This is a genomic window from Streptomyces sp. (assembly GCF_035645055.1).
Taxonomy (GTDB): Bacteria; Actinomycetota; Actinomycetes; order Streptomycetales; family Streptomycetaceae; genus Streptomyces.
This window is the reverse complement of record NZ_DASQNH010000017.1, coordinates 1-57,671: the sequence shown is the minus strand read 5'-3', so window position 1 is coordinate 57,671 and position 57,671 is coordinate 1. Positions and strand designations below refer to the sequence as shown.

General features: G+C 72.7%; 48 protein-coding genes and 1 pseudogene (1 of these 49 running past the window's edge). 22 read left to right on the top strand and 27 right to left on the bottom strand.

The window, feature by feature from the left end; genetic code table 11:
* The 9 genes from asnB to tpg all read left to right on the top strand — a co-directional run.
* A protein-coding gene (gene asnB / locus VE614_RS04970; RefSeq protein ID WP_324932578.1) for an asparagine synthase (glutamine-hydrolyzing) crosses the window boundary here: on the top strand, positions 1–1,208 show its 3' portion. Its footprint begins 568 nt before the window's first position; 1,208 of the gene's 1,776 nt are visible here — the last part of the coding sequence; its start codon lies beyond the left edge, outside the window; it ends in the stop codon at positions 1,206–1,208.
* Positions 1,205–2,626 carry an AMP-binding protein gene (locus VE614_RS04965; protein ID WP_324932575.1) on the top strand — a complete coding sequence of 474 codons (1,422 nt, stop codon included), beginning with the start codon at positions 1,205–1,207 and terminating at the stop codon, positions 2,624–2,626. Before asnB ends, VE614_RS04965 begins: the two co-directional genes overlap by 4 nt.
* The gene (locus VE614_RS04960) at positions 2,623–2,856 is read left to right on the top strand and encodes an acyl carrier protein (RefSeq protein WP_324932573.1); all 234 of its coding nucleotides are present in this window, start codon (positions 2,623–2,625) and stop codon (positions 2,854–2,856) included. Before VE614_RS04965 ends, VE614_RS04960 begins: the two co-directional genes overlap by 4 nt.
* Positions 2,843–4,075 carry a cytochrome P450 gene (locus tag VE614_RS04955; protein ID WP_324932570.1) on the top strand — a complete coding sequence of 411 codons (1,233 nt, stop codon included), beginning with the start codon at positions 2,843–2,845 and terminating at the stop codon, positions 4,073–4,075. The genes VE614_RS04960 and VE614_RS04955 overlap by 14 nt, the downstream gene beginning before the upstream one ends.
* Positions 4,072–4,803, top strand: a complete 732-nt coding sequence (locus VE614_RS04950; RefSeq protein ID WP_324932567.1) for a thioesterase II family protein — start codon at positions 4,072–4,074, stop codon at positions 4,801–4,803. The genes VE614_RS04955 and VE614_RS04950 overlap by 4 nt, the downstream gene beginning before the upstream one ends.
* Complete coding sequence (locus VE614_RS04945) at positions 4,800–6,080, top strand: APC family permease (RefSeq protein WP_324932564.1); 1,281 nt, start codon at positions 4,800–4,802, stop codon at positions 6,078–6,080. Before VE614_RS04950 ends, VE614_RS04945 begins: the two co-directional genes overlap by 4 nt.
* Positions 6,081–6,127: 47 nt before the next feature.
* Positions 6,128–6,826, top strand: a complete 699-nt coding sequence (locus tag VE614_RS04940) for a thioesterase II family protein (protein WP_324932561.1) — start codon at positions 6,128–6,130, stop codon at positions 6,824–6,826.
* Positions 6,827–7,213: 387 nt separating this feature from the next.
* On the top strand, positions 7,214–9,475 hold the full coding sequence (gene tap / locus VE614_RS04935) for a telomere-associated protein Tap (RefSeq protein WP_324932558.1): 2,262 nt from the start codon (positions 7,214–7,216) through the stop codon (positions 9,473–9,475).
* Positions 9,476–9,487: 12 nt separating this feature from the next.
* A complete protein-coding gene (gene tpg / locus VE614_RS04930; RefSeq protein ID WP_324932555.1) occupies positions 9,488–10,045 on the top strand; it encodes a telomere-protecting terminal protein Tpg in 558 nt (185 codons plus the stop codon).
* Positions 10,046–10,381: 336 nt separating this feature from the next.
* Here the strand turns inward: tpg and VE614_RS04925 are convergent, their stop codons facing one another.
* Complete coding sequence (locus tag VE614_RS04925; RefSeq protein WP_324932552.1) at positions 10,382–11,197, bottom strand: beta-glucanase; 816 nt, start codon at positions 11,195–11,197, stop codon at positions 10,382–10,384.
* A 266-nt stretch (positions 11,198–11,463) separates the two neighbouring features.
* A complete protein-coding gene (locus VE614_RS04920) occupies positions 11,464–11,886 on the bottom strand; it encodes a DUF350 domain-containing protein (protein WP_324932550.1) in 423 nt (140 codons plus the stop codon).
* Positions 11,887–12,076: 190 nt separating this feature from the next.
* Here VE614_RS04920 and VE614_RS04915 point away from each other — a divergent pair, with 190 nt between their 5' ends.
* Positions 12,077–12,550, top strand: coding sequence for a hypothetical protein (locus VE614_RS04915; protein WP_324932547.1), 474 nt, complete (start codon positions 12,077–12,079; stop codon positions 12,548–12,550).
* A 137-nt stretch (positions 12,551–12,687) separates the two neighbouring features.
* On the opposite strand, the gene VE614_RS04910 is transcribed toward VE614_RS04915, so the two are convergent.
* From VE614_RS04910 to paaA, 9 genes are read right to left on the bottom strand one after another with little or no spacing between them, the layout of a single operon-like run.
* On the bottom strand, positions 12,688–13,992 hold the full coding sequence (locus VE614_RS04910) for a kynureninase (RefSeq protein WP_414719513.1): 1,305 nt from the start codon (positions 13,990–13,992) through the stop codon (positions 12,688–12,690).
* On the bottom strand, positions 13,989–14,837 hold the full coding sequence (locus VE614_RS04905) for an alpha/beta hydrolase family protein (RefSeq protein ID WP_324932544.1): 849 nt from the start codon (positions 14,835–14,837) through the stop codon (positions 13,989–13,991). The genes VE614_RS04910 and VE614_RS04905 overlap by 4 nt, the downstream gene beginning before the upstream one ends.
* Positions 14,827–15,675, bottom strand: a complete 849-nt coding sequence (locus VE614_RS04900) for a tryptophan 2,3-dioxygenase (protein ID WP_324932541.1) — start codon at positions 15,673–15,675, stop codon at positions 14,827–14,829. Before VE614_RS04900 ends, VE614_RS04905 begins: the two co-directional genes overlap by 11 nt.
* A 25-nt stretch (positions 15,676–15,700) precedes the next feature.
* On the bottom strand, positions 15,701–16,477 hold the full coding sequence (locus VE614_RS04895) for an SDR family oxidoreductase (protein ID WP_324932538.1): 777 nt from the start codon (positions 16,475–16,477) through the stop codon (positions 15,701–15,703).
* Between the two features lie 52 nt (positions 16,478–16,529).
* Complete coding sequence (locus tag VE614_RS04890) at positions 16,530–17,693, bottom strand: ferredoxin--NADP reductase (RefSeq protein WP_324932535.1); 1,164 nt, start codon at positions 17,691–17,693, stop codon at positions 16,530–16,532.
* A gap of 8 nt (positions 17,694–17,701) precedes the next feature.
* Positions 17,702–18,220 carry a 1,2-phenylacetyl-CoA epoxidase subunit PaaD gene (gene paaD / locus VE614_RS04885; RefSeq protein ID WP_324932532.1) on the bottom strand — a complete coding sequence of 173 codons (519 nt, stop codon included), beginning with the start codon at positions 18,218–18,220 and terminating at the stop codon, positions 17,702–17,704.
* Positions 18,217–19,008 (bottom strand): 1,2-phenylacetyl-CoA epoxidase subunit PaaC, encoded by a 792-nt coding sequence (gene paaC / locus VE614_RS04880; RefSeq protein ID WP_414719522.1) that lies wholly within the window; start codon positions 19,006–19,008, stop codon positions 18,217–18,219. Before paaC ends, paaD begins: the two co-directional genes overlap by 4 nt.
* Positions 19,009–19,018: 10 nt before the next feature.
* Complete coding sequence (paaB, locus tag VE614_RS04875; RefSeq protein ID WP_324932529.1) at positions 19,019–19,330, bottom strand: 1,2-phenylacetyl-CoA epoxidase subunit PaaB; 312 nt, start codon at positions 19,328–19,330, stop codon at positions 19,019–19,021.
* Positions 19,327–20,328 carry a 1,2-phenylacetyl-CoA epoxidase subunit PaaA gene (gene paaA, locus VE614_RS04870; protein WP_324932526.1) on the bottom strand — a complete coding sequence of 334 codons (1,002 nt, stop codon included), beginning with the start codon at positions 20,326–20,328 and terminating at the stop codon, positions 19,327–19,329. The genes paaB and paaA overlap by 4 nt, the downstream gene beginning before the upstream one ends.
* Positions 20,329–20,652: 324 nt before the next feature.
* On the opposite strand from paaA, the gene VE614_RS04865 reads away from it, so the two are divergent.
* The 3 genes from VE614_RS04865 to VE614_RS04855 are packed head-to-tail and all read left to right on the top strand — an operon-like array spanning position 20,653 to position 23,175.
* Positions 20,653–20,901 carry an acyl carrier protein gene (locus VE614_RS04865; RefSeq protein ID WP_324932523.1) on the top strand — a complete coding sequence of 83 codons (249 nt, stop codon included), beginning with the start codon at positions 20,653–20,655 and terminating at the stop codon, positions 20,899–20,901.
* Positions 20,901–22,385, top strand: a complete 1,485-nt coding sequence (locus VE614_RS04860; protein WP_324932521.1) for a class I adenylate-forming enzyme family protein — start codon at positions 20,901–20,903, stop codon at positions 22,383–22,385. Before VE614_RS04865 ends, VE614_RS04860 begins: the two co-directional genes overlap by 1 nt.
* 19 nt (positions 22,386–22,404) lie before the next feature.
* Positions 22,405–23,175, top strand: coding sequence for an enterobactin synthetase (locus tag VE614_RS04855; protein WP_324932518.1), 771 nt, complete (start codon positions 22,405–22,407; stop codon positions 23,173–23,175).
* 51 nt (positions 23,176–23,226) lie between these two features.
* On the opposite strand, the gene VE614_RS04850 is transcribed toward VE614_RS04855, so the two are convergent.
* From VE614_RS04850 to VE614_RS04835, 4 genes are all read right to left on the bottom strand, one after another.
* Positions 23,227–23,403, bottom strand: coding sequence for an antitoxin (locus VE614_RS04850; RefSeq protein ID WP_414719521.1), 177 nt, complete (start codon positions 23,401–23,403; stop codon positions 23,227–23,229).
* A gap of 88 nt (positions 23,404–23,491) precedes the next feature.
* Entirely contained in the window at positions 23,492–24,721 is a 1,230-nt protein-coding gene (gene ccrA, locus VE614_RS04845; RefSeq protein ID WP_324932511.1) for a crotonyl-CoA carboxylase/reductase, read from the bottom strand.
* Positions 24,722–24,753: 32 nt separating this feature from the next.
* On the bottom strand, positions 24,754–28,734 hold the full coding sequence (locus VE614_RS04840) for a type I polyketide synthase (protein WP_324932508.1): 3,981 nt from the start codon (positions 28,732–28,734) through the stop codon (positions 24,754–24,756).
* Positions 28,727–37,342: a non-ribosomal peptide synthetase gene (locus VE614_RS04835; RefSeq protein ID WP_324932505.1), complete on the bottom strand. Its 8,616-nt coding sequence runs from the start codon at positions 37,340–37,342 to the stop codon at positions 28,727–28,729. Before VE614_RS04835 ends, VE614_RS04840 begins: the two co-directional genes overlap by 8 nt.
* Before the next feature lie 485 nt (positions 37,343–37,827).
* Between VE614_RS04835 and VE614_RS04830 the strand changes: the two genes are divergently transcribed.
* Both VE614_RS04830 and VE614_RS04825 read left to right on the top strand, forming a co-directional pair.
* Positions 37,828–39,147 carry a phthiocerol/phthiodiolone dimycocerosyl transferase family protein gene (locus VE614_RS04830; RefSeq protein ID WP_324932502.1) on the top strand — a complete coding sequence of 440 codons (1,320 nt, stop codon included), beginning with the start codon at positions 37,828–37,830 and terminating at the stop codon, positions 39,145–39,147.
* Positions 39,148–39,211: 64 nt separating this feature from the next.
* Positions 39,212–39,730, top strand: coding sequence for an RNA polymerase sigma factor (locus VE614_RS04825; RefSeq protein WP_324932499.1), 519 nt, complete (start codon positions 39,212–39,214; stop codon positions 39,728–39,730).
* A gap of 104 nt (positions 39,731–39,834) precedes the next feature.
* On the opposite strand, the gene VE614_RS04820 is transcribed toward VE614_RS04825, so the two are convergent.
* A complete protein-coding gene (locus VE614_RS04820; protein WP_324932496.1) occupies positions 39,835–40,521 on the bottom strand; it encodes a PAS domain-containing protein in 687 nt (228 codons plus the stop codon).
* Positions 40,522–41,133: 612 nt separating this feature from the next.
* Between VE614_RS04820 and VE614_RS04815 the strand changes: the two are divergent.
* Positions 41,134–41,352 (top strand): annotated as a pseudogene (locus tag VE614_RS04815) (hypothetical protein); the annotation flags it as partial.
* A 210-nt stretch (positions 41,353–41,562) separates the two neighbouring features.
* Here VE614_RS04815 and VE614_RS04810 read toward each other — a convergent pair.
* Entirely contained in the window at positions 41,563–41,925 is a 363-nt protein-coding gene (locus VE614_RS04810) for a MerR family transcriptional regulator (protein WP_324932493.1), read from the bottom strand.
* A 73-nt stretch (positions 41,926–41,998) separates the two neighbouring features.
* Between VE614_RS04810 and VE614_RS04805 the strand changes: the two genes are divergently transcribed.
* Positions 41,999–42,859 carry an NAD(P)-dependent oxidoreductase gene (locus VE614_RS04805; protein WP_414719512.1) on the top strand — a complete coding sequence of 287 codons (861 nt, stop codon included), beginning with the start codon at positions 41,999–42,001 and terminating at the stop codon, positions 42,857–42,859.
* Between the two features lie 402 nt (positions 42,860–43,261).
* Here the strand turns inward: VE614_RS04805 and amcB are convergent, their stop codons facing one another.
* The 3 genes from amcB to VE614_RS04790 form a co-directional block, all read right to left on the bottom strand.
* Positions 43,262–44,392: a cyclophane-forming radical SAM peptide maturase AmcB gene (gene amcB, locus VE614_RS04800; protein ID WP_324932487.1), complete on the bottom strand. Its 1,131-nt coding sequence runs from the start codon at positions 44,390–44,392 to the stop codon at positions 43,262–43,264.
* Positions 44,389–46,551, bottom strand: a complete 2,163-nt coding sequence (locus VE614_RS04795) for a tetratricopeptide repeat protein (protein ID WP_324932485.1) — start codon at positions 46,549–46,551, stop codon at positions 44,389–44,391. The genes amcB and VE614_RS04795 overlap by 4 nt, the downstream gene beginning before the upstream one ends.
* A gap of 223 nt (positions 46,552–46,774) precedes the next feature.
* Positions 46,775–48,109, bottom strand: coding sequence for an alpha/beta fold hydrolase (locus VE614_RS04790; RefSeq protein WP_324932483.1), 1,335 nt, complete (start codon positions 48,107–48,109; stop codon positions 46,775–46,777).
* Between the two features lie 68 nt (positions 48,110–48,177).
* Between VE614_RS04790 and VE614_RS04785 the strand changes: the two genes are divergently transcribed.
* From VE614_RS04785 to VE614_RS04770, 4 genes are all read left to right on the top strand, one after another.
* Entirely contained in the window at positions 48,178–48,795 is a 618-nt protein-coding gene (locus tag VE614_RS04785; protein WP_324932480.1) for a TetR-like C-terminal domain-containing protein, read from the top strand.
* Positions 48,796–49,056: 261 nt separating this feature from the next.
* A complete protein-coding gene (locus VE614_RS04780) occupies positions 49,057–49,443 on the top strand; it encodes a hypothetical protein (protein ID WP_324932477.1) in 387 nt (128 codons plus the stop codon).
* 499 nt (positions 49,444–49,942) lie between these two features.
* Positions 49,943–51,022: a serine hydrolase domain-containing protein gene (locus VE614_RS04775; RefSeq protein ID WP_324932474.1), complete on the top strand. Its 1,080-nt coding sequence runs from the start codon at positions 49,943–49,945 to the stop codon at positions 51,020–51,022.
* Between the two features lie 756 nt (positions 51,023–51,778).
* Positions 51,779–52,306 (top strand): M23 family metallopeptidase, encoded by a 528-nt coding sequence (locus VE614_RS04770; RefSeq protein WP_324932471.1) that lies wholly within the window; start codon positions 51,779–51,781, stop codon positions 52,304–52,306.
* 412 nt (positions 52,307–52,718) lie between these two features.
* Here VE614_RS04770 and VE614_RS04765 read toward each other — a convergent pair whose 3' ends face one another.
* Positions 52,719–53,093, bottom strand: a complete 375-nt coding sequence (locus VE614_RS04765) for a transposase (RefSeq protein WP_414719511.1) — start codon at positions 53,091–53,093, stop codon at positions 52,719–52,721.
* 10 nt (positions 53,094–53,103) lie between these two features.
* Between VE614_RS04765 and VE614_RS04760 the strand changes: the two genes are divergently transcribed.
* Entirely contained in the window at positions 53,104–53,238 is a 135-nt protein-coding gene (locus tag VE614_RS04760; RefSeq protein ID WP_324932468.1) for a hypothetical protein, read from the top strand.
* A 214-nt stretch (positions 53,239–53,452) separates the two neighbouring features.
* Here the strand turns inward: VE614_RS04760 and VE614_RS04755 are convergent, their stop codons facing one another.
* The 6 genes from VE614_RS04755 to VE614_RS04730 all read right to left on the bottom strand — a co-directional run bounded on the left by VE614_RS04755 (position 53,453) and on the right by VE614_RS04730 (position 57,463).
* Positions 53,453–53,872: a peptidase inhibitor family I36 protein gene (locus VE614_RS04755; protein WP_324932465.1), complete on the bottom strand. Its 420-nt coding sequence runs from the start codon at positions 53,870–53,872 to the stop codon at positions 53,453–53,455.
* A gap of 511 nt (positions 53,873–54,383) precedes the next feature.
* On the bottom strand, positions 54,384–54,773 hold the full coding sequence (locus VE614_RS04750) for an SH3 domain-containing protein (RefSeq protein ID WP_324932462.1): 390 nt from the start codon (positions 54,771–54,773) through the stop codon (positions 54,384–54,386).
* Positions 54,774–54,990: 217 nt separating this feature from the next.
* Entirely contained in the window at positions 54,991–55,983 is a 993-nt protein-coding gene (locus VE614_RS04745; RefSeq protein ID WP_324932459.1) for a helix-turn-helix domain-containing protein, read from the bottom strand.
* Positions 55,984–56,416: 433 nt separating this feature from the next.
* Positions 56,417–56,653 carry a hypothetical protein gene (locus VE614_RS04740; RefSeq protein ID WP_324932926.1) on the bottom strand — a complete coding sequence of 79 codons (237 nt, stop codon included), beginning with the start codon at positions 56,651–56,653 and terminating at the stop codon, positions 56,417–56,419.
* Positions 56,654–56,721: 68 nt separating this feature from the next.
* On the bottom strand, positions 56,722–56,868 hold the full coding sequence (locus VE614_RS04735; RefSeq protein ID WP_414719510.1) for a hypothetical protein: 147 nt from the start codon (positions 56,866–56,868) through the stop codon (positions 56,722–56,724).
* A 94-nt stretch (positions 56,869–56,962) separates the two neighbouring features.
* The gene (locus VE614_RS04730; protein ID WP_414719520.1) at positions 56,963–57,463 is read right to left on the bottom strand and encodes a GNAT family N-acetyltransferase; all 501 of its coding nucleotides are present in this window, start codon (positions 57,461–57,463) and stop codon (positions 56,963–56,965) included.
* Between the last annotated feature and the right edge of the window lie 208 nt (positions 57,464–57,671).

The following is a 57,671-nucleotide window of genomic DNA, read 5'->3' as shown; positions in this document are numbered from 1 at the left end:
CCCTGGTCGAGGACGTGCGTGCCGTGCCGCCCGGCTGCGTGGTCCGCTTCGGCGACGGCCCTCCCGAGACCGTCCGGTACTGGCGGTACGGGGACTTCCAGGAGAGGGAGCGGCCCGTCACCGGGGAGGAGATCCGCGAGGCCGTGGGACGGTCGGTGACGGCCCGGCTGCGCGCGGACGTCGAGATCGGCGCCTACCTCAGCGGCGGCTTCGACTCCAGCACGCTCGTGCTGGAAGCGGCCCGGGCCCGGGAGAAACCCGCCCGGACGTTCTCCGTGCTCTTCGACGACGTCACCCTCGACGAAGGACGGTTCCAGCGAGAGATCGCCGACACCGTGGGCAGTGAGCACCACCAGATCCGCTGCAGCCCGGCCCACGTCGCCGCCGAGTTCGAGGACATGGTGCGCCACTGCTGCTACCCGCAGCGCGAGACATACAACGTCGCGGCCCTGATGCTCGCCCGCCAGGTCCGGCTCACCGGCCTCAAGGGCGTGATCTCCGGCGAAGGCGCCGACGAGCTGTTCTTCGGCTACGACTCCTACGCGTTCGACGGCGCCCGCCGTACACCGCCCGACCGCCACGCCGAGAACGAGCAGGCGTGGGGCAGGGCCGACTTCGCCTGGGAGACCGACCGCGCCAGGACGGCCCGCCGGCGGGAACTGTGCCTCACCCCGCAGACGCTCGAAGCGCTGCCGGGCAAGGAGTACTGGCGGGACCGGCTGATCCCCTTCGACGAGCGGGAGACCGCCGGCCTGACCCGGATGCAGCTGCGGTCGATCGCCGACGTGTACGTGCAGCTGAGCGGGCACCTGCTCGGCGACCACGGCGACATGATGCTCATGGCGAACTCCGTGGAGGGCCGCTACCCGTTCCTCGGGAACCCGGTCGTCGCCCTGGCGCTCGGCGTCCCCGACGAGCGGAAGATGGCCGACTTCGAGGGCAAGACCTGCCTGAAGGAGGCCTACGCCGGCATCGTCCCCGAACGGATCCTGCACCGGGCCAAACAGGGCTTCACGGCGTACGGGCTCACCGACACGGCCGACGAGCGGGCCCTGTCGCGCTGGCGGGACCTCGTCGCGGCCAGTGGCGTCTTCCGCCCCGACGCGCTGGACGCCCTCGGCGCGGACGCCACGCCCGACAAGTGGGATGTCCGGCTGAGCCTCATCAGCATCAGCGCGATCATCGACGAGTTGGGACTGCGGTCATGACGGACACCTGGCACGAGCTGCTGCACGGCCGGCAGTGGTCCGCACCGGACACCGTGTGGGTCGAGGACGGCACCGAGTACAGCTGGGCGCAGGTCGGACGGCTCGCCGCGGCGGTCGAGGCGAGCGTCCGCGCGCACGGCCCGGCCCGCGTGGTCGTCATCCGGTCCCGGCACAAACTCGGCTGCTTCGCGGGACAGCTGGGCGCCTGGCGGGCCGGCTCCGTGGCCGTCGCCGACGACCACACGCTCACCGAGGGGGAGTTCGACCGCATACGCCCCGACCTCACCCTCACCGTGTCGGCCGGTCCGCACCTGTCGGTCGAGCCCGCCGCGCGGCCGGCCCGCCGGCCGCGCCCGCGGCCGCTCCCCGACGAGGTCGTCGCGGTCAACTACACGTCCGGCAGCACCGGCAGCCGCAAGGCCGTCGCTGTCAGCCGCGGCAACCTGCTGGCACTCTTCGCCTGCCGGGACCTGGACGTGCCCGTGCCCGGCCGGCTCACGGCGGGCAGCTTCGCCACCCCCACCTACGACGGCTGGTGGTTCGACACGTGGCGCACGGTGGCGGCCGGCGGGAGAGTGGTCTGCCTGCCCCACGTCAACGACGACGTCTTCGCCTGGCCCGGCCTCGCCCAGACGTACGGCATCGGCCGCCTGCTGCTGCCGGCCGCGGTCCTCGCCACGGTCGTCGAGGTACTGCCCGAGGCCGTCGCGGACATCCCCTGGCTGTTCAGCGGCGGCGAGCAATTCCGGGTGTCGACGTACCGGCAGGCGCGGCGGGCGGGCCTGCGCCCCACCTTCGTCAACCTGTACGGGCCGACCGAGGCCACCTTCGCCACGCACCACTACCGGCTGCCCGAGGACCTCACCGCACCGGCCGTTCCCATCGGCCGGCCGCTGGAGGGGTGCCGGCAGTTCCTGCGCCGGCCGGACGACGGCCCGCCCGACGCCCGCGAACTGGTCGTCAACGGCCCGTTCGTCTGCCTGGGCTACCTCGACGGCGGCGTCCTCGCGCACCGGTTCCGCGACGAGGCGGACCGGCCGTCGTACCGCACCGGAGACCTGGTGCGCGCCGACGGCGACGGCAACCTCGTGTTCGCCGGGCGACTGGACGGCCAGGTCAAGGTGAACGGGCTGCGGGTCGACACCGCCGCCCTGGAGCAGCGGGTCAGCGCCCTGCCCCGGGTGCGGGACTGCCGGGTGGTCCAGAACGAACGGCACACCGTGGCCTTCGTCCGGACCGACCCGGCCACGCTCGGGGACCCGGCCACCCGGTCACGGATCGAGAACGTCGTCCAGGGCTTCTCGTCCGCGATCGGGGTCAGCCTGGTGGACCGCTACCCGGTCAGGGCCGGCGGCAAGGTCGACGTCCCCACCCTGATGGACCACTACCGAACGACAGACAAGGCCGAGGAGACATGACGGACATCTCGCCAGCTGCCATCACCGACTGCGTGCGCACGGTGCTCAACCGCGACCTCGCCGACGACACGGACATCTTCGCCGCCGGCGTCGACTCCCTGGCCGTCCTGCGGTGCCGCGCCCTGCTGAAGGAACGGACCGGAGTCAAGGTCCCGGGGCACGTCTTCTTCGAGGGCCGCACCCCGGCACGGATAGCCGACCTGATCGGAGGCCCCCATGCTGGTCGTTGAGGACAGTCCGCTGTACTCGCCGGAGTTCTTCGCCGACGACGACCCGTGGGCCTACCTGGCCGGCCTGCGCGCCCACGACCCGGTGTCGGTGCACCGACGTGACGACGGCTACGAGTTCTACGCGCTGACCCGGTACGCCGACATCTACGCGGCCTACGTCGACCACCGCCGGCTCAGCTCGTCGTACGGAACGATGGTCGACGGCTCCTACCTGCCGCAGAAGGACTCGGCCTCCGGTCGCATGCTCATCGTCACCGACCAGCCGGCGCACACCGCCATCCGCAAGCCGATCAAGACGAGCGGGTTCAGCCGGGAGATGCTCGGCAGGGTCGGTCGCACGGTGCGCCGCAACCTCCGGGACGCCCTCGGCGAGCTGTCGGTGGGCGACCGGCTCGACTTCAGCCGGGTCATTGCGCCGGAGCTGCCCAAGGGCGTGCTGGAGGTGCTGTTCGGCATCGGCCCCGCAGACGCCCACCAGTTACTGGAAGCCACCCGCACGATGATCGGCTACCGCGACGAGGTGTACGCCGGCACCTCCCCGCTGGACGCGCTCGTCGACGCGCAGCTGGAGGTGCTCGAGTTCATCGACGAGCTGATCGGGCACCGGCTCGGCTCGGGAGAGGCCGACGACATGATCGGCTTCCTGGCACAGTGCGTGGCCGACGGAACGATGCCCCGCGACGTCGCCGTGCTCAACGGCCTGAACGTCGCCGTCGGCGGCAACGAGACGACCCCGCACACCGCCAGCCTGACCGTTCACACCATCGACGGGGAACGCGAACAGTGGCGCAAGGTGGCCGACGGCGACGTCGGCTGCGACGTGGCCACCCAGGAGTTCCTGCGGTGGACCTCGACCAACAGTTACGTGCAGCGGCTGGCGGTGGAGGACTTCCCGGTCGGCGGGCACGTCATCCCCGCCGGCAGCTTCGTCACGCTGTGGAACATGTCGGCCAACCGGGACCCCGATGTCTTCGAACGCCCTGACGAATTCCTGATCGACCGCAGCGACAACAAGCAGCTCGCCTTCGGAGCCGGTGTGCACCGCTGCGTCGGTGCGCCCGCGGCCACCCTGGAGATTCAGACCTTCATCGAGGAACTCGCCGCCTGGGACAAGGCGTTCGCGGTCCTCGCACCGCCCCGCCGGCTGCGCTCGAACTTCATGCTCGGGCTGACCGAACTCCAGGTCGAGGTGGTCGACGCCAAGGAATTCGGCACGTGAGCGAGACCACCGCCGGTCAGGACCTGTGCGTCTGCTTCCCGGCCGCCGGGGGCGGCGGCGTCACCCTCACCCTGGTGAAGGACGCCGCCGCCCGCCACGGCCTGACCGCGCTCACCCTGCCGAACGCCGACTCCGTGGCCGACCTCGACTCGGGCCGATGGCAGGAACGGACCGTCGAGGAGATCCGGCGTGCCGCGGACCGCGGCGGCGCCCGCCGGATCGTCCTGGCCGGGCATTCCATGGGCGGCCTGTCCGCCGTCCGCCTGCACCCGGCCCTCGGCGCTGACGGCGCCCGGCCGACCGGGGTACTTGTCATCAACACACCCTGCCCCGACTCCTCAGGACGCATACCGACGATGACACAGCTCTCCGACCCCGAGATCGCCCAGGTACTCGCCCACGACGGCTTCCCCCCGGAGTTACTCGACGACAAGGACCTGCTGGCGGAGATCGCGCACGGCCTGCGCGGCGACGCCGCCGTGGCCGACCGCCTCGCCGAAGGGCTCGATCCCACCGGCCGCCTCACCGGTCTCCACGTCCTGTGCGGACGGGACGACCGGTTCATCCCACTCGAACGCTGCGCGGCCTGGGCCGACCGGGTGTCGGGAGAGTTCCACCTGACGGTCGTCCCCGGCGGACACAGCCTGGACGCGACCCGGACCGCCGCCCTCGGCCGTGCCCTCGCCGGCGTACTCGCCGCGACCCTCACCGAGGAGGACGCGGCGTGAGCGGTCTGCAGAAGTCGCTGGGCGGCACCGTCGGCACCTTCCTCGCGCTGTCCACCATCCTCGGCAGCGGCATGATGATCCTGCCCGGCACGAGCTACCAGGACCTGGGCTACTCCGCATGGCTGCCCTGGGCCGTCGCCGCCGTGTCGGTCATCCCGCTGCTGTACTGCTACGCCTGGCTGGGCCGCCGCCACCCGTCGGCGTCCGGCGTCGCCCACTACTCCGAGGTCGCCTTCGGCCGGCCCGCCGGGCGCTCCTCCGGACTGCTGGCCACCCTCGCGCTGGTCGCCGGCATCCCGGCGACCGCCATCACCGGCGGGCGCTACGTCGCCCAGTTCTCCGGCGTGCCGAGTCTGGCCTGGCTCTTCCCGGTCGCCGTCCTGGCCGCCGCCACCCTGATCGGCTGCCTGGGCGCGAACGTCTCCGGGAAGGTCCAGGTCGCCCTGGTGCTCGGCCTGTTCGTCCTGGTCACCTGCACCGCACTCGTCGCGCTCGGCGCGCACGGCGTACGGGCGCCGAGCACCGCGGTTCCGCCGCTGGGGGAGCTGGGCAGCGTCCTCACCGCCGTCTACGTCGCCTTCACCGGCTGGGAGACCGTGGCCTTCACCTTCGAGGAGCACAAACGCCCGGACGCCATCCCGCGCATCTTCGCCGCCTCCTACGTCATCGTGGTGGCCCTGTACGGCCTGGTACTGCTGGGCTTGTTCAGCGCGGTGGCCCCCGGCGACGAGTCCCTGGACGACGCCCCGTTGCTGCGGCTGGCGGAACGCTCGCTCGGGGACCTGGGCATGCCGGTGACGCTCGCACTGGTCGTCGCCGCCATCGCCGCGAACGTGTGCGCCTCCGTGCTGGCCCTGTCCCGGCTGGTGTTCGGCATGGCACGCAGCGGCTACCTGCCCGGCCCGCTGGCCCGGGTCCGCGACCGGGACGGCAACCCGGTGACGTCCGTCCTTGTGGTCGGCGCCGTCCTGACCGTGATCGCGCTGCTGGGCTCGACGGACGTCATGTCGTTCGAGCTGCTCTTCGTGCTGTCCGGCGGCATCTACTTCGTGCTCTACGGCCTGGGCGCGGCCTCCTACGCGAAGCTGGCCGGGCCCGGCTCCACGCCCAGGACGGTCACCGCGCTGTGCGCCCTCACGGTGATCGCCGTGACCGTGCTCGCCGGTCCGCCCATGTGGGCGTGCTGGGCGCTGCTCGCCGCCGTCTGGCTGGCGACCGCCGTCCTCACCCGGCGCCCGCCGACGAGGGAACCCGAGTACGAGAACGCGGACCGGTGAACGCGGCGGCACAGACAGGCGACGAACACGGACCCGAGGAGACCGGCATGAACGACGCCGAGACCACCACCGTCTTCTTCCCCGGTGCCGGTTCCTTCGGAACCGAGTTCCGCCCGCTCACCCAGGCGCTGGGCCGCTCCTCCTGGCCGGTGCGCTATCCGGGCCGGCCCGGCCGCGACTTCGGCACCCCGGCCGCCTCCTTCGACGCGGTGGTGCGGGCTTGCACCGAACAGATCACCCGCCGCATCACCGGCCGCCCGCTGCTGTTCGGGCACAGCTACGGCGCGTACGTCGCCCACGCCACCGCGGCCCGGCTGGGCGAGGCCGGCGTCGAGGTCGCCGCGCTGGTCGCGGTGGGCGCCGCCGGACCCGGCCGGCTGCGGGTGCCGGAGCGGGCCGCCGCCGACCCGGCGGAGGCGGCGGCCTACCTCGACCGGGCCGACCCCGGCGTCCTGGCCGGCGCCCCGTCGGACGAATGGCGTGCCGTCGTCGCCGAGACCACGGCCCAGGACCTGCGCCTGCTGCGCCAGTTCACCCCCGCCGCCGTGCCCGCCCTGCACTGCCCCGTCCTCGCGGCACGCGGCACCGAGGACCCGCTGACCACGGACGACACGATCGCCACGTGGCAGCACACCACGACCGGGCCTTTCACCCGGCGCACCTTCCCGGGCGGCCACTCCGACCTGCTGAGCTCACCCGACTGCGCCTCCTGGCTCCGGCAGGTCCGGGACACGGTGGACGCCTGACGCCGACGGCCTAGGGCAGGGGAACGGTCCGGCCCGTCCGAGCGACTGGCCCGAGAGCGACGGTCGGTTCCGCTCAGGGAATTGTCCGACCGGGTCCGCGCCGGGTACGGGCACGTGGAGCGTCCCGCTTGCGACGCGGGCGTCGGCCGCGCCTGCCGCTCCGCCTCCGGTCACGCCACCGACCACCACCGTGCACGGCGCGACGCCGCCGGACCGCCGCCGTACGAGGAAGGGACGAAGCAGAGGAGTGGACGAAACAGGGGCTCGTCCCGGAGGCCCGACGCGCCGACTGCCAGACCAGGGCCAACCTGACAGGAATGAGCAATCTGTGTTGAAACCACGAGGAATCGACGAGCGGTTGAGATAGGATGGCGGTGAGGTGATCGTGTGCCCAACGATGAACAGGCCCTCTTCAGCGCGGTCGACGCGCTGCTTGAGTGCGTCGCCCAGGACCCCCTGCCGGCGCCCGCCGAGCGGAAGCGGCTCCGGGAGGCTGCCGGACTGAGCCAGGACCAGATCGCGAAGGCCCTGCAGGCCCGGCGCGAGTCAGTCGGGAACTGGGAAGCCGGCCGAAGCGAGCCGCGGCCGCCGAAGCGTGCCGCGTATGCCCGACTCCTGGAGGGCCTCGCCGCGCGCTTCCCCGCCCCCTCCGACACCGCCGCCCCGGACGAGGACACGGCGGCGCCGGGCACGTTCACCGGCCCGGCAGCCCCGGCTCCGGAATCGCGGACATCGTTCACGGCGCAGGCCTCCGGCGCTGCGGCCACGACCACTGCCGAGAACACCGAGTCCCGCCCCGCCACCGTTCCCGCCCCGGCGGCCGCGTCGCACCCGGCGCGCACCGCCCGGCCGGCGCCGACGTCGCGACGCCCGGCCGCGCGGAAGGCGGCCCCGGCCGGCACCCCGGCGGTCGGCACCGACCCGCGCTTCGTGAACGGACCGCTCGCGGTCGTCGACGTCGACGCGGACGGGCAGGTGCTGGCGTACTGCACCGGCGGCCTGGTCCTGGACGTTCCCGCCAAGAGCATCCCGGCCCTGGTGGAGTGGACGCTCAGCGAGGCGAAGCTCGGGCAGCCGAGGCTGTCCGGGCCGGGCAAGGACGCCGACCCGCTGCTCGTACTCACCGAGGCCGCGCTGAGGCGCTACGGCCTGCCGGTCGCCCTGACGGACGAGGAGCGGCTCGCCGGGCGTATCCCGGAGAGTCACAAGCTCATCAGGCAACTGACCCGGGCGGGCTGGCAGCTCACGAAGCGCGGGTTCGGGCCGTGGGCGCGGATCTACCGCCCGGCACAGGGCTCGGAGCGCTCGTGCGTGCAGGTGTGCATCCCGTCCTGGCACGCGCTCGACTCCCGCCACTGGGGCAATGCCGCCCAGCTTCCACCGGCGGACCTCGCCCGCATCCTGGGCGTGTACGCGTCCCGGGTGATGACGCCGCGCGGCTCCACCGCCGTCACCGGCCTGGAACTGCTGACTGCGCTCCACCCGCCGACCCGCGCCTCCGAGCCCGATGAGACGGGGAAGCGGCACTCCGAGCACAACCCCGGCTCGCTGGGCAAGGACCCGGTGGACTGCGCCCCGTGCGAGGCACCCGACGGACACCCGCTCCTGGCGGACCTGCCCCGCTTCCACGTCCGCGGCCCCGCGGAAAAGCTGTTCGAGGAGGCGTACGACTGGGCGCGGCCGATGACGGACGCCGAGTGCACCCTGCGGCACCTGGTCGGCATCGACGTCAACATGGCCTTCGCCGCCGGCGCCAACGGCCTCATCGTCGGCCTCGGCGCACCCACCCACGTCAAGGACCCGGTATTCGACCCGAAACTCCCGGGGAGCTGGCTGGTCGACCTCTCGCACGTCGACCTGTCCCGGATGAAGGTCGGCAAGGAGTGGAGGGAGCTGGACGGCTCCCTGCTGCCGAGCCCGTTCACGCCCACGGGCGAGCGCCCCGAGGGCCCGGCCTGGTACGCGACGCCGACGGTCGCGTACGCGGCGGAGCTGGGCTACGAGGTGCGCCCGATGGAGGCCTACGTCCGCTACGACAACGGCCGCTATCTGGACGGCTGGTACAACCGGCTCCGCGACGCCTACCTCGCCACGATGGCCGACCTCGGCGTGCACGTGGACATGGCGCCGGCCGACTTCCTGGCGGCGATGGGCGGCTACAAGGACCGGGACCCCGAGCTGGCGATCGTCGTCTCGGCGATCAAGGCCACGGTCAAGGGCGGCATCGGCAAGCTGCGCGAGCGCCCACGCGGGGAGGGCTGGCGGCCGGGCCGGCCGTGGCGGGCGCTGTCCCGCCCGACATGGCGGCCGGACATCCGCGCGGCGGTCATCTCCCGCACACGGATCAACCTCCATCGCAAGATCGTCAAGCACGCCGCGTTCACCGGCCAGTACCCCATCGCGATCCTCTCCGACTGCGTCGTCTACGCGACCAACGGCACAACGCCGCTGGAAGTCCTGCCCTACCGGGACGGCAAGCCGCTGCCCGGAGGCTTCAAGCTCGGCGTCAACCCAGGCCTGGTCAAGCACGAGGGCACCCAGACCGTCCTGTGGGGCGAAGAGATCCGCGAGCGGTTCAACGCCCCGGAACTCAACCTCGCCCGCTACATCAAGGACGGCACCGTCACCGACGTCGACAACGGAGAGTAGGAGAAGGCGACGATGAGCGTGTTCGGGGACGGCCTGGAAGCCGCGGTGCAAAGGGCGTTCACCCGCCCGGCGCCCAAGACCGCGCCCGCGCAGATGCGCTACCTGGTCAAACAGCTCAAGACCACGAAGGCGGTCGCCCAGACGCTGCGCATCTCCCAGCGCACCGTCGAGCGGTATGTCAAGGACCAGATCAAGAAGCCGCGCCCCGACCTCGCCGCGCGCCTGGAGCGCGAGGTGAAGAAGCGGTGGCAGCCGCAGATCCGGGCCAGGGCCCGGCAGAGGGCGGCCACCACCGGCGGCATCGTCATCGACACCCAGGCCCGGATCGGCTACACCGCACCCGTCGGCACGACCGACGACGCCCGTGTCCGGCACCTGACCGTCGCCCTGCCGCCGCAGTACGCCGCCCGCCTCTTCGACGCCCAGCAGGCCGGTGCCGGCGACCAGCAACTCCAGCAGATCGCCGCCGAAGGGCTCAAGGAGATCTACTTCCAGGACAACGGCCGCCGGGCCGGCTCCCTGGAGGAGGTCCGCTTCACCGACATCGAGCACCTGGAGTTCGAGCTGTAGCAGCCACGCCCCGAACAGCCCGCGGGCCCGGACCGGTCAGGACCTGTCCGGGCGGTCACATGCGGAGCCGGGTGACGAGAGCTGCGGCGGTTGCGGTGCCGAGGCGGACGTAGCCGCGCCTGCCGTGACGCGTGGCAACGGCTCGGGTGTCCGTGAGCCGGTTGACGGCTCGTTCGACGGTGTCCTGTGTCCTGTACCGCTCTTCGTCGAAGCCGGGCGGCCGTCCGTCGCGTGAGCCTCTGCGGAGACGGGCGGCACGGGTGTGCGGGCCCGTCGGGTCGAGGCGTTGCCGCACGTCTCGCCACGGATCGGGGTGCTTGTGCTGAGTACGCGTACTCATCGAGGGGGCCCCTCTCCATGACGTTCAGGAGATCGGCTGCCGTCTCCTGTCGGGGTCGCCGACCGGGGATCCCGGACGGCGGCCGCCGCGCCGTGCACGGGGCCGGTTACGGACTGCCGCCGTACGACCAGAGAGCTGACCTCGAACGACATCTCGGTCGTCTCGGGCGCAGGCGGCGGGTGATAGCGCCCCGCGCAGATCGAGAGGCTGACGATGAGGTAGGCGTGCCAGGACCGCCCGACGCCACGTTCGTCCGCGAACACGTGCTCGCCGTTCAGCCACCAGATCACCGAGCGGCGTCCGAACTCGGTGCGCAGGTCCACCCAGGCGCCCGGGCGGACGGCGTCGTCCCGGACGTAACGGGTCGCGCCTCGGACGTGGTTGCTCAACTCGAGCAGGTCCGGATTGTCCGGGTGGTATTCGAGGACGTCGATCTCCTGGTCTCCGTCCCGCCAGGTCCAGATGGCCGGCCAGGCGCCGATCTCGCGGGGCAGCCGTACGCGAGTCTCAAGGATGTCTCCCGACCGGACGGTGAACTCCTCCGGGCTGCCTTCGGTGGTGAGCAGCCCCGTGTTCCACCTGCCGTCCGGGCGCCGAGTGGCCCGGAAGACTCCCGAGCGGCTGTACTCGGCGTCGGGCACCAGGTAGTCCAGCTTGTCGTCGCCCGGATTGACCGGGCCGCCGTCGGGATATGCCCAGGAGCGGCCGGCGACCCATTGCGCCTCCGAGGTGAAATCGGCCGTGAACACGATGTCTGACACGTTCGAACGCCGCGGAGCCGGCAGCGAGCCGCCTGGGATCGGTTCGTCCATGACAGAGGTATTTCTGCTGGGGAACCGGCCATGCGTCCAGGCCCCGGCGGGCGGGGAAATTGGTCCGTACGGGTTAAGCACACGGCACCGGCACGCGCCTGCCGGGTTCTCGGCGATCGCCGGCACCGCGCTGCTGCGCACGAAGCCGCCACCTGGCCCACCTGGCCCTGCTCGCTGATGAACCGGCCGAAGCCGTCGCGGCCGAGCGGGCTGCTGTGCACGTTCCAGCGGGTGTGGTGGTGGGCCGTCCTGCAGGCACAGCGGCTTCAGGCGATGGACGCCGAAATGATGGCGGAAACAGCGAGGTTGCAGGACGCCGTCACCCAGACCGCAGGATGAGACTTCGCCTCGACCAGCGTCGCACCCAGGCGCCCCGGCGTGATCAGGTCCACCACGAGGAACGCGACGGCCATCATCACCAGACCAAGCAACCCGAACGCCGCGGTCGAGACCAACCCCTTGCCGAAGTCCTCGTAGGTTGTCCAGATAGATGTGAACACGATGCCACCGATACCGAGCAGTGCGGAGCTGAGCACTATGGCGGCGTTGTGATTGCGCTCTTCCCAGATCTGTCGGCCGAGCTTTCCAGGCGTCAGCACGTCGACCAGGACGATGCCGAGGACCAGCAGGACCAGTCCCAGGCCGCCGTACGCACTGGCCCGCCCGAGTCCGTTGACGATGTCGCTCATGAGGTTGCCGACTCCGTAGCGTGAGTGATCTTGAGTGATCGCGGTCAAAGAGAGGCAAAATGTAGCGCACACGCCTCGCCCGCTGACCGGCGCCCGGCCCTCCGTGGGTGGCTCCGGACGAGGACGCGATGCGCCAGCAGCGCTCGCACTGGGCCCGGCATGTCAGAGGTTGCCAGTAGCCTCAGGCGCCATGGCAATTCACATAGACGTGGTGGCGGGTTACCCGATCAACGACGAGATGGAGAGAGTGCTCGGGCTGGCGGAGGCGGTCGGCGAGCCCGTCACTGTCACGTTCATGTGGGAGGGGCGTGAAGAGGCGGAGCGCGCCGTGCTGGTACCCGCGGCCACGCTGGCGCTCTGGGAGCATTGGGCTCCCGCCGCCTACCCGGCGGGCGAGGCTGCGGACGGGATCAGGGCTGAAACGGAAACGCCGGAACTCGCCCACCCGGCGCAATTCGGCCCGTTCACGCTTTTTCGTCGTCGCGTGGGAGGGCGCACGGCGGTCGCTCGCGGAGGCGTGGTGGTCGCCGAACTCCTGGACCCCGATGAGGCGCACTGGCTCCAAGAGCAGGCCCGCCATGTGCGCCAAGGTTTCATGGATCCGAAGCAGAAGGCGGCGTTCGAGGAGTTCCTCTCCCGGCAGCCACCCCTCGACGAGCAGTGACGCGCCGGCCCACGGGCCATGGTCCGGCGCTGCCGTTCCGTGAACCAGGCTGTGCGGACCGAGGACGCAGGGCACGGTGCCCTTGCGATCACGGTCGTACGGCCGGAGCCGGCGAGCGACCCCACCGCCCGGTTCCCTCAGGTCACCGGTCCCACGGCCGGCGGCTCGGGGTCGTAGGCGGCTTCCCGGGTGAGGTCGCGCAGGCGCAGCGCGGCGGTGAGCAGGTCCCGGTGGCTGGTGAAGAGGGCGTTGACGCCGAAGCGCAGCAGGTCGGGTGCGCGCATGTCGGCGATCACGCCGTGCTCGGCGAGGGCCACGGCCAACCCGCGGGCGTGGGGATGGCGCAGGGTGACCTGGCTGCCGCGCCGGGCGGGGTCGGCCGGGGTGACGGAGGTGAAGCCGAGGGGGGTCAGGAGTACGTCCGCGCAGTCCAGGAAGAACCCCGTCAAGGACAGGCTCTTGGCGCGGACTTCGGCCAGGTCGGCGCCGTCGAAGGCGGTGAGGGCAGCTTCGAGGGCGAGCAGCGACAGGATCGGCGGGGTGCCGATGCGGGCGCGGGCGATGCCGGGGGCGGGCGTGTACTCCCGGGCCAGGCCGAACGGGTCGGCGTGGCCGGTCCAGCCGGGCAACGGCGTCTCCAGCGCGGCGTGGTGGCGCCGCGCCACGTACAGGAAGGCGGGGGCACCGGGGCCGCCGGAGAGGAACTTGTAGCCGCAGCCCACCGCTAGGTCCACGCCGAGGGCGTCGACGTCGAGGGGCAGGGCGCCGGCCGCGTGGCACAGGTCCCACAGGGCGAGGGCACCGGCGTCGTGGGCGGCCCGGGTCAGCGCCCGCATGTCGTACAGCTCGCCGGTGCGGTAATCGACGGGCGAGTAGCTGACGACGGTGACCCGGCGGCCCTCGGCGGCGAGGAAGCGCGGGAGGCCCGCCGGGGGCACCCGCCGTACCTCCAGGTCCCGGCGGCGGGCGACCGCGTCGGCCAGGTAGCGGTCGGTGGGGAAGTGCCCGGGGTCGGTGACCAGCAGCGAACGGTCCGGGCGGAGCGCGGCGGCGGCGTCGAGCGCGGTGAACAGCTGAACGCTGGTGGAGTCGCCCGCGACCGTCTGGCCGGGCGCGGCCCCGATGAGCGCTCCGATGGCGTCCCCCACCCGCAGGGGCGCCTCCCACCAGCCGTTCGCGTTCCAGGAGCCGATGAGGCCGGTGCCCCATTGCCGCCGCACCACGTCGTCCAGGGCCGCGGGGACGGCGGCGGGCAGCGGGCCGAGGGAGTTGCCGTCGAGGTAGACGACGTCCGGCGAGAGCAGGAAGCGGGCGCGGAGGGGCGCTAGGGGGTCGCCGGCGTCGAGCTGTGCGGCCCGCTCGCCCAAGTCGCCCAGGTCGCCCAGGTCGTCCAGGTCGCCCCGGTCGGTCGGTGTGGTCGGTGTGGTCGGTGCGGTGGTCATCGGTGTGCGGCCTCCTCGTCCGCGCGGCCGGAATGCCCAGGGGTGAAGGCGGCCGCCATCTCCCGGAGGGTGTCGGCGACCGCGCGGGCGCCGGGCGCTTCCGGTTCGATGAGGGTGTAGTGGCCGGTGCCGGGCAGGACGACCGTCCTGAGGTCCCGGTGCACGGCCGCGTAGTCGCTGAACTGGGTGAGCGGGACCTCCTCGTCGGCGGCGCCGTGCAGCAGCACGGTGGGGACGCCGGTGGTCCCGGCGTCGCGCAGCAGGGTGAGGGGGTCGACCTCGGGCAGGCGTTCCGCGAAGTGATCCTCGCCGCCGAGGAGTTGCAGGGCGGCGTCGTTGCTGAGGCGGTCGCGGCGCGTGGCGGTGAGGTCGGTGATCGGCGCGAGGGCGAGCACGCTCGTCGGCAGGGCGCGCGTGTGCCAGCGCGAGCCCGGCGGCAGCAGCCCTCGGGCGGCGCACCACAGCGCCAGGTGGCCGCCGGAGCAGTGCCCCGCCAGGACGTACGGCCGCCCCTGGGGCAGGGTGTCCACGATGCGCGCGACGTCGTCGAAGGTCTCGGGGTGGCCGCCCGCGCCGCCGGACCGGCGGAAGCCCGGGAGCAGCACGTCGAAGCCCTGCCGGGACAGCCAGGCCGCGAACGGGGTCAGGTGCATCCGGTCGTAGCGCCAGTAGCCGCCGTGCAGCAGGATCACCAGCGGGGCGTCGGGGGCGTCGGACGGCCAGGCGTCGTAGGACTGGTGGGGGTGGTCGCCGTAGCGGCCGTGCACCGGTGCCAGGACCGGCTTCAGACTCAGGACGCGCTGCTCCTCCTCGGCCGCGAAGGCGGAGATGACCCTAGACGTCACCGCGCACCTCCCACAGTTCGGGGAAGACCGGGCGGGCCGCCCGCTGCTCCAGCCAGGCGAGCCCGGCACTGCCGGCGCTGCCCGGTTTGGCGCCCATGGCGCGGCGGACCACCAGGACGTGGTCGAACCGCCAGCGGGTGACGAGTTCGGCGATGTCGGTGAGCAGTTCGCCCAGCGCCACGTGGGGGTGGTGCTGTGGTCCGGCGTAGACGTGCCGCCACGTCTCCACGACCCCCGGGTCACCGGTGTACGGGCGGGTGACGTCCCGTTCGCGGACGTGGCGGGGGACGGGCAGGCCCTGCCGGTGGAGGTAGGCCAGCACCTCGTCGTACAGGGACGGTTCGCGGTAGGTCTCGGCGAGCGCCTCATGGACGGCCGGGTCGCCGCGGTGGGCGCGCAGCAGCCCGGCGGACTTGTCGCCGAGGAGGAACTCCATGTGCCGGTACATCGCCGACTGGAAGCCCGACGCCTGGCCGAACGCGGCCCGGAAGCCGTTGAACTGGGCGGGTGTCAGGGCGGCGATGGGCGCCCAGGCGCCGTTCAGCGCGGTCAGCGCGCGGCGGCCGCGCGTCAGGGCGTCCATGGCCGCGGGCAGGTCGTCCTTGGCGAAGGCCACCCGGGCCGTGCGCCACTCGTGCACGATCAGGGTGAACCACAGTTCCATCACCTGGGTGGTGACGAGGAAACCCATCTCGTCCGGGGCCTCGGTGAGGGGGTGCTGCAGCGAGTTGAGCACGGAGGCGTGCACGTACGTGTCGTAGGGGCTGGCGCCCGCGAAGGGCCGGGTCAGGGCGTCGTCCGTCACCGGCTCGTCGAGAGCGGCCGTGCGGTCGTTCATCGCATCTCCTAGGGGTGCGTACGGGTCACACACCGAGGTGGGCGCCGCCGGAGGCGTCGATCCACTGGCCGGTCACCCAGCGGGCGTCGTCGCTCGCGACGAAGGAGACGACGTCGGCGATGTCCACCGGGTCGCCGAGCCGGCCGAACGTGGAGGCCTCGGAGTAGCGGCGGCGGATCTCCGGGACGGCGAGGGTGGGGTTGATCTCCGTCTCGGTGTAGCCGGGTGCGACGGCGTTCACGGTGATGCCCCGGGGGCCCAGTTCCTGGGCCAGGGAGAGGGTGAGGTAGTCGAGGGCGGCCTTGGTCATGGTGTACGAGACGATCGCCGGGAAGGCGACGCGGGTCGCGACGGAGGAGATGTTGACGATCCGGCCGCCGTCGCGCAGACGGTCCAGGCCGCGCTGGATGACGAAGAACGGCGCCTTGGTGTTGATCGCGAAGACGCGGTCGTAGTCGGCCTCGGTGACCTCGGCGAGGGGGCGGGGCACGGTGATGCCCGCGTTGTTGACGAGGATGTCCAGGCCCGCCGGCGCGTCCTGCTCGGCCAGGGCCCGGTCGAAGGCGGACCAGAGGGTGTCGGCGTCGCCGGGGACGCCGAGTTCGGCGCGCACGGGGAAGGCGCGGCCGCCGTCGGCCTCGATCTCCTTGACGGTCCGCTCGGCGGCCGTCAGGTCGTGGCCGTAGTGGACCGCCACCAGGGCGCCCTCGCCGGCGAGGCGGCGGCTGATGGCTCTTCCGATGCCCCGGCTGCCTCCGGTGACCAGGGCGGTCTTTCCCTCGTGGCGGGCGGTGGCGGTCATCGTGGGTCTCCTTCGCTGAGTGGTGGCACCCGCGGGTGGGGTGGGGGAGCGGTCAGGTGTCGAAGTCGAGGGTGATCTCGGGAGTGCGCGGCCGGGCCCGGCACACGAGCGTGTAGCCGGCGGCGCGGTCCCGTTCGTCCAGGGCGTGCTGGCGGTCCGCGGTCACCTGTCCCGACAGGACCTTCGCGCGGCAACTGCCGCACACGCCCTCGCGGCAGGCGTACGGCACGTCGGGATGGGCGCGCAGCAACGCGTCGAGGAGGGCCGTGTCCCGCGGCAGGACGCTGGCGACGCGGCGGCGCCCGTCGAGCAGGGCGGTGACCCGGGCCTGCCCCGTCCGGGGTGCGAGTCCGGCCGGCTCCGGTGGTGGCGGTGCCGTCCCGCCGGGTTCCGATGGCCGCTGCGCCGTCCCACCGGTCGTGAACAGCTCCCAGCGGACGAGCGCCGGATCGGCTCCGTCCTCGGCCAGGACCCGCCGTGCGGTGTCGACGAGGCCGGGGGGTCCGCACAGGGCGTACGTGGTGTCCGGGCCGGGACGGGCGTCCACGGCCGCCAGCAGGCGGCGCATCCCGGTCGCGTCGAGCCGCCGCGCGAGCGGGCCGCCCTCGCTCCCCGGGTCCTCGCGGGTCAGCACGTACAGGACGGTGAGGCGGTCGACGAACTCGTCCTTCAGCTCGGCCAGTTCATCGGCCAGCACGGCGTCGGCGGAGGTGCGGACCGAGTGGACGAGGGTGACACGGCAGGCCGGGTCCCGGCGCAGCGCGTGGGCGGCCATCGGGGCCAGGGGAGTGATGCCGGTGCCGCCCGCGAGGAGGACGTGATGGGCGCCGGGCAGCTCGGGCAGGGCGAAGGCGCCGGTGGGCGGGGAGAGTTCGAGGTGGTCGCCGGGGGCGAGGCGGGTGGTGGCGTGGGCGCCGAAGCCGTCGGGGCCGCCCCGCTTGATCACCAGGCGGAGCGACTCGGGGGCGTGCGGGGGCGGGCAGACCGAATAGCCGCGGCGCAGTGCGCCGTCGCCGTGGCGGTGCATGACGACGACGTGCTGGCCGGGACGGTGGGCGAAGACGGCGCGCAGGGCGGCGGGCACGTCCAGAGTGACGGCCACCGTGTCGGCGGTCAGGTGGCGGACCTCGGTGACGCGGAGCGGGTGGAGGCCCGTGCGCGGGGCCGGGCCGGCCGGCGCTTCCCGGGAGGCGGCGGGCGGGGTGGCGGTGTTCACAGGGGGCCTCACAGCGCGGTCAGGTGGGGGAAGGGCTCGCGGCACGCCGTGCACCACAGCACCGACTGGCAGCGGGAGGGCCCGAAGGGGCTGTGCGGCCGGGTGGCCCGTGAGCCGCAGTGCGGGCAGGGCACCTCACCGAGACCGACGGGGACCGGGCCGGGGCCGCCGGGGGCCGGGGAGACGGGCGGGGCGATGCCGTGGGCGGCGAGTGTGCGCCGCCCCTCGGGGGTGATGCGGTCCGTCGTCCAGGGCGGCGCGAGGACCTGCCGGACGCGTCCCTCGGGGTGGCCGCAGGCGGCCAGGACGTCCCGTACCGCGGCGGTGATCTCGGGCAGCGCGGGGCAGCCCAGGTAGGTGGGCGTGATCTCCACCTCCAGCACGCCGTCGGCGCCCGGGGCGACGGAGCCCACCACGCCGAGGTCGCCGAGGCGGATCACCGGCAGTTCCGGGTCCGGGAGCGCCGCCACCCGCTCGCGCACCTCCTGGGGGGAGCGGCGGGACGTGTCCGGTACGAGCCCACTCACCAGGTGCCCCCAGGGAACTGCCGCCTCACCGACTGCAGTTCGGCGATCAGCGGGCCGAACTCCTCGGTGTGCAGCCCCGACCGGCCTCCCGTGGCCGACCAGGTGGGGGCGGGAACGGTGAGCCCGGCCTCGGTGACGACACCGGTGACGCGCCCGAGCCACGTCTCGCGCAGGGGTGCCGGTGAGGGCACCGTGCCGGACGCGGCCAGGCGGCGCAGCGCCTCGTCCTCCTCGAAGAGTTCGCCGGTGTACGGCCACACCCGTTCCAGGCCGTCCCGCATACGGCGGGCGCTCTCCTCGGTGCCGCGTCCCAGCGTCACCGTCCAGCGGTCGGCGTGCAGCCGGTGGAAGGCGACCTCCTTGGCGGCGCGGGCCCCGAACGCGGCGAGTTCGGGGTCGGGGCAGTCGGCGAGGGTCTCGTAGTACAGGACGGCGTAGTGGGTGTAGGCGAGTTGCCGGGCCACGGTCACCGCGAAGTCCCCGTTGGGGAGTTCGGTCAGGAGCACGTTGGTGAACTCGCGTTCCGAGCGGGTGTAGGCGAGGTCGTCCTCGGTGCGGCCGGTTCCGTCGAGCCGTCCGGCGCGGGTGAGCAGGGCGCGGGCGTGGCCGATCAGGTCGAGGGCGATGTTGGACAGGGCCAGGTCCTCGTCGATGGTCGGCGCGCGGGTGATCCACTGGCACAGCCGCTGTCCGAGGACGAGGGCGTCGTCGCCGAGGCGCAGGAGGTGCCGGGCCAGGTCGGGGCCGGCGGCGGACGGCGGCTCACCCGGCAGGGGGCGCGGGCGCACCGCCGGGACGTCAGTCGTGGTGCTCACCTTCAGGGCCTTTCTCGGTCAGCGGCGCGAAGTGCTCGGGGTAGCGGTACGGCTTGTGGCGGGCGCCCGCGAAGTACGGATCGCGTTCGTCCGGAGACGCCGTGTGCACGGCGTCGGAGCGCACCACCCACAGCGACAGCGGTTCTCCCCGGCGCGTGTACAGGTCGCGGGCCGCGGCGAGCGCCGCGTCCGGGCCGGCCGCGCGCACCGACCCCACGTGCTGGTGGGCCAGGCCCCGGCGGGCCCGCACGAACACCTCCCAGGACGCCGGCGCGCCCTCCCGTGCCCCGCTCATACGTCCTCTCCTCCCCGCGCGTCCCGGGCGGCGGCGTACGCGGCGGCGGCCTCGCGGACCCAGGCGCCGTCCTCGTGCGCGGCCCGGCGGTGCGCGATGCGCTGCCGCGCACAGTGGGTGTCGCCGCCCAGTGCCTCGCGGTAGGTGTCCCAGTCGATCGGGGTGAAGTCGTAGTGGCCGCGCCCCTCGTTCCAGCGGATCGCCGGGTCGGGCAGCGTCAGGCCGAGGCGTTCGGCCTGCGGGACGCACTGGTCGACGAAACGCTGCCGCAGTTCGTCGTTGGTGTGGCGCTTGATGCCCCACGCCATCGCCCGGCGGGAGACGGAGGCGCCCAGTGCGGCGGTCCGCGCGTCGGCGCCGCCCGCCTCGGTGTCGGGCGGCCCGAACATCAGTGCCACGGCCGGCAGCCACCAGCGGTTCACCGCGTCCTGCGCCATCTCCTTCTGCTCCGGTGTCCCCTCGCACAGGGCGCGCATCAGGTCGTAGCCCTGCCGGACGTGGAACGCTTCCTCCTGGCAGACGCGGCGCATCGCCCGGGCGTACGGCCCGTAGGACGTGCGGCACAGGGGCGCCTGGTTGATGACGGCGGCGCCGTCCGTCAGCCACGCGACGGCCCCGGTGTCCGCCCAGGTGAGCGCGGGGTGGTTGAAGGTGGCGGAGGCGTGCTGCTGTCCGCGGTGCAGGGCGTCCAGCAGGTCGGCACGGTCCACGCCGAGTGTCTCGGCGGCCGAGTACAGGTACAGGCCGTGGCCGGCCTCGTCCTGGACCTTGGCGATGAGGACCGACTTGCGGTGCAGGGACGGGGCGCGGGTGAGCCAGGCGCCCTCCGGCTGCATGCCGATGATCTCGGAGTGGGCGTGCTGGGCGATCTGGCGGACCAGCATGCGGCGGTATCCGTCGGGCATCCAGTCGCGCGGTTCGATCGTCTCACCGGCGGCGACGAGCGCGTCGAAGTGCGCGAGCAGGTCGCCCTCGTCCACGGCGGTCCGCGCGGTCACCGGGCACCGCCCGGATTTCCGGGGGCCGCCGCGGCGGTGCCGTGCTCGGGGCACCGCCCCGGGGTCCGGACCCGTACCGGCTGCCTGGGCACGCGCATCACTCCTTCGGCTCGGGACCGCCCGCGCAGGGCCGGGCGGAGCGGGTGGCTTCGTTGCGGTAAGAGGCCGGGTGCGCGGCCCGGCTATCCCCGCCGCGCGAGGTTCGGGCGGGTGACAAAGCTCACGGGCCGGACCGGGGAGTGGGACCCGGCCGCGCCCGCCTCTTCAGGGGGTGACAGTCGTACACCGCGCGGCGGCCGACACGCCGAGGCGAAAGGGGAAACCATGAGCACCATCAGGGAGTTGCTGGTCGAACTCACCGGCACGGCCGAATACGCCGGCCAGGTCGGCGACGACGTCGACCTGGCCGCCAGCGGCATCGACTCCGGGGATCTGGTGCGCCTCGTGCTGCTCGTCGAGCAGCGGCTCGGCGTGGAGATCACCGCCGAGGACATGGAGGGGCTGCGCACGATCGCCGACTACGAGCGCTTCGTGGCCGAGCGCACGGTCGCCGGTGCGAGCGGCGGTGCGTGATGTGGCTGACGCAGCTGCTGGAGCGCGGCCGCCAGTGCTGGCCCGAGCGGACCGCCCTGGTCGACGAGGAACGCAGCGTCACGTGGGCCCAGCTCCACGACCGCACGGTGGAACTGGCGCGCGGCCTCGCCGAGTTGGGCATCGAACGGGGTGACCGGGTGGCCGTGCTCTCCAAGGACCGGATCGAGGTCCTGGAGAGCTACTTCGCGCTGGCCCGGCTCGGCGCGCTCTTCGTGCCGCTGAACCACAGCCTCGCCGAGCCGGAGGTCGCCGGGATCGTCGAACGCGTCGGCGCGGTGGCCGTCATCGGTGAGTCGGAGCTGCTGGACCGGCACCCGGAGCTGCCGGCACCGGTGCGGATCAGACTGGCCCTGGACAAGCCCGCCTTCACGGAGCTGGGCACCCTGGCCGACGGGCGGGAGCTGCCGCACGTCGCCGACACCGACCCGATCGCCGTGCTGCACACCTCGGCGACCACCGGGCAGGCCAAGGGGGTCACCGTCGACAGCGGGTCGTTCCGCGCCATCGCCCTCGGCTGGCTGGTGATGGCCCGCCCCACCGACGACATCGTCATGGTCAACTGCTGCCCGCTCTACCACGGCAGCATGGTCGTCTCCCTGACCTACCTGGCGGCCGGCGCCACGGTCGTGCTGATGCCCGGCTTCACCCCGCAGCGGGCACTGTCCGCGGTGGAGCGGCACCGCGCCACGCACATGTGGCTGGTGCCGCAGATGCTGCGCTTCATGCTCCAGGCCAAGGCGTCCGACCGCACCGACCTGTCCTCCCTGCGGGAGATCCTGTACGGCGCCGCGCCCATGCCGCTCGACGTCTACGCCGACGCGGTCCAGCGGCTCGGCTGCGGCTTCCGGCAGGTGTACGGCATGACCGAGGTGGGCGGCCCGTTCGTCACGCTCGGCCCCGACGAGCACCCCGCCCCCGGGGACGTCACCGCCCGCATTCCGTGCGGGCGGGTCGTCCCGGGCATGTCCGCCCGCGCGGTGGACGAGGGCGGCCGGGAGCTGCCGCGCGGCGAGATCGGCGAGATCGTGGTGCGCGGGCCGGGCGTGATGCAGGGCTACTGGAACGACCCGGAGGCCACCCGCGAGATCACCCTCGACGGCTGGACCAGGACCGGTGACCTCGGCTTCGTGGACGACGAGGGCCGCATCAGCCTGGTGGACCGCACCAAGGACGTCATCATCCGGGCGGGCCAGAACGTCTACCCCTCGGAGATCGAGCGCGCCTTGATGACCCACCCGGCGGTCCGGGACGCGGCGGTCGTCGGGATGCCCGACGAGGACTACGGCGAGGTGCCGCTGGCGTACGTCGCCCTGGAGCCGGGAGCGGAACCGGGCGCGGGCGCGCTGCTCGGGCATGTAGCGGGCCTGCTCGCGCCGTACAAGCGTCCGCGGCGGGTGGAGTTCATCGAACAGGTGCCGCGCAACCCCGCCGGGAAGATCGTCAAGAAGCTGCTGCGAGTGTGAGCGCGTACGGCGGGCGGCGATGACCGGGCGCCCCGCGCGGCCCCGGCCGGCGACTACGGAGGCGTGGCCGGTCCAGGGCGGTCGGGAGCCCGCGTGGGCGGCGGAGGGTCCGGAGGGTCACCTGGCCGCGCTGTATCCGCTGCTGGCCGCCGCCGGGCTCGGGCTGGGCGTCGCGGCCGTCTCGGAGCCGTGTCCGGAACCGCCCGGGCCCGCCGAGGAGGCCGCCGCGGCGTCCATGCCGCCGAAGCGCCGCATGGAGTTCCTGGCCGGCCGGCGCGCTGCCCGGCGGGCGCTGCGCGCGGTGGGGCTGGAGTGCGGGGAGATCCCCCGGGCGGGGCGGCTGCCGGTGTTCCCGCCGGGCCGGGCGGCGTCGATCTCGCACAGCACCGGGATCGCCGTCGCCGTGGCCCGCGCCCCGGGCCGGGACCTGCCGCTCGGCTGCGATCTGGAGCTGCGGCCCCTCCCGCGCGGCGCGGCCCGCCTGGTGCTGCGCGCGGACGAGGAGGCGCTGCTCGATGACGCGGAGACGCCGCTCGGTGCGGGCGCGGCCTGGTCGGTGACGGAGCTGTTCTCCGCCAAGGAGGCCGCGTGGAAGGCCCTGGCCGGACCGGACGGCGAGCACCCTGCCGGGCCGGCGGGCAGCCTGCGCGACCTGCGGGCGTGTCCCGCGGGGGACGGCCTGCGCGTCTGCCTGCGCACGGAACCCGCACACGCGGTGCGGGTGCGGGTGGCGCGGGTCGGGGCGGGTGTGTTCAGCTACGTCGTCGGCCGGGCCGCAGCCCGCGGCTGACCAGGCGTTTCCCGTCCCCGGCGCACCGGGGACGGGAAACGTTCGCAGGGGTCAGCGCTCGGGCGTACCGCCGCCGTCCCGGTAGGAACGCCGTACCGCGTCGGCGGCCTTGTCGGTCTTGGCGTCGTACTTGTCGCCCGTCCGCTTGTCGACCATGCGCTCGGCGCCCGACACGCCCTTGTCGGCCTGGTCGGGGTGGCCCTTGGCCATCTGCTTGGCCTTGTTCATCATGTCGCCCAGCTTGCCCATGGCGGGTACCTCCGGGAGTGCGCGTGCGTCGTACCCCGCCGCAGGTACCCCTCTGGCCGTGGCCGAATCACCCCCGGTCGCCCACGCGGGCGGCCATGTTCCCCGCCGGGTGCCGGTTGTCATGGATGAGCTGGTGGGCGAGGCCGATCTCCTCGAAATCGAAGGTCCGGGACAGGCACGGGTCGATGATGCCCTGGCCGATGAGTTTGGTGACCTCCCGTGCCTCGCGGGCGGTGGCGACGTGCGAACCCTGCAGGCGCTTCTGCCGCATCCACAGGAAGCGCAGGTCGACGTCACCGTTGTAGCCGGTGGTGCCGCCGCACAGGACGACCATGCCGCCGTTGTCGCACAGGTACAGCGACGTGGGGATGGTGTCGGCGCCCGAGTGCTCCAGCACGATGCGCGGGCCGCGGCGCTCGCCGAGCACCTCCCAGAAGCGCCGCCCGAAGGCACGGGCCCCCGCCAGCCAGCGTCCCATCGCCTCCTCGTCGGAGGTGTCCGGCAGCCGCCCCCAGTGGTCGAACCGGCGCCGGTCGATCCAGCCCTCCGCGCCGAGCTTGAGGCAGAACTCGCCGCGTTCCTCGCTGGAGACGACCGCGACAGGGATGCCGCCGACGTGCCGGACGAGCTGGATGGCGATGCAGCCGAGGCCACCGGCGCCGCCCCAGATCAGCACCGGGTCGCCCGGGCGCACCGTGTGCGGGGGCCAGCCGAAGAGCTGGCGGTAGGCGGTGGCGGCGGTCGCCATGTAGCACGCCGCCTCCGCCCAGGACAGCCGGGCGGGCTTGGGGTGGCACATGTAGTCGTCGACGACGGCGAACTGGGCGAAGGAGCCGTAGTTCTCCTCGTAGCCCCACACCCGCTGGCTGGTGGACCAGGTCGGGTCGCCGCCGAGGCGGATGTCCTCGGCCTTCTCGTCCCAGCGGTTGGCGAGGACGACGACCTCGTCGCCCAGCCGCACCCCGCGTACGTCCTCGCCGACCGCCCACACGATCCCGGACAGGTCGGAGCCGCCGATGTGGAAGTCCTCGGTGGCGCCCGCCTTCTGCCGGGCGGCGATCACGTCGAGCGGCGAGCCCAGCGCCGCCCAGACGTTGTTGTAGTTGATGCCGGCGGCCATCACCTTCACCAGGACTTGTCCCCGGCCCACGGGCGGGACGTCGACCACCTCGGTCCGGAAGGCGTCGACGGGCTGTCCGTAGCGCTCACGGCGGATCAGCGAGGCGTACATCTTCCGAGGGACGGTGCCGATCTCGGGTGCGTCGCCGAGTTCGTAGAGGTCCTGGGTCGCTCTCACGCTGGCTCTCCTCCACGCGTGCTCAAGGGTGATCAAGGGTGCTCAGGGGCAACCGGAACGGCGGCTCGGTCGTCGCCGTGGCCGCGCAGGGCCTTGGCGACCGCCTCGCCGATGCGGGCGATCGGTTCCGGTTCGGTCATCTCGTAGTGGCCGCAGGGCACGTGGTGGTCGTGCAGGGTGCCGTCGACGTAGGGCCGCCAGCTGTCGGCCTTGCCGGGCAGCACCGCCAGGTCCGCCGGGAAGCCGGTGGGCTGCTCCTCATCCGCGCTGAAGAACAGCACGTCACCGTGGTAGACACCGGGAGCGAACTGCGGTGCGATGCGCAGGTTGTTGCGCATGACGGCGGCGATGGCGGCGGCCTCGGCGCGGGTGACGGGCACGCTCGACGGGTCGGCGGTGACCCGGGCGTCGATCCGGTCCAGGACGGTGTCCACTTCGGCGGGTGCCGTCCCGGGGCCGGCGGCGAGTCCGGCCACCCGGGACAGCAGGGCCGCCACCTGGCGTTCGGCCGCGTCGGGGTCGTGTGCGGTGCCGTGCGGCTGCGGGGCGTCGAGCATGGCGAGGAGTTCGACGCGCTCACCGTCGCGCTGGAGCGCGCAGGCCATGGCGTGGGCGACGAATCCGCCGTAGGACCAGCCCAGCAGCCGGTACGGGCCGTGCGGCTGCACCTGGCGGACCAGGTCGAGGTAGTGGGCGACCATGGCGGCGGCGTCCGGCGCGGGCGGCCGGGTGCCGTCGAGGCCGGCCGCCTGGATGCCGTAGACGGGCTGCTCGCCGCCGAGGTGGGGCAGCAGGCCCGTGTAGCGCCAGGAGACGCCGGCGCCGGGGTGGACGCAGAACAGGGGCGTGGCGGTGCCCTCGGCGCGCAGCGGCAGCAGTGGTCCGAGCGCGGTGGGGGCGGTTTCCGGCATCTTCCCGTCCTGCTCGTCGGCCGCGGCGAGGACCCCGGCCACGGTGGGCGCGGCCAGCAGGGTCGCCGCCGGGACGTCGAGGACGCCGGCCCGGCGCAGCCGGCCCGCCAGCAGTACGGCGCGCATCGAGTCGCCGCCGAGGTCGAAGAAGTTGTCGTGCAGGCCGATGCCGCCGATGCCGAGGGTCTCCTCCCAGATCCGGGTGACCTCCTGTTCGCGGTCGGTTCGGGGCGGTACGTGCTCCGTGGTCAGCCGGGGCCGCGGGGCGAGGCCGGGGCCGGGCTCCGCCGCGGCCGGGGCGTCGTCGGGGGCGGCGGGGCCGGTGCGGGTGCCGGGGGCGTCGATCCAGTGGCGTCGGCGTTCGAAGGCGTACGGGGGCAGCGGGACCCGCCGGGGCGGGCCCGGCACCGGGGGCAGGGCGCTGTCCACGCCCACGCTCCACAACCGCCCCAGCGCCTCGGCGAGGACGAACCCGTCGGACGCCTCGGCCTTGGCGTGCCGCATGGTGGTCACCGTCACCGGTGCCTCGTCGGCGAGCCGGCCGGCGGCCAGCTTGGTCAGGGTGTCGCCCGGCCCGATCTCCACGAGGACGGGGCGCAGGCGGTCCCACACGGCGGTGATGCCGTCGGCGAACCGCACGGTGTTGCGGGTGTGGTCGAGCCAGTGCCGTACCGAGGTGGCCTCGGCGTCGGTGACCCAGGTGCCGGTGACGTTGGTGACGTACGGGATGCGCGGCGGGCGCAGGGTGACCTGGCTCAGGTGGGTCTCGTAGGCCGGCAGGACCGGGTCCAGGACGTGGGAGTGGGCCGCGACGGGGATGCGCAGGCGGCGGAACGGAACGCCCCGGCGGGTCAGTTCGGCCTCGAAGCGGGTGACGGCGTCGAGGTGTCCGGCGACGGTGCAGGCGCCGGGGCCGTTGACGGCGGCCAGGGACAGGTCGTCGTCGAGCAGCGGGCGGATCTCGTCGGCCGGGCCGGCGACGCCGACGGTGGCGCCGCCGGCGGAGCTGATGAGCCGGATGCGTTCGGTGACCAGGGGCAGCATGTCCGCCAGGTCGATGACGCCGGCCAGGCAGGCGGCCGTGTACTCGCCGAGCGAGTGGCCGATCAGCGCGTCGGGGCGGACGCCCGACTCGATGAGCGTGCGGGCCAGGGCGTACTCGGTGACCACGAGCCCGAGGAATGCGGCGGTGTCGTCGGGCCGCTGCTCCTCGAAGAGGGCGGGGCGCAGGTCGGCGCCGAGGACGGGCCGCAGGATGCGGGCGCACTCGTCGACGGTGTCGCGGTAGACGGTGTGGTCGCGGTACAGCTCCGCCCCCATGCCGGGGTACTGGGTGCCGCCGCCCGGCAGCAGGAACGCCACGCGGGCCGGGTCGTCGCAGACCGGCGGGGTGGCGGGGGCGGCGGAGCGCAGCGCGTCCAGGGCCTCCTCGCGGGAGGCCGCCGTGACGGTGAGCCGGTGGCGCAGCGCGGGCCGGTCGGCGCGCAGCGAGTGCGCCACGTCGTCCAGGCGCAGCTCCGGCCGGCGTTCGAGGTGCCGGGCGAGTGCCTCGGCCTGGCCGCGCAGGGCGCCGGCGGTGCGCGCGGACAGGGGCAGCACCAGGCGGCGGCCGTGCTCCGGCGGGCGAGGCGTGACAGGGGCGGCGGGCGGGGCCTCCTCCAGGATCACGTGGGCGTTGGTGCCGCCGATGCCGAAGGCGCTGACGGCCGCCCGGCGGGGATGGACGCCCGCGGGCCAGTCCTCCAGCGCGGTGGGCACGCGGAAGGGGCTCGCCCCGAAGTCGATGAGCGGATTGGCGCGGTCGAAGTGCAGGCTCGGCGGGATCTGCCGGTGTTCCAGGGCCAGCACCGCCTTGATGAGCCCGGCGATGCCGGCGGCGGCGCCGAGGTGACCGATGTTGGTCTTGACCGACCCGAGCGCGCAGAAGCCGGTCCGCCGCGTGCTGTGCCGGAACGCCTCCGTCAGCGCGGACACCTCGATCGGGTCGCCGAGCTTGGTGGCGGTGCCGTGCGCCTCGATCAGGCCGATGGTTCCGGCGTCGACCTCCGCCTGGGCCTGCGCGGCGAGGATCACCTCGGTCTGCCCGGCGGCGCTGGGCGCGCTGAAGCCGACCTTGCGGCGGCCGTCGTTGTTGACGGCGCTGCCCCGGATGACGGCGCGGATCCGGTCGCCGTCGGCGAGGGCGTCCTCCAGGCGTTTGAGCACGACGGCTCCCACGCCGTCGCCGGAGGAGGTACCGGCGGCGTCGGCGGCGAAGGCGCGGCAGTGGCCGTCGGGCGAGAACGGGCCGTCGGGCACGTGGCGGTAGCCGAGCGCGGCCGAGGGGTTGAGGGAGACAGCGGCGGCGAGCGCGGTGTCACAGCGGTGGTCCAGCAGATCCTGGCAGGCGGTGTGCACGGCGACCAGCGCGGTGGAGCAGGCCGTCTGGAGGGACACGCTCGGTCCGGTCAGGCCGAGTTCGTAGGAGACGCGGGTGGCCAGGGTGCCGAGGGAGTTGGCGGTGGCCGCGTGGACCAGCTCCACCGAGCCGGGCTGCCCGGCGAAGCGCGGGTACACGTGGGCCGGGTAGTAGCGGCTGTCGCCGGCGCCCGCGTAGACGCCGAACGCCTCGCCCGTACGGTCGCCGCCGAGGCAGCCGGCGTCCTCCAGGGCGTGGTAGGCCGTCTCCAGCAGCAGCCGCTGCTGCGGGTCGACGACAGCGGCCTCGGCGGGGCTGTAGCCGAAGAAGCCGGAGTCGAAGCGGTCGATGCCCTCGACGGCCGACACCATCCGGATCAGCGTCGGGTCGCCGAGGTCGCGCGGGTCGCCGCCCGCGGCGAGGAACTCCTCGTCGGTGACGGGCCGGATCGCCTCCCGCCCGGCCGCGAGGTTCTCCCAGAAGGCGTCGAGATCGTCGGCGCCGGGGAAACGGCCCGCCATGCCGATGACGGCGACGGCGGGGAACTCGGGGAACTCCCCGTCGTGGGGTGTGCTGGTGTCGTGCACGGCCTGTGCCTCGTCCTCTCCCGGCTCGGCGGTGTGCGGCGTGGTGTTCGCCGTGGTGTCCGTCTGGTCGTCGTCCGGCTCGGTGGTGTGCCGCAGGGCGTTCACCCGGTCACGCATGGCCCCGGCCCTTACCCTGGCGGGCGGATCGGCGGGCGCGGGCCGCTCGTTGGCGCCGGGCCTGTTCCTTGGCGCGGTCCAGTCCGCCGGCTTCCCGCTGTGGCGGCTGTTCGGCGGCCGCCGCCGGGCCCGCGCCGGTGGCCGACAGGCGGCGGGCCAGCTCCCGGACGGTGGGGTGCGCGAACAGGTCGACCACCGAAAGGTCGGTGCCGAAGGCGCGGTTGACGGCGGTCTGGGCGGTGACCAGGAGCAGCGAGTTGCCGCCCAGGTCGAAGAAGTTGTCGCCCCGGCCCACCCGGTCGCGGCCGAGGACGCCGCACCACACCTCGGCGAGCCGGCTCTCCAGCAGCCGCAGTTCCTCCCCCGCCTCCGCCTCCTCCGGGCGTGCGGTGGTGCCCGCCGAGCGCAGCGTCCACGCGTCGGACAGGCCGGCCGCGCGGGCACCGTCGGCCGCCGCGCGGTACAGGGCGCCCAGGTCGGTGCCGTCCTCCAGGCCGACGCGCGCGGCCAGGCGCCGGATCTGCCGCACGGGCGCCACGACGTGGCTGCGGACCCACGGGGCGGTGCGGTCGGCGCCGATCAGCAGGTGCGGCTCGTCGAGCGTGCGGGCCAGGTCGAACGAGCGCAGCGCGGCGGGGGCGTCGAGCAGCCGGTAGCCGCGTGCCTCGGTGAGCGCGGTGAGACCGTAGCCGCGGCTCATGCCGCGCTCGCGCCACATGCTCCAGGCCAGCGACTGCGCGGGCAGGCCGAGGCTCCGGCGGTACAGGGCGAGCGCGTCCAGATAGGCGTTGGCGGCGGCGTAGGCGGCGTTCATGGCGCCGCCGAACCAGCCGTTGACCGAGGAGAAGGTGACGAAGGAGGTGACCGGGTGGTCGGCGGTGAGCCGGTGCAGCGTCCACGCGCCGCGTGTCTTCGCCGCGAGGGCCCGGCGCCAGGTTTCGGTGTCCAGTTCGCCCACGGGGCGTTCCACGAGCGTCCCGGCCAGGTGCAGCACCGACGCCAGGGGTACGCCCCACGCCTCGGTGGCGGCCTCCACCGCGGCCCGCACCTGGCGTTCGTCGGTGACGTCGGCCCGGGCGTAGCGGACGTCGCCCAGCTCACGCAGGCGTGGCAGGACGTGGGCCTCGGATCCCGGTGTGCGGCCCACGATCAGCAGCCGGGTGCCGGGGGTGCGCAGCAGGTGGGCGGCGATCTCGGCACCGACGCCGCCCAGGCCCCCGGTGAGCAGGGTGAAGCCGTCGTGCGCGGGCGGTTCGGCGCGGGGCGCGGTGCCGGGCAGGGGAGCGAGGCGGCGTACGTAGCGGTGTCCGTCGCGGTACGCCACCTCCGCGCCGTCCGCGGTGGCCGTCGCCTCGGCCGTCAGGAGGGGCAGCGGGTCCGTGCCGTCGCCCGGGGGGAGGTCGAGGTGCGTGCCGCGCAGCCGGCCGAACTCCTCGGCCAACGACTTGAGGAGCGCGCCCGCCATGGCGTGGACCGGGGAGGGGCGGTCGCCGGCGCGCACCGCCTGGGCGCCCGCCGTCACGTACACGAGGTCGACGGGGCGCTGCCGCCCGGGCCGGTCGGCGAGGGCGCGGGCGAACGCGAGCAGCCGCTCCGCACCGGCCGTGCCGTCCGGCACCGTCTCCGGGGCGCCGGTGCCGCGCAGCCCGTCGAGGTCGAGGACGGCGTCGACCGGCCGCTGGTCGTCCTCCAACCGCCGAAGCAGCGCGGCGTGGTCGGCTTCCTCGGCGGGCCGTACCCGGTAGTGCGCGGCGTCGAGCCGGGCGTACGACGTCCCCTCACCGACCAGCGTGCACAGGCCCCCGCCGGACCGCAGTGCGTCGGCGAGTCGTGCCGCGAGCTTGTGGCCCCGGGGGTCGCCGCCCGCGAGGACGAGGGTGTGCCGGCCGGGCTGCGTCGTCCGGGTCCCGGGGCGTTCCGCCCGCTGCCACACCGGCCGCAGGAACCAGTCGGGGACGGTGGCCGCGGTGCCCAGCAGCAGCTGGGTCCGGCGAACCTCGTCGTCGAAGGCGCCCGCCTCGAAGCTCTTGCGCAGCTTGGTGCGCTGGATCTTGCCGATCTCGGTCTTGGGGATGGCCTCCGTCGCGACCGGGATCAGGAAGGCGGGGCTGACGCCGGTCTCCCGGGTCACCTTCCCGGCGATCTCGCGCAGGGCGCCGGCGGTGACCTCCGACGCGAGGTGGAAGAAGAGGGCGAGTTCGTCGGTGGGCGACGACGGATCGGAGCGCACCGCGACCGCGGCGGTGAAACTGCGCTCCACGTAAGGCAGTTCCTCGACGCACGCCTCGATCTCGTGGCTGTAGTGGTTGACGCCGTTGACGATGATGACGTCCTTGGCGCGGCCGGTGATGTACAGCTCGCCGTCGCGCAGGAACGCCAGGTCGCCGGTGTCGAACCAGCCGTCGTCGGTGAACGCCTCCGCGTTGGCCGCCGGGTTGTCGTGGTAGCCGCCGGTCACGGAGGTGCCGCGGACCTGGAACCGGCCCGCCTCGCCCTCCGTGAGGACCGTGCCCTGTTCGTCGACGATCCGCATGGCGAACCCGGGGTAGGGCCTGCCGCAGCTGACGAACGTCCCCTCGTCCGGGACGGGTTCGGCGGGCAGGACGGCGTCGGTGACCACGGAGCAGGTCTCGGACATGCCCCAGCCGGGGTGCATCACGTCCTGCGGCAGGCCGAAGGGCTTCAGCGCGTGCAGGAACCGGCGGGCGGCAGAGGCCACGACGACCTCACCGGCGTTCATCACCAGGCGCATCGGCGACAGGTCCCAGGCGCGGTCCGTGAAGCGGTCGGACTGCTCGGCGAGGAGCCCGAAGGCGAAGTTGGGCGCCCAGGTGACGGTGACCCGGTGCCGGTCGGCGAGGTCCATCCAGCGCAGCGGGTCCTGGAGGACGTAGGAGGTGGGGGCGTGGATCTGGCGGCAGCCCAGGTACACGTCCCGCAGGTGGAACATCACCACGCCGGTGACGTGGTCGAGCGGGATCCAGTTCAGGGAGACGTCGTCCGCGCCGAGGCCGTTCATCTGCTCGGTGGCGGCGGAGCGGGTCAGCACGTTGCGGTGGGTGAGGCGCACCGCCTTGGGCAGGCCGGTGCTGCCGGACGTCATCAGCATCAGCATGAGGTCGTCCGGTCCGGCGGGGTGCCAGTCGTGGTCCTCGGGCGCCTCGCGCAGCGCGTCGGCCGTGGTGAGCCGCGGTCCGGGCCAGTCCTGGCGGGCGGCGACCTCGCGCAGTCCGGCTTCGCGGCCCGCGGAGCACACGATCCAGGGCCGGCCGAGCATCCGCCAGATCCCCTCCAGTTTGGTGAGGGCCGCCGAGGGGGTGTCGTAGGAGGCGGGCACGGTCAGCGGGACGGCGACGAAGCCGCCGAGGACGCAGCCCCACAGCACGGCGAGGAAGTCCTCGGTCGCGTCGCACTGGAGGATGACCTGGTCGCCCGGGCGCAGGCCGGCCCGGCGCAGACCGGCGAGCACGCGGGAGGCCTCGGGGATCAGGGAGGCGTAGGTGCGCCGGTGTTCGCTGCCGTCGGCGTGGACGTGGACGATGTCACCCCGGTCGCGTGCGGCGGCGCGGCGCAGGGCGTCGGCCCAGCCCGGCACGGACGGTTCGGTGAGGGCGGGGCCCTCACTGAGGGCCGGTACGGCGGAGGCGCCCCCGGTGCGGGCGGCGGGGGCGGGTTCGGTGGTGCGGTCGGGCAGACCGGTGTGGCGGCGGTCCAGTTCCTCGGGGGTGTTCTCCACCGACACGTCGACCGTGGTGACGCCGGGGACCTGAGCCAGGACCTGCCGCCAGGTCCCGGCCGCGGCGCGGTCGACGGCGGGCAGGGCGTCCAGCGCCGCGGTGTCGACGGTGCCGTCCTCGGCGCGGGGCAGCGCGTTGACCGCCGTGACGCGGACGGTGCCGTGGCCCGCGCGGTCCAGGAGTTCCTCGACGCGTTCGGCGGCGTCCGCCCGTCCGGGCACCACGTACAGGCGCGGCGGGGCGTCGACGGTGCCGGGCAGCGCGTGGGCGTCACGGATGCCGGGCACGGACAGGGCCGCGTCCTCCAGTTCCGCGGGGCCGGTCGCGGCCGGGGCGGGGGAGCGCTCGGGGAGCGCGGGCAGCTCGCCGACGCGGGTGCCGGGGTCGGCGCTCACCGCGCGCAGGACGTCGTGCAGGGCGAGAGCGAACGCCTCGGCGGTGCCGGTGTCGTACAGGTCGGTGGCGTACTCGACGTGGAGCGTCAGGCCGTCGGGAGCGCCCTCGGGGGTGTGGCGTTCCAGGACGTCCACGAAGAGGTCGAACTTGGCGGTGCCCGTGGCGGTGGGCCGCAACTCGGCGCGGCTGCCGTCCACGTCGAGGACGGCGGGTTCGTTGTTCTGGAGGGCCAGCATCACCTGGAACAGGGGGTGCCGGCCGGGCGTGCGGGGCGGGTTGAGGTCGTCCACCAGCCGGTCGAAGGGCAGGTCCTGATGGTCCAGGGCGGCCAGGTCGGCGATGCGCAGCCGGGCGAGGAGGTCCCGGAAGGCGGGGTCGCCGGAGGTGTCGGCGCGCAGCACCAGGGTGTTGGCGATCAGACCGATCAGGTGGTCGAGGGCGGGTTCGGTGCGGCCCGCGACGGGGGTGCCGAGGACGATGTCCTCGCCGGCCCCGCAGCGGGTGAGCAGGGCACTGAGGGCGGCGTGCAGCACCATGAACAGGCTGGCGCCCTCGTGGTCGGCGAGGCGCAGCAGGGCGCGGTGCAGGGCGGCGTCGAGGGTCGCTTCGACGTGCGCGCCGCCGCCGCGCGGTGCGGTGCGACGCGGCCGGTCGCCGGGCAGGGTGCACTCCTCGGGCAGGCCGTCCAGGGCCGTGCGCCAGTGGGCGGTGAGCCGTTCCAGCCGCCCGGGGCCGTCCGGTCCGGGGGCCAGCAGGGCGCGCTGCCACAGTGCGTAGTCGGCGTACTGCACCGGCAGCGGGGACCAGTCGGGTGCCCGGCCGGCCCGGCGGGCCGCGTAGGCGGTGCTCAGGTCGGCGGCGAAGGGACGCAGCGACCAGCCGTCGGCGGCGCTGTGATGCAGGACGAACAACAGGGTGGAGCCCAGCAGCCAGACGGCGAGGGGGCTTTCGGCGGTCAGGTCGAAGCGGTGCCGCAGCGCGGCGGTGACGTGGGCGGCGGTCTCCGTGGCGGGGCAGTCGACGCGGCGCAGGACCGGGCGCAGCTCTCCCGGCGGCAGGATCCGCTGGTACGGCACTCCGTCGTGCTCGGCGATCACCGTCCGCAGGATCTCGTGCCGGTCGGCGAGGTCGCCGAGGGCCGCCCGGAGCGCGTCGGTGTCGAGGTCGGCGTCGAGCGTCACGAGGAGCGGGATGTTGTAGGTGGCCGCTCCGTCGTCGAGCCGGTTCAGGAACCACATGCGTTCCTGGGCGAAGGACAGCGGCACCCGCGGCGGGCGTACGGCGGCACCCAGGGCCGGCCGGGGGAGGGCACCGCCGGTGTGTGCGGCGAGCCGCTGGGCGAGGGCGGCCGGGGCCGGTGTCTCGAACAGGGCGGTGATGGGGATCTCGGCGCCGGTCTCGTGCCGCAGGCGGGCCAGCAGACGGGTGGCGAGCAGGGAGTCGCCGCCGAGGTCGAAGAAGTTCACGTCGGTGCCCACGGTGTCCCGGGGCAGCTTCAGCACGTCCTCGAACAGGCGGCACACGAGGACCTGTTCGGGTGTCCCGGGGCGGGTGCCGGACGCGGCGGCGGTGAAGTCCGGTGCGGGCAGGGCCTGCACGTCGAGCTTGCCGTTGGCGGTCAGCGGCAGTGTGTCCACCGGGACGCAGGCGGCCGGGACCATGTGCTCGGGCAGGTGCGCGGCGGCGTGGGCGCGCAGCTCGGCGGGGCTCACCGGCGCGTCGCCGGAGGGGACGGTGTAGGCGACGAGATGCAGGGCGCCGTTGCCGGCGCGGCGGGGCACGACGGCGGCGCGGGTGACGCCCGGGTGGGCGGCGAGAACGGCCTCGATCTCGCCGGGTTCGACACGGAAGCCGCGCAGCTGTATCTGGGCGTCGGCGCGGCCGAGGTAGTCGAGCGTGCCGTCGGCGCGGCGCCGGGCCAGGTCGCCCGAGCGGTACATGCGGGTGCCGGGCGGACCGTAGGGGTCGTCGAGGAAACGGTCGGCGGTCAGGTCGGGCCGGTTCAGGTATCCGGCGGCGACGCCTGCGCCGGAGACGTACATCTCGCCGGTCGCGCCGGGCGGCACCGGGTGTCCCTCGGCGTCCAGCAGGTGCACCCGGAGGTCGGCGAGCGGGGTGCCGACGACGCTGCCGCGGCGCGGGTCGTCGAGGTCGGCACGGGTGAGGCGGTGGTGGGTGACGTGCACGGTGGTCTCGGTGATGCCGTACATGTTCACCAGCGCCGGGCGGTCCAGGCCGTGCCGGTCGGCCCAGGGGCGCAGCCGCGCCGGGCGCAGGGCCTCGCCGCCGAAGACGACGTAGCGCAACGCCCCCGTGTCGCCGCCGCGTTCGAGGTCGGCGTCGATGAGCTGCTCGAACGCGGACGGCGTCTGGTTGAGGACGGTCACGCCCTCGCGGTGCACCAGCTCCAGGAACTCGCGTGGCGAGCGGCTGACGGCGTACGGGACGACGACGACCCGGCCGCCGTGCAGCAGGGGGCCCCAGATCTCCCAGACGGAGAAGTCGAAGGCGTAGGAGTGGAACAGCGTCCACACGTCGTCGGCACGGAAGTCGACGTGCTCGGCCGCCGCGGCGAAGAGGCGCACGACGTTGGCGTGCGGGACGGGCACGCCCTTGGGGCGGCCGGTGGAGCCTGAGGTGTGGATGATGTACGCGATGTCGGCGGGACTCGTCCGCCCATGCCGGTCGGCGTCGGTGAGGTCGGCGGCGGAGCGGCGGGCCAGGTCCGCCGTGACCTCCTCGTCGTCCAGGCGGACGACGGGAAGCGCGTCCTCGGCCAGGCCGGCGTGGGCGTGCTCGGTGACGAGGACGACAGGGGCCGCGTCCTCCACGACCAGCCGCAGCCGCTCGGCCGGGTGACCGGGGTCCAGGGGCAGGTAGGCGGCGCCGGTCTTGAGGACGGCCAGCAGGGCGGGCAGCAGCCGCACACCGCGCTCCAGGGCCAGCGCCACCACCCGGCCCGGGCCCGCGCCGTGTTCGGTGAGCAGCCGGGCCAGGCGGTTGGCCTCGGCGTTGAGCTCGCCGTACGTGAGCCGTTCGTCCCCGCAGGTGACGGCGGTCCGCTCGGGCACGGCAGCCGCCCGCTCCTCGAACAGCTCGGTGAGGGTCCGCTCGACCGGATACGTGCGGACGGGAGCGTCGCGGGGGTGCTCGCCCGGCAGCAGGACGTCCAGGCCGCCCAGCGGTGTCGTCGGGTCGGTCTCGGCCAGTCGGCGCAGCACCGTGAGGAACCGGTCGCGGTGCAGGGCGAGTTCGTCCTCCTCGTACAGGGCGGGGTTGGCGTCGAAGGCCAGCCACAGTCCGCCGGACCGGGTTCCGGGCCGCACCGAGATCTGCAGGTCGTCGACGGCTCCGCCGGACAGGTGGTGCCAGGTGGTGGGGTGCCCGCCGAAGACCGGCGACTCGTCGAACGGGACGATGTTGAGCACCGGCCCGTACAGCCGGCGTCCGGTGCCCAGCAGGCCCAGATCACGGCGGAGGAACTCGCCCCGGTACCGCTGGTGGCGGCGCAGCGCCTTCAGCTCCTCCGCGACGGTCCGCGCCAGCTCCGCGACGGGCGTGTCCGGGGCGGCGGCCACGCGCAGCGGGAGGACGTCGGAGGCGGTGCCGGGGGTGCGCAGGGCGGCGCTGCCGAGGCGGCTCATGGTGGCGAGGCCGAGCACCAGGTCACGGGCGCCGGTCATCCGGTGCAGGTAGGCGGCGGTGGCGGCGGTCAGCAGGTCGGTGCGCCGGACGCCGAGACGGGCCGCGGCGGCGTCGAGGGCGCCGGTCTCGGCGGGCGTCAGATCGGCGGTGCGGCGCAGGAACGGCGCGGTGGGGGCGGCCGTACGGGAGGTGAGCCGGGCGGGCTCGGGCAGACCGGCCAGGCGCCGCGCCCAGTGGTCGCGGTCGCGGGCGTACGCCTCGGAGGCGCGGTAGGCCGCCTCCTCCTCCTGGAGCCGGCTCACCGGCGCGAAACCGGCGGGGGCCGGTTCGCGTCCCTCGGCCAGCGCGTTGTACGTGTCGGCCAGGCGTCGCCCGAGGAGCTTGTAGCTGTAGCCGTCGAGCAGGAGGTGGTGGGCCCTCAGCAGCCAGAGGTGGCGGTCAGGGGCGAGGGCCAGCAGAGTGTGCGCGAACAGCGGGCCCTTCTCCAGGTCCACGGGTGTCGCGAGGTCGGCGCGGACATGGGCCCACGCGGCGGCCGCGGGATCCTCGGCACCGCTGACGTCGACCCGGTGCAGAGGCCAGTCGTCGGCGTCCGCGGCGGGGTGGCTGCGGGGGCCGTCGTCGGTGTCGGCGAATCGCAGGGCGAAGGTGTCGGCCTCACCGACGGTGCGCCGCAGCGCCGTCTCGAACAGGGCGGTGTCGAGGGGGCCGTGGATCTCCACCGCCTCCGCCGTGTTGTACGCGGCGCTGTCCGGTGCGAGCCGTCCGGCGTACCAGAGTCCCTCCTGGGCCCCGGACAGCGGTCGACGTTCGTCCTCCTGGAGTGACATAGCACAACCCTCACGTGGCAAGCCGTAATGTCCCGGACGGCGAAGGCCCGGCCGGATCGGGCGGGGGCGGCCACCGCTCCGTGCCTCCCGCGCGTGTCCGTACGCGCCGGGCCGGGCCACGGGTGAAAAGGGAGGTGGCACGCCGAGGGCGCGGGAATCACGTCACCCGGCCCCGGTCTCCCGGCACAGCACGCTGGGGCACCGGAACGGGCCGGGTCAAGCGGGACCGGGCCCTCGGGACGCCGATTCAGGGGTTTCCCTGAAGAATGCGCTGCCGGGGAGTGCGCGCCGCCCTCTTCACCTTCCCGGACCTCAACTTCTAGGGAAATCACGCGACTTCCCCTCACGCCGGGTTCTCCGCTGGATTCGGCCGCGTTCCGCCGTGCACTCTCGAAAGGCCCCCGCCCCCCGCGGACAGCCGCGGCGGCAGACCGATCCCGGGCCGTGGGACCCCCGGAACGAACGACGGAAAGAAGGCTGACGGCATGCACCGTGCGCTGTGTCCGGTCGAGACGCTCTACGTGGGCCAGAGAAGCAGGGCCGTCCTGTCCTGCACCCTGCGCGGACCCGTGGACGTCGCCGCGCTGTCGGCCGCCTACGACGCCATGACGGAGGCCAACCCGGCGCTGCGGTCGCGCATCCGACAGGACGGCGCGGGCCACGTCCTGAGCCTCCTGGACGAGGAGGAACGGCCCCGCCTGATCACCCGGACCGGCGACGAGGAGGAGGCCTACGCGGCGGAGCTGAACAGGCCGCTGCCCGTCGGGGGCCCGCTGAGCCGTGCCGCCCTGATCAGCGCGCCGGACGCCGGGAGCCACCTGTTCGTGCTGGTGGTCGACCACACCGTCACGGACGGCCACAGCAGCATCGCGCTGCACAACGCGCTGTGGGACCGCTACCGGGCCCTGGTCGACGGGGAGCCGGCCGACGAGGCAACCCCCTCCGGCGGGCCGCGCTGGCCCGAGCCCGTCAGCCGGCTGCTGCCCCCGGCCGACGAGGCCGACACGGCGAAGTACCTCGACGGCCGCCTGGAGGAGACGCGGCGGCACCCCGTGGCGCTGGTGCCCTACGACGTACCGCGCCCGACCGCCACCGGCCAACAGGCGGGCCCGGACGGGCACATCGAGGTCCGCCGGCTGACCCTGGACCCGGAACTCACCTCGCGACTGCGCCGGACGGCACGCGGCTCAGGCGTCTCCGTGCACGCGTTGATCGCCGCGACGCTGCTGGCCACGGCCCGGCGACGCCTGGACGGCGACGGCCCCCGCACCCTCGGCTGCCTCTCCCCGGTCGACCTGCGCTCCCGGCTGTCCCCGCCGCTGCCCGCCGCCGCCCTGGTGCCCGCGGTCACCACCCACCTGCAGACGCTGGACGTCTCCGAGGCGTCCGAGCCGCTGGAGCTGGCGCGTGCCGTCCACGCCCGCCTGAGCGACTTCCTCTCCCGCGGTGACCACTTCCACGAGATGCGCATCACGCCGGAGATCCCCCGCGATCCCGCGCTGCAACTGGCCACGGTGATCGCCACCAACATGGGCGTCGTCCCCGGCCCACGGCTGCCGAGCGGGCTGCGGGCGGTCGACGTGCGCCTGGTGCCGGCCCGCGAGCACTACTTCCCGCAGGCCGGGCGCAGCCCCGTCATGGCGTGCGTCGTCTCCTTCGAAGGCCGGCTCTCCATCGAGTTCCCGCACTCCACCGCCTGTTTCAGCCCGTCCTTCATGCGGGCCTTCCGCGACGACGTCCGCGCCGGACTCCTCCGCTTCGCGACCGAGGCGGAACCCGGGCACGCCGACGCGGCCACGGGCTGAACACCGCCCCTCCGCCTCCACGCACCCCCGCCCGCCCGGCTGCCGTAAGGAGCCTCTGCCCGACATGACCACCGTCAGCGAACTCCCCTCTCCCTTGACGCTGCTCTCCCGAGCCCAAGCGGGCGACGAGTACGCGATGAACCACCTGCTGACCGGCATCGCGCCCTACGTCGCCCGCATCTGCCGGTCCATCACCCACGACGACGGCGCCGACGCCACGCAGGAGGCGCTGCTCGCCATCTACCGCGGCCTGGGCTCCCTGCGCGAACCGGCGGCGTTCTACGGCTGGGTACGCTCGGTGACGGTCCGCGAGGCCGTCCGCACCGCCAAGCGCTACGGCGAGGAACACAGCTGCTCCCAGCTGGAGTCGCGGCAGGAGGCGAACCCCCTGGACGCCGTGCACATCAGCGACGTCCTGGAGCGTCTGTCCCAGGCACACCGGCAGGTCCTCACCCTGCGTGCCTACGGGCTCAACGAGGAGGAGATGGCCGAGGTGCTCGCCCTGCCCGTGGGCACCGTCCGCTCCCGTCTGTTCCGGGCCCGCCGCCGGTTCCAGGAGGCGTGGCAGCCCGCGGCGGCGTGAGGCGGACGCCGGGCGCCCCGGAAGCCGGCTCCATGACGAAGGCGGCCGTGGCGGTGACGCACCGCCACGGCCGCCGCCAGGGCTCCGGTGAGCCCCGTGCCGCGCTACCGCACGTGTTCCGGGAGGACGCGCGGGGGCCACTGGCCGGCGGCGAACATCCCGAGCGCGTGCGCGCGCGCCACCAGGGCGGGGCGGTTGGGCGCGTCGAACCTCCGCAGCATCTGCCCGACGCGGTACTCGATTCCCTGACGGCTCAGATAGAGGCGGGAGGCCAACTGCACCGTGGACTGGCCACTCGCCACACCTTCCAGGACCTGCGCGTCGAGGGCACTGAGCACCGGCCCGCCGGAGACCGCGTCCGAGGCCCGGCGCAGGAAGACGACGACGCCGACCAGGTCACCCGAAGGATTCCTGACGGCGACCCCCGTGACCTCCGCACAGAAACTCCCGCCGGCGCCGTCCCGGCCCGTCACACTTTCCGTGAATCGTCGACAGCGCCCCGAGGAAAGGGCGGTGAACTGTCCCCGCAGCCGGGCGGGAACCGGTGAACGGAGAAGGTCGAGAAGGCCGTACCCGCATATCTCGTCGGCGCTCAGGCCGAATTGGCGGGCGAATTCGGGTTCCGCGGCCGTGACGACCAGGTCTCCGGGAGACGCGTGGGCCGTGCAGGCGCTCGCCGACGTGGCACCGCGGGGCGCGCCGCTCCCGGCGAGGTCGGGATGGGCGGGAGGAGCCGGGGTGGCGGCATGCTTCTTGTGAGGCGAGGCGTCGGGGAAACTCGTGGTCGCCACGGACGTACCGTCCTTCTTCCTGCGCGTGGGGGCTGGGAAGGGTGAACGAACGCGGAGCGGGCCGATGCGCTGTGCCTGGGTGTCGACGAGCGCCCGGTGACGGCGCGTGCCACCTCGCCGGTGGCCGCGGCCGGGTGTCCGCGTCGTCCCGGGCGGGCCGGCGGCGGGCGCCGGGCTCCCGGGTCGGGTCAGAATGAGCAGAGGAAGCGGCGCCGAGGCGGCCGGCACCTGAATAATATGGATAACGTTGTCATGGCCATTCGATCTCGTTGTCCCAGAGGGGATCGCATCAGGGGAACGCTTTCGAGGCTAAGGCTCGGCAACCCCTCTGGCAAGGGTTTGCAAGGTGATCTCGGTAACCTGTCAACTCATTTTGATTCGGGCCCATTTCGGGCAGCCTGAACCCCCGAACCAAACACCCTCCGCAGAGCCGGACACCGTCTCCGGAACGGACCGTTGACCTGTGCTCGACGGCTTGTCGCCCGTGCCCTCTTCATTCAGCGCTGACAATTTCGCGCGCCCGATCGGGCATGCCGGAATTCGAGAGGCCCTGCCGGGCGCACCGCACCCTCTCTCACCTGTGCGCCACCAGCACAATCCCCAGGGCCCTGCATCCCCAGGCAACTGCTCCAGGTGCAGCTGCGGGAGCTGTTGCAGCGTGTGCTGCCGGAGGCGCCGATCCGGCTTCAAGGCGGTGGCCGGCGCCGACGCGGCGATCGGGAAGTACCGGCCGCGATCGTGTTCGTGGCGACGCCGGACTGTGCAGGGTGGCAGTTGCCGTCCGCGTCGTTCGGGCCGTCGGGAGCCGCAGCCCACCGGCGCTTCGCCGACGACGGCCGGCGGAAGGCCGGGCCGCCGCAGGAGAGACGGACCTTGGTGGTCAGGCCGCCTCGGACCGGCCGGGTGCCTGGCCGGCCGTCACGCCCCCCGGCGCGGTCCCGGACGATCGCGCCCGCGCGCAAGTGCGCCAGGTAGCCGGCCACGAGCCGTAGCGATCCGGCAGGTCACGCCGCGGGCCCCGGCCCGCAACCGCGACAACACCTAGCCGGCCAGCCGTCGTTCCGTGGCCGCCAGGTACTCGCGCAGTGTCTCGCGGGACTGGACGAGCGTGTCGATCTGCTCGTCCAGCCCGGCGATGCGCGCCCGTAGGAGGTCCAGGGTCTCCGGGCAGGGCTTCAGATCGGGGGCCGCGCCGGTGACGCACGGTTGGAGATACCCGATCTCCTGAGTCGACAGCCCGGCGTCGAGCAATCTCCTGATCTGGGCGACGGTGATCACGGCGTCATCACCGTACGTGCGATAGCCGTTGCCGCCGCGATCGGGCACCAGCAGGCCCCGCGCCTCGTAGTACCGCAGCTGGTGCGGGTGGACACCGGTCCTCCGGCTCAGCTCTCCGATCAGCATGCGAAGCACCCCTTGACCTTCATACCGGTGTGAACGTTGACGATTGTGCCCCCGAACGGAGAAGGAGCACATGATGCACACCGGCACACCCGTCACAGTCCTGGGTCTCGGCCTGATGGGCGGCGCCCTTGCCGGGGCGTTCCTGAGCGCGGGACACCCGACGACCGTGTGGAACCGCACGACGGCCAAGGCGGACGACATCGTCGCGCGGGGCGCGGTGCTCGCCGAGTCTCCGGCGGCCGCGATCGCGGCCGCCCCGCTCGTGGTGGTCTGCGTGTCGAACTACGACGCCGTGGCCGACGTCCTCGACGGGCCGCTTGACGGCCGGGTCGTGGTGAATCTGACATCAGGTACGCCCTCGCGTGCCCGAGCACTCGCCGAGGAGGTGGCGCGCCGCGGCGGCGGCTACCTCGACGGTGGGATCATGGCCGTCCCGGAGGCCGTCGGCACGGCCGACGCCGTGGTCGCCTACAGCGGGCCGCGACCGCTGTACGAAGCTCACGCGTCCACGCTGAACAGTCTCGGTACGGGTCTCCACCTCGGAGATGATCCCGGACTGGCGACCATGCACGAGATGGCCACGCTCGTCCTCATGTGGGGCATGCTCGACGGTTTCCTCAACGGCGCCGCGATCCTCGGCACGGCTGGTGTGTCCGCCACGGCCTACCTCCCCCTCGCACTGACGGCAATCGACACGGTGGCCGGCTGGCTGCCCGACTACGCCCGGCAGGCCGACCACGGCGTCTACTCGTCCGACGACGGCACTGTCGGCACCCACCTGGCGGCGATGGCGCACGTGGTCGAGGAGAGCGAGATGCTCGGCGTCAACGCCGAACTGCCGCGGCTCGTCAAAGCGCTGGCCGAGCGGGCGGCGGCCGCCGGACACGGCGCCAGCGGGTACGTGGCGCTGGTGGAGCAGTTCCGCAAGCCATGAGTCGCGAAGGACTCCGGCAGCCATGCGGTACAGGCTGGGAAAGGACCGCGAACTGGACCGGGCGGCGGGAGGCGGACGCCTTCCACCGGGCGGATGCCGGCCTGCGTGGACGGGCTGTGACTGCGGCGTGATCACCCCGCCGGTTGCGCCCGCTGCCGGCCGAGCAGTCCGCGGGCCTCACGTGCGGCGTCGGGGGAGCTGGTCAGAGAAATGGGTCGACCGGACGCCGGCGTGGCGACTGCGACGGCTGACGGGACTCACCGCGGGGGCGAGGGAAGGATCGGGTCCGTGCCACCCGAATAGAGCGTGGGGGCGTGCGTGCACGCGGCGTCTCCGCACGCCTCGCAGACCTCGGGATCCGGCACGGGAAACCGGCCCGTGCCCAGGGACCGGATGCGCTCCTCAAGTCCGGGCCTCTTCGGCACGTCGTTCCGCATCGCGCATGACTCCTTCCATCAGGAGTTTCCTGCTGTTGCGGCAGAAATGGGTCTCGGTGGCATCCAGCCGGCCGGTCTCGAAGTACTTGTTGGCGGCCTGCCCGCCACGGCAGTACGCGAACAGGTCACATACGGCGCGACAGGCTTCGACCCCGTCGAGTGCCTCTGCGACCCAGGGCGTCTCCTCCGCGCGGGCCAGGCAGCCGGCCAGCCCCAGCTCCCGTACATCGCCGACAGTGAACGGGCCGTGGCGGGGGGAGGAGAAACCCGCGAGGTCCGGACTCAGTGCCACCACCTGACCATCCCAGGTCACCATGGGGAGCGGATCGGCCGGCTGGTCGGCCCATCGCCCGGCCACTCCGGCCAGCTCCGCCCTGACGTACCGCCAGGCGTGCTCCACGTCACGCAGGGACATGCGCCGGTCGGCGCGTCCGCGGGCGGCCAGCGTGGCCCAGAAGTCCGCGACATTCTCGTCGTCGCGAACGGTCCAGGCGTTCACGCCCTTGCGTTCCACCAGGTTCACTCCCAGAACGCCGCAGCCGAGAGCGGCGAACCACTGATGCAGCTCGGCCGCCTTGCGCGGGGACGGATCGGCCACAACAGCGATGGCGCCGAACGCGATTCCGTGTTCTCTGAGCAGCCCGATACCGCGCAGCGCGCGGTCGGTGGCGTCCCGGCCACCGCGGTCCAGACGGTCGGAGCCGGGGCCCGGACCATCGAGACTGACGGAGACCTTGATCCGCCGCTCCGTGAAGAGCCGGCACCACGCCTCGTCGATGAGCGAGGCGTTGGTCTGAACGGCGTGCCGTACGGGGTGCTCGCGGCCCGGGGGAAACCGGTCCAGCAGCCCCCGCAGACGGGACACTCCCGCGGTGAGCGGCTCGCCGCCGTGCCACAGCACCGTGACCGGGTGGTGCTCCGACCAGGCGCCGACGGTTTGTGCGACGGCATCGGCGACCTCGTGGGACATGAAGCGGGCGAGCCCCCGAGCGGGCAGGTAGCAGTAGCGGCAGTCGAGGTTGCACAGCGGGGTCGGCTGGAGCAGTAGCAGGGAACTTGTCCTCGCCAGTCGAGGCCGGAGCGGCGGCTGCTTCATCCCCTCCCCGCTTCCCCGAGCTGTTCGATTCGCTCCGCGGCGGCGAGGTGTTCGAGCGTCTCGCTCTCACCGTGGGGGTCGGCGAGCTCCCGGAAGAGGCGCAGGGCCTGGAGATGTGCGTCGCGGGCCGCGTCCCGGCGACCCGCGCGCCGGAGCGTGACCCCGAGGTCGTTGCCCGCGACCGCTTGCCGGTGCCGGTCGCCCAGGTCCTGGTACTCCCGTACAGCGAGCAGATGCGCATCGACGGCTTCGTCGAGCCGGCCCAGCGCGGACAGGGCGGCACCGAAGTCGTTCCATGCCGTGGCGTGGCGTTCGCGGGCGCCCAGCTCCTCGAAGACATCCCGAGCGGCGGTGTGCGCCGCCAGAGCCTCCTCCAGGCGCCCGGTCTCCCGGAAGGCACGCCCCAGATTGTTCGTCGCGGTGGCCTCACGGAATCGGTCACCGACCGAGCGGAACATCTCCCGGGCCCGGGTGAGCGCGACGAGCGACTCGTCGAACCGGCCCAGCTTGAACAGGGCGCGCCCGAGGTTGTTCCAGGTCGATGCCTCGGCCTGGCGTTCTCCGCACGCGTGCACCAGCTCACGGGCGCGTTCATGCGCCGCGATCGCCTCGTCGAATCTGCGCACTTCCGTCAAGGAGACCCCCAGCATGTCCCAGGACATTCCCTCCTCGAGCCGGTCGCCACGCTCCCGGTGGATCTCGCACGCCCGGTTGTGCGCCGCGACGGCCTCCTCGATCCTGCGGTTGTTACGCAGAGCCAGTCCGAGACGGTTCCATGCCTTGCCCGCGTTCAAGCCTTCGCCCAACGCGCCTGCCGTCTCCGCGGCGCACCGGAAGACGGACACGGCGTCGTCGAAGTACCGTCGCCAGCTGAGATAACCGTGAAGGCGCAGTGCCAGTCCCAGTCCGGCCCGGGCGTGGGCGGGGTCGGCTGCCCACAGCGCTGCGGAGACGAGGCTGGTGCGCTCGCGGTCGAACCAGCTCAGCGCGTCCTCCCGGCCGCTGAAGTCGGCCGTCGGTGGCCGGCCGGGACGGGACTGCAGAGAGCGGTCGGCCGCCTCGGCCCGCCGCTGGTAGTGGGCGAGGAGCCGGGCCCGTGCCTGCGTGCCCTCCTGCCGCAGCGCCTCCTGCCGGGACACCTGGTCCAGCGCGTAGGCTCGCACCAGGTCGTGCAGCGTCCAGCAGCCCCGCATGCTGCCGGGTGCGACCAGGTGGGCGCGGATCAGTATGTTGAGCTCCCGCCGCGGCAGAGCCTCCGCTCCGCAGAGCACGGTGATCGCCTCGTCGCTCGTCTCCGCTCCCGGCGCGAGCGCCAGCAGGCGGAACAGCCGCGCGGCTCCTGGAGCGAGGCGGCGGTACGACAGGTCGAAGGCGGCCCGCACGCCTCGTTCACCGTCGTCCAGGTGATCGAGAAGCGTGGCGGAATCGGACAGCTCCGACACGAGTTCCGCCACCGGCTTCTCCGGATCGGAGATCAGCAGAGCAGCCGCGATCTGCAGCGCCAGCGGCAGCCGCCCGCACAGCTCGCACAGCCGTCCGGTCGCCCCAGGGTCGTCCTGGACACGCCGGTCGGCGGAGGCCGCCGTGCGCAGCGCGCTGTGCAGCACGTCCCGCGCCACCTCCGGCCGGAGGATGTCCAGACGGAGCAGGTGGGAACCGAGCTGCGGCATGGTGTCACGCGAGGTGACGAGCACCCGGTGCGCGGTATGGCCAGGCAGCAGTGGCCTGACCTGTCCGGGATGCGAGGCGTTGTCCACCAGGATCAGCACACGGCCGCTCGTGCGGGCCCGCTCAGCCAGGACCGAGCGGTAGAGCCCGGCACGCTCGTCCAGCGTGCCCGGCACGTGCGCGGCCGCCACGCCCAAGGCGCGCAGCAGGGCCGCCAGGAGTTGTTCCGGTCCGGCGGGTGTCTCGTCGTAGCCGTGGCAGTCGACGAACAGCGCGCCGCCGGGGAACCAGCCGCGTTCTCTGGCCGCGTGAGCGGCCCGTACGGCCAGAGCGGTCTTGCCCACGCCGCCCAGCCCGGCCACCGCGGTGACCGGGACCGGAGTGTGGCCGGTGTCAACGGGGGCCAAGGCCGTCAGCAGCGAGCCGAGTTCCTCCTCGCGCCCGGTGAACTCGGCTGCCGGTGGGGGGAGCGAGTCTTCTACGTGTGGCATGGGTCCGTAGTGGTGATGGTGGTCTACCTTCGTCCCGATCGCTTCGGCCCAGAACGTCCCGTTCCTGAAGTCGATCCGGTCCCCGCCATAAGTGTCCCCGCTCACATGGCCATACTGCCCTTAAAAGGAAGACCCCGACAGATTGCGGGACATGTTCGGGCCGGGTGCCGTCGGCCGCCCAGGGCTCGGGCGACTTTCCTTCCAAGGTGCCGGCGCAGCGTCTTCATTTGTGGTCGCGCAGGAAGGCAGGGATCTCGTCGCGGGTCGGGTGGTTCGGCAGGGGGGCGGGCTTGCCCTGAAGGAACGCGGTGATGACGGCGGCAGCTCGGTCGGTGTTGCCGTCCAGGCCGTTCCACATGTGGTTTCCGACTCCGGGCATGTACTGCGTCCGCTGGACGGCGGGGTCGTTGGCGAGGATGGTGGTGGCCCATTGACGGAGCTGGGAGGAGCACTCGGCGATCATCAGCATCGCGGGGGTCCGGGACTGCCTCAGTCGCGGGGCGATGGAGGGCGAGTCCTTGACCGTCCGCTGGACGCGGAGGCTGGCGGCGGGGCTGAAGGAGAAGTTGTGTGCGGTGTCCTCGGCGGGGATGCGGTGCGCGTCGCGCGCGCAGTAGGCGGATGCGGTGTCGCTGCCGAGGTCCGCGGCGGTGAACGCGTTGTCGCCTTCGGCCTGCCCGATCAGTCCGGTGTCGGGGGTGAGGAGTCCGAGTCGCATGAGGCCGAATGCAACGGCGTACCGGGGGACGGACGTCGAACGCGGTCCGGTCATGGCCGGCGCGAGGCCCCGTGCGGACTTTCGCCCCTTGTGCCCGGTGATGTGAGCGGTGGGGCCGTCCATGGGGCCGGGCTCGGCGATGATCGCCCGGTGCAAGCGTGCGGCGACGTTCGGGTCGGCCAGGGCTCGGGTGAGCACGACGCCGCCTGAGGAGAACCCGAGGACGTCGACCTTGCCCTTGTCCAGGCGGTCGACGAAGGCGGCGAGGTCGCGGACCGACCTGGAGATCGTGTACTGGCCCATGGGGAGAAGGTCGCTCCGTCCGCCACCGGCCTGTTCATAGGCGTAGACGTCGTAGCCCTGGCGTGCCAGGAGTTGAAGGAACCGGTGGTCGAGCACCGAGATGCCGCGGACCGGTCCGCCGTTGAGGTACACGAACGGGATGGGATGCCGGGTGCCGGGGTTCGCGGGCGGGTAGTGGTAGACCGCGACCCGGCTGCCGGTGGCCAGGCTCCAGTGCTGCGTGGCTACGAACGGCAGGGCAGGCGGATACCGGCGGGCCGTCGGCACGGTCGGGACGCAGACCGCCGCCGTCAGTGCTGCCGTGACAACCACCGGCAGGAACGGCACGAGCCGCTTCGGCCAAGTGCGGCGCCTCCCCCGCCACATGGCGAGGGCGGTCCCGGCTCCCAGGGTCATCGACCATGCGGCGAGCCCCGAGCCTGCCCCGTCTGTGAGGGCGATCAGTGCGAGAAAGACGACGACGAGGGCCGCAACGGCGGCCAGGGCCAGCAGTAAGCGTCCGGTGAAGCGGCCGAGACGTATGGCGGACGTGAGCACGGTGGACCTCCGGCAGTTTCAGAACGCTGTTTCAAAACGACGTTATCAGAGAGGGTAGGCTGCTGGTCGTGGGTAGGCCGAGAACAAACGACGAGGCGGTCAAAGAGCGGCTCGTGGTGTGCGCGACCGAGATGCTCGCCACCCGTCCGCGGGAGGCGGTCACGGTCCGCGCCGTGGCCGCTGCTGCCGAGGCGTCGACGACGGCGGTGTACTCCTTGTTCGGCGGCAAGGACGGGCTGATCAGTGCGGTGCGCGACAGAGCCGTCGACGGCCTGTTCCAGGAACTGTCGACGGTGCGAACCTCCGCGGACCCGCTCGCCGACCTCTACGCGCTCGCCGTCGCCTACCGCCGTTGGGGGCGCGGACACAGCCACCTGTACACGGTGCTGTTCGGTGGGGTGCAGTCCTTCAACCCGTCGGGGGAGGTGGGTGCCGGTGACCCCGTCCGTCCGCTTCTCGCGGCGATCGATCGCGGCTTGACGGCGTCCGTCCTCGCCGGCGAGGCAACGTCGATCGCCCTGTCGATCTGGGCCACCCTGCACGGGCTCGTCACTCTCGAACTGGCCGGGGCCCTCGACTCCGCCACGGCCGAAGCCGCGTTCCGCTCGACGATTCAGGCCACGTTGCAGGGCTGGACGACCCCGGCGGTGTTCCGCAGCCTTCGCCAAGCCGAGCCAGCTCCTTGACGGGGTCAGGGCCGGTGTCCGGGCTCTCCCGGTCCCAGCCGGGGAGGTGGGCGTGGTCGATGGTGCGCACGGCGGCGGCGATGACCACGCGGCCGGTGTGTTCGCCGTCGTGAGGGCGGCCTTTGTTCCGCCAGTTCGGGTTGCTACTACTCTTCGTCTGCCGACGGCTGACCTGCTGTTGTGTCTGGCATCGAGGCAACAGCACCGTTGCAACCGCTTGACCCCGTTGCGGTGAAGTCTTCCGCTGCGAGGATGTGCTTCATGGTGAGCGTGGAGGAGAGGATCCAGGCCCGGAAAGGCCTGCGGTTGGGACAGAGGCTTTCAGGGACGGTTGCCGCGGTCCCGAATCCGGGCGCGACGGGGATCTTCGTTGACATCGGCCTTCCGGTGGGAGGGTTCGTCGACGTGCTGTTGCTTCCGTCCGCCGCGGAGCGCTGGCCCGCGGTGGGGACCGTGACGGAGTTCCAGGTCTGGTGGGCCGATGAACGGCCGCAGGTGCGACTCAGGCCCGTAGAGCGCCAGTTCCTGCGCGAGGACTTCGACGAGTGGCTGGCCCGGTGGCGGCCGAGCTGGCCGGAGAACGTACCCGTGGATCAGGCGTGGGTTGAGGCGGAAGCGGCGGCCCGGCGGGATGCCGGTGAGGTTTGAGGAGACGCTGCGTGGGGCCGGATGGCGGCCGGGGCGACGCGTCCCGGTTCAGCAGTGGCGCGAGATGCTGGAGGCAACCGGGCTGGTCCGGATGCATGAGGCCGCCGAACGCTGGATCGCCCGAGCAGGTCGCGGGCATGGCGCTCTTTGGTGAGGACGCGGCCGGCGAACTCGCGGTCGGCGGCTGTGATGCGGTGTCGGTAGGTGTCGGCGGCGGGCCCACTGACATGGTCACCGTTGGTAAGGGCTTGTTCGTCGTCGCTCTCAGGCACTCGATGCGGTAGAGCCAGTCCTCGCGCGTACTCATCGGGCATACCAGCGAACGAGCTCGGTCCGCGAACTCCTGCACTGCTGTCAGGGACAGCGCGCTGTGCGGTGGACATGGTCCACCGCGTGTGGTCACGCGCCCAACGCGACTGTTGATGTTGGCGGCTGAAACAGTTTCACTCAACACGGCGTGCGCATTCGCACGCCGTACCGAGCGACGAAGGAGTGGACCGTGGATCGACGAAAGCTGCTGGGCACCGCGGCGGCCGCGGGCGGTGTGGCGCTGATACCGGGCAAGGTCATGGCGGCCGGGGACGGTCTGGCCGCGCAGGTGCGGCCCTACCTCGACCGCGCGCTGGCCGCCGGTGCCCCGAGCGTGGTGTTCGGCGTCGTCCGCGGTGGCCGGCGGTATGTGGCCGGTGCCGGCCAGGACGGCCCCGCCCCCGACGGCAAGACCGTGTTCCAGCTCGGCTCGATCGGCAAGACGCTCACCGCCACCGCCCTGGCGCGCGCGGTGGGTGCGGGTACGGTGCGCCTGGACACGCCGCTCAGCCTGCCGCCCGGGTTCACCGTCCCGCGCGGGGACACCCGGCGGATCACCCTGCGCGACCTGGCGACCCACTCCTCCGGCCTGCCCCGGCTCCCCGCCAACCTCCTGGCCGGCGCGGACCCGTACAACCCGTACGCGCACTACACGCTGGCGGACCTGGCCGCCGGTCTGCCCCAGACCCCTCTGGACAACGAGCCAGGCAGCGCGTACGCCTACTCGAACCTGGGTTTCGGACTGCTCGGCCAGGCGCTGGCCTTCAACGGCGTGGACGCGATGCTGCAGCGCCGGGTGGCCGCACCGCTGGGCCTGTCGGACACGACCACGACCCTGCGGCCGGACATGGCCTCCCGCAAGGCCGTCGGCCACATGGCCGGGGAGGCGGTACCCGACTGGCGCGACCGCGTCCTCAGCGGTGCGGGCACCTCGATGTACAGCACCGCCGACGACATGCTCCGGTACCTGGATGCCCAGCTGCGCCCGGAGCGCTCGCCCCTGCGGGACGCGATCGAGCTGACGCAGCGACACCACTTCACCGACCCCGCCACGGGCCTGCGGCTGGGGCTCGGCTGGCACTTCGGAACGCTGTCCGACGGCCGGACCGTGACCTGGCACAACGGCGGCACCTACGGCTTCAGCACCTGTGCGGCGTTCGACCGGAAGAGCGGAACGGCGGTGGTGATGATGGTGAACACGTACAGCGAGGCCTCACATACGTTCGACGCGTTGGTCTTTGCTCTGCTGGGCGAGCTCGTGGGTTCCTGAGCCCATCCCACCGCCGGGGCGCCGGGTGCCTGGCCACGGAGGACATGCTGTCGAGCCCGGCCCCGCACCGGCGGGTTCGTCGAGGACGCCGTCCCGGAGATGCCTGACGCCAGCAGGGTCCCCACCCATAGTCACACCAACAGGCCGGGCCGGGCGGTGCTTCTTATCGGACGTCGACCTGACAGTCAGCGCCGTGTGCAGGTCGTGACCGAGTGGACCGGTGACCACGCCTGCCCGGTGCACTCCGGGCCGACGGGGCAGGGCATCAGGACGGCGAAGCCGAAGCCGAAGCCGCCCGCGCCGTCGCGGCGTCCTCGGGCACGCGCCGGTCGGCCGGGGCGGGCCCTGCCGCTCCAGGCACACCGACGGCAACGTGGAGACGAGGACCGCGACGGTCGGCGTGCCGTGGCGCTTGACGGCCATCACCAGCTCCACCCGCACGGGCTGTTCGACGTCGGCCGCGTCGATGACGGTGTTTGTGACCAGGTGACGGCCTCGTCGCAGAGGTTGTTGGTCCGGGGTATCCGTGGAGGTTGCCGACAAGGCGGTTGCCCGCTGGCCACCTGCCGCCGGAGGCCGTCGTCGTATCGTGCGCCGCGCGGGTGACGGCACGTTTGGGCCGGCCTGCCGTACGCGGCAGGCCGCGGAACGGGATGAGGTTTCACCCGGACGGCCCGTGGACTTCGACGGCGCTCTCGGAACACTTAACCGACATCGCTCGTCAGGCAGTACTCCTGAGTGGGAAGAGGTTCCCCGGTGGCCGCATTCACCATCGACATCGCCAGCCCCCTACAAGCGTCGGCGTTCACGGGAGACCTCCGTGGCCCGGGCATCGGCACGCATGCGGAGGGTGACTGGTACAACCGCTTCGGTATGGATCTGGGGGCGAACCCCGGCACGGAGGTCCGCGCCGCGTTCGACGGCCACATCACCCGCTACAACCATCACAACCCGTCCACCGATACCGCCGAGAAGTACGGTGCGCAGATCTTCGTGAGGGCACACAACAACAGGATGGGCGGCGCGTACATGCACCTCACCGCCGTGCCGTCCAAGCTGGCGGAAGGCGTCTTCGTCAGCAGGGGTGAGCGACTTGGCGAGGTCATGGCCTTCGGCCAGACCTCCTCGCACCTCCACTGGGCCTTGGTCGAGATCATCGGCGGTCTGCCGGGCGGCACCTACAAGGGCGTGGACCTGCACAAGCACCTGGTGGCGGCGACCCGCTCCGACAGCACGCTGACCGTGCAATTCCACCAGAACGGGGCGGCCCCGACCGTCATCTGATCCGTACCGCCTGGCTCGAACCGCCCGGCTGCCGCCGCCAGCCCAGCTCAGGCGCTGCCCGACGTCGGCGGTGATCAGGGCGGCGGCGGCCTCGTCAAAGTGGCGGGAGGGATCGCCGTTGCGATCGGGGTTCGATCTGGTCCGCCTTGCGGGCGACGGTGCTGCCCAGCTGCGCGAGCGCGGGGGAGAGGCCACCGAAGACGTCGATGTCCTGGATCCCGCACACGATCGCAGCGAACGCACAGGCGTCAATGTCGTCGGCGGTCAGGTCACCCTCGGTCTGCTGGGGGCAGCTGGGCGATGCCGAGCGAGGCACGGACGACGGTCCAGGCGGGTGCGGGTGCGGGCGCGGCCGGTCACCGGGTGGTCGCCTTGGTGGTGGCGACCAGGCCGGCAATGACCCGCGCGTGCTTCAAACGGATCTTGCCCAGAGCAAGAACGACGCGAGTGTGACCGCTGTTTCGTAGGAAGTGGCGGTCTTCTCGTGCCTCGCTGCGGTGCCGCAGAAGGTCTTGAGCCGGTTGAAGGAGCGTTCGACGGTGTTGCGCCGACGGTAGGTCTCCCGGTCGAACGCCGGGAGCCGGCCGCCGTGACTGCCGCGATGCCGCCGGTGCCGTTGCTGATCGGACTTTTCGGGGATCGTGTGCCCGATTCCGCGTCGTCGCAGGTAGCCGCCCGATCCACGAGAGCTGTATGCCTTGTCCTCGATCACATGCTCGGGCACGGCGTCAAGGCCGGCCAGGACCCGTGCGCGGGACGCGGATCCGCTCCAGGAGAGCCGACGCACAGATGCTGCCGTGACGCTGGCCGGGTGTCACGAGGACGGCGAGAACGAGGACCAGTACACCCCTCTGCCCGTCGGGCTCGCCCTCGTCGGCAGCGGCAAGGACTTCACCCGCTACGGAGTCCTCCTCGCTGGAGGGGGCGGGTGACCGTACGGGGAACGGTCACAGTGACCGTTCCCCGTACGGTTCCTCCTCGCGCCCCTTGCGTCGCACGGCGTCGACCTGCCCGCGCGAGTTGGGGACGAGTCACTCATCGCACTGTTCGACGAGCGACACCGAATCACTCCGGTCGCGCTTCGGCGGCTCACCGTGCTTCCAGCCGCTCGGCATCACGGCTGGTCGGGCTGCGACCTTTTCTCGATCACTCATTGACGATGCGGTAGGCGCTGACCCACGCTCCGATGCTGCTGTAGCCGGAACCGTCGATGACGATCGAACCCCCGGTGCAATTGGAGTGGTCCCACAACTCCACCCGGCGATGGTCAACCTCGGTGCGGGCGGATCGGACCCTGTCGTTCCAGCTGTCGCCGACGTACTTGCACTCCCCTACGTTTCCGTCGAACCACCGATCCGGACCTGTGAAGCCCGTCGAGGAGTAGGCGTGCCAGCTGGCGGCCGCCGCACGGGCAGGGCCGGTGAGGGAGTCGGCGGATGAGGATGTGCGGGATTGGGCGGGTGACGCGTCGGCGACTGCTGTGTTGGCGCCGGCTGACAGCAGTCCAGCCGTGGCGAGCGCGGCGGCGACTGCGACCAGCCGCTTGATCGGGACTGTCCTTTTCATGAGTTCTCCTAGTCGATGGTGTCGGTCACAAGCGAGCACGTCCGGTAGGACGGCGATCTCACCAAAGTTTTCAGCTCTGTTTCGAATGTCCGTGCCCCGTGGCTTGCCGCTTCCCTGGACAATGCGTGTTCTCCTTCGGGTGGGCCGAAAGAGTCACCTTTGCCGGCCAGGCATGAGGGATGGCGCACGGCGCAGACGACTGCACAACTGCCGGACGTCGGCTTTCTCGCGGAGAGCGAGGGCTCCCACATCCCGGCACGGGTCTGAGTGAGCACGGTGGCAAGGTGGTGGCGGTGGCCTCGTCCGCGGCAGCGGGAGGGGCACCGACGGGCGTCAGGAGGGCAAGGCCTTCCCTTGCTGTCTGCACAGTTTTCCGCGGGCCTGACGGGGACTCGGTCGCGGGTGCCGTCCGACTCTCACTGTGCCGGTGCCCCGGTTTCTCGTCTCCCCGCACCGGCGTGGGCTGCCAGGAGCGAGACAGGAGAACAGCGTGGAAGAACCTGACATCGTGTCAGTCGCAGTAGTAGTACAGGTACTGGGCCGAGGCCCAGCCGTCCACGTTCGTCGTGCGATCGAGAATATGGACGAAGCCGTTCTGGATCTGACCGCAGTACCAGCTTACGAAGTGGCTGCGGTAACCGAGCCCCAGCACGGTGCAGTCGATGCTGGGGCAGGACCGGATGCGGACGCCGTCGGCATTGAACTGCGCGCCGCCGGCGGGATCGTCGGCCATGACCGCCCGAACTGTCGTCGCCTGGCCGGCGGACTGGGTCACGCCGGCCGCTGTGGCGGTGGCGGTGGCGGTGAAAGGCAGCAGCGTCAGCGCAGCGGTGGTGGCGGCGAGGCCGAGCGCTCGGGACATGGTCTTCACAGTGGCGGTCTCCGATTCGGGCGTGCGCACGTGGACAGGTCTGTTTCCGATACTGGCTGTCGCCACGTCCCGTCCGGGCAGGCGTCACGCCTGCCCGGACGGGACGCGCGGAGTGCTGTCTCGTGGGCCTGACTGGTCGATCACTTCGAGGCGTAAGGCGAGCCGACCGAGGACCGCCGAATGCCGCTCCATGCCAACCGGTGACTTCTCCCTGTGAAAGGGTGCACGTCCGCAGCGGATCCTGTCGTTACCGGTGAGCGCACTGACCTTTAGTCTGCGCGCACTCCTCGCGGAACTGGCGCGGCGAAAGCCCGTAAGCGTGACGAAACGCCTGGCTGAAGTGCGCGGGGTTGGCAAAACCCCAACGAGCCGCGATCGCACTGATCGGGCGAGCCGCCGCCCGGGGGTCGGCCAGGTCGCGTCGACACTGTTCCAGACGGCGCTCGCGGATCCAGCCGGCAACGGTGCGCCCCTCCTGCTGGAACAGCTTGTGCAGGTAACGCAGGGAGATGTGGTGCGCCGCAGCGATCGCGTCCGGAGTCAAGCGCGTGTCATTCAGATTGTCCCGGATGAAGGCGTGGATCTGAGCCATCAGCGCTCGCCTCCGCGTGTGGGCCGGCACTGCCCTTTGCGTGTCCAGCGCGGTGGCCAGGGCGGTGGTCAGCACGTCGAGCGTAAGGGTGGACAACCGGGCGGTGTCGGACGGACTGAGTTCGTCCATGTGGCGGGCGAGTTGCATCAAGAACTGCGAAGACAGCGCACCGACACCGCGAGTGCCCGGAATCCTGAGGGCACTCAGGCGCCGCAGCTCTTGGGGAGGCAGCGGGAGCAGCGAGCGCGGAAAGCGCAGGAGGAGCAGCTGGCTCGCTGAGACATCCGGCGCGAACTCGGCCTGGTAGGGACGTGAGGTGTCGTACAGCACCAGATCCCCGGCTACGAAATCCGCGCGCCGGCCGTCTTGCGTGATCGCCCCGCCGCCGTGCACGAAGCAACCCAGCTTGAATACATCGGGATCGGCCTGGCGAATGAGCTTGGGTGTGCGGTGGACCGAGTGAGGCGTCGTGGTTATCAGCGCCGCCTGCACGGAACCGAACTCAGTGACACGGACCTGGGCTTGGAAGGACTTCTCCGACCGTGGTGCATAGCGTAATTCGTAGGGTACCCACAGCTTCGAGTTCATCTCGCGCCAGAAGGTGAACCGTTCCCTGGGTGAAACCTCGGCGGTGCTGATCACGTCCATGATCCACCATTTCGTCGTCTCCACGAGAGGGGCCCGGCAGAGCACGCTTCGTGCCACCGATGCCTCCCCGCCCCCTCTCCTGTTCGCCGGGCGGTCGACCTCTGGGAAAGCTCCGTCCGCCGTCCTCGAATACTTCCTGACGCCGGGCCTTCCGGTAAACCCTTTCGATCCTGCTCCGAAAGGCAGGGCTGATGCAATGTTCTATCGATCATGTGATGTCGCTGGCCAAGGCAGTCCGATCAAGTCCAGCGGGCGGGTGAAGGGTCTTCGCGGCGTCCTCGCCGACTGTGGTGTCTCTGACATGGAGCACGGCCTCGATGCCCCATGGTGCGCGAGCCGCAGGCGGCCTTGCTTCCACGGCCAGGTGCCGGGCGCCGGGCGCCCGCCGGGTCGCATCCGAGCAGGTCGGCAAGCCCGCCGGGACATACCAGGGTCAGGAGGAGCGGATCGTCGAACTCGATGGTGCGCGGCGCACGCCCAGCGGACCGGCGGGGCGCACGCCGAGACGGGCGAGCACATCCGAAGGCGCGTGGCGGGCGCCCTGGCCCACGGCCTGATAGGAGTGAGCCCCGGCCAGCACCGCGCAGCAGGCGGTGAGCAGGACCGATACCGACCCGGCCGACAGCGCCCACCACAGCGGGCTGCGCACCGCCGCCCTCCACGTCGCCATCCTGCGTGCCATCGCCGACCACGACGGTGCACCGCGACCCGGACCTGTGGGAACCTCATCCACGATGATCAGGCCCAACCGGGAAGGCCGGTCCTGTGGGCGCGCTCCAGGGTGCCCAGCCCGAGCGAAGCGCAGGTGGCGAAGACGGTGACCTTGTCGAACGGGCGCACCCAGTCGACCAGCTCTCCCACGTCCGTGGTGTTGGGGAAGGACACATCCTCCCCGCGCGGGGACGAAACCCCGATCGTCGGGCCAGTACGGCCTCCCTCCCGCCAGATTGCACCCGCGACAAGGAGGTCGGGGCGGCAGTTACGGGGTCAGGAACTCCAGCACGGGCCGGTCCCACGCCACCGCGGGCGGGTTCGCGGAGGCGGTCCCGGTACGCAGCGCGCCCACGCTGCGGTAAAAACCCTCGGCCGGGGGATGCGACACCACCCGGACACGGTCCAGCCCCGCCGCGCGCGCCTCGGACTTCATGTGCTCGACGAGCAGCCGCCCGATGCCGCGGCCCTGCGCCCCGTCCTCGACGAAGAGCAGGTCCAGCTCCGGCGGCACGAGGACCAGCGAGTAGAAACCGAGCACCCGGCCCGCGGAATCTTCGGTGTCGACGGCCACGAAGACCCGATGAGTTTCGATGTAGTCGGGCCCGACGCGGTAGTCCGCGACCATCGCCGCGTACTGACCCTCGTAGGCACGCGACCCGCGCACGAGTCGCGTAAGCCGCTTGGCGTCCCGGGCGACGGCCCGTCGTATGACGATCTCACCACGCACGGACGTAACACTCGACTTCATATGGAGCATATTACGCATCCGGAAAGAGGCCGGGCCCTCCCCGCTCCGCGCCGGGCAGCCCGGCGCACCAGGAGAGCCGGCCACCGGCCAGCGCTGCGGCACAACAGGGCTCAGGAACAGTTCGTGCAGCCCCTCGGCCTGGCCCTGCTGCTCTTGGTCGTCCTGGCTGCACGGCTGCCGGCGACTGCGCACCCGCTGGGAGAGACGCCACGACATCCGCGAAGCG

What these genes read in the sequence shown, in the direction of transcription:
- paaB (WP_324932529.1), bottom strand. Translation starts at nt 19,330, where the DNA reads ATGAGCGGGGCACGGGAGGGCGCGCCGGCGTCCTGGGAGGTGTTCGTG.
- VE614_RS04955 (WP_324932570.1), top strand. Translation starts at nt 2,843, where the DNA reads ATGCTGGTCGTTGAGGACAGTCCGCTGTACTCGCCGGAGTTCTTCGCC.
- VE614_RS04780 (WP_324932477.1), top strand. Translation starts at nt 49,057, where the DNA reads ATGGTGAGCGTGGAGGAGAGGATCCAGGCCCGGAAAGGCCTGCGGTTG.
- VE614_RS04835 (WP_324932505.1), bottom strand. Translation starts at nt 37,342, where the DNA reads ATGTCACTCCAGGAGGACGAACGTCGACCGCTGTCCGGGGCCCAGGAG.
- tpg (WP_324932555.1), top strand. Translation starts at nt 9,488, where the DNA reads ATGAGCGTGTTCGGGGACGGCCTGGAAGCCGCGGTGCAAAGGGCGTTC.
- VE614_RS04920 (WP_324932550.1), bottom strand. Translation starts at nt 11,886, where the DNA reads ATGAGCGACATCGTCAACGGACTCGGGCGGGCCAGTGCGTACGGCGGC.
- VE614_RS04740 (WP_324932926.1), bottom strand. Translation starts at nt 56,653, where the DNA reads ATGGCGACGTGGAGGGCGGCGGTGCGCAGCCCGCTGTGGTGGGCGCTG.
- VE614_RS04965 (WP_324932575.1), top strand. Translation starts at nt 1,205, where the DNA reads ATGACGGACACCTGGCACGAGCTGCTGCACGGCCGGCAGTGGTCCGCA.
- VE614_RS04810 (WP_324932493.1), bottom strand. Translation starts at nt 41,925, where the DNA reads ATGCTGATCGGAGAGCTGAGCCGGAGGACCGGTGTCCACCCGCACCAG.
- VE614_RS04855 (WP_324932518.1), top strand. Translation starts at nt 22,405, where the DNA reads ATGACCGGGCGCCCCGCGCGGCCCCGGCCGGCGACTACGGAGGCGTGG.
- VE614_RS04900 (WP_324932541.1), bottom strand. Translation starts at nt 15,675, where the DNA reads ATGAACGACCGCACGGCCGCTCTCGACGAGCCGGTGACGGACGACGCC.
- VE614_RS04860 (WP_324932521.1), top strand. Translation starts at nt 20,901, where the DNA reads ATGTGGCTGACGCAGCTGCTGGAGCGCGGCCGCCAGTGCTGGCCCGAG.
- VE614_RS04805 (WP_414719512.1), top strand. Translation starts at nt 41,999, where the DNA reads ATGCACACCGGCACACCCGTCACAGTCCTGGGTCTCGGCCTGATGGGC.
- VE614_RS04895 (WP_324932538.1), bottom strand. Translation starts at nt 16,477, where the DNA reads ATGACCGCCACCGCCCGCCACGAGGGAAAGACCGCCCTGGTCACCGGA.
- VE614_RS04825 (WP_324932499.1), top strand. Translation starts at nt 39,212, where the DNA reads ATGACCACCGTCAGCGAACTCCCCTCTCCCTTGACGCTGCTCTCCCGA.
- VE614_RS04830 (WP_324932502.1), top strand. Translation starts at nt 37,828, where the DNA reads ATGCACCGTGCGCTGTGTCCGGTCGAGACGCTCTACGTGGGCCAGAGA.
- VE614_RS04840 (WP_324932508.1), bottom strand. Translation starts at nt 28,734, where the DNA reads ATGCGTGACCGGGTGAACGCCCTGCGGCACACCACCGAGCCGGACGAC.
- VE614_RS04755 (WP_324932465.1), bottom strand. Translation starts at nt 53,872, where the DNA reads ATGAAAAGGACAGTCCCGATCAAGCGGCTGGTCGCAGTCGCCGCCGCG.
- VE614_RS04745 (WP_324932459.1), bottom strand. Translation starts at nt 55,983, where the DNA reads ATGGACGTGATCAGCACCGCCGAGGTTTCACCCAGGGAACGGTTCACC.
- VE614_RS04850 (WP_414719521.1), bottom strand. Translation starts at nt 23,403, where the DNA reads ATGAACAAGGCCAAGCAGATGGCCAAGGGCCACCCCGACCAGGCCGAC.
- VE614_RS04795 (WP_324932485.1), bottom strand. Translation starts at nt 46,551, where the DNA reads ATGCCACACGTAGAAGACTCGCTCCCCCCACCGGCAGCCGAGTTCACC.
- VE614_RS04730 (WP_414719520.1), bottom strand. Translation starts at nt 57,463, where the DNA reads ATGCGTAATATGCTCCATATGAAGTCGAGTGTTACGTCCGTGCGTGGT.
- amcB (WP_324932487.1), bottom strand. Translation starts at nt 44,392, where the DNA reads ATGAAGCAGCCGCCGCTCCGGCCTCGACTGGCGAGGACAAGTTCCCTG.
- VE614_RS04865 (WP_324932523.1), top strand. Translation starts at nt 20,653, where the DNA reads ATGAGCACCATCAGGGAGTTGCTGGTCGAACTCACCGGCACGGCCGAA.
- VE614_RS04915 (WP_324932547.1), top strand. Translation starts at nt 12,077, where the DNA reads ATGGCAATTCACATAGACGTGGTGGCGGGTTACCCGATCAACGACGAG.
- VE614_RS04960 (WP_324932573.1), top strand. Translation starts at nt 2,623, where the DNA reads ATGACGGACATCTCGCCAGCTGCCATCACCGACTGCGTGCGCACGGTG.
- VE614_RS04910 (WP_414719513.1), bottom strand. Translation starts at nt 13,992, where the DNA reads ATGACCACCGCACCGACCACACCGACCACACCGACCGACCGGGGCGAC.
- VE614_RS04940 (WP_324932561.1), top strand. Translation starts at nt 6,128, where the DNA reads ATGAACGACGCCGAGACCACCACCGTCTTCTTCCCCGGTGCCGGTTCC.
- VE614_RS04925 (WP_324932552.1), bottom strand. Translation starts at nt 11,197, where the DNA reads ATGGACGAACCGATCCCAGGCGGCTCGCTGCCGGCTCCGCGGCGTTCG.